Source organism: Bacillus sp. JJ1609 (assembly GCF_036967045.1).
GTDB lineage: Bacteria > Bacillota > Bacilli > Bacillales > Cytobacillaceae > Mesobacillus.
Map to the genome: position 1 here is coordinate 1 of NZ_JBALSS010000018.1, position 57671 is coordinate 57671.

Sequence of the window (57671 nt, forward strand, 5' to 3'; positions counted from 1 at the left end):
GCGTGGGCAGATTCGAGGAAGCTATTCAATGTCCTGCGGGCTTAGCTGGACAGGTGAGACCCCGCAGGAGCGAAGCGACGAGGAGGCTCAGCGCCAGCCCCGCGGAAAGCGAAGCGCCTGGAACGAAAATCAACAGCCTTGTTTAACAGAGCCATTAATATTAGAATGGCAATTAGCATTTCGAAGGGAGAAAACAGCATGGGAAGAAAGAGTTGGGATGAGTATTTTTTGGATATTGCAGATGAGGTAGGGACGCGTTCAACTTGTCCTCGGCTGCATGTTGGCTGTGTAATTGTTAAGGATAAGCATATCGTATCGACTGGTTATAATGGGTCAATACACGGACATGAGCATTGTGAAGATGTAGGCTGTTTGATTAATGAGCAGGGAAGATGCATCAGGACTCTCCACGCAGAAGAAAATGCGGTCCTGCATGCTGATAGAGGCTTATTACAAGGAGCAACAGCCTTCGTAACTCATGAGCCTTGTGAAAAATGTGCTAAAACCCTGGCGCAATCCGGCATAAAAAGAGTGGTTTACCGCAGCGCCTATCCGAATAAATGGAATGAAATTTTTCTCAGAGATGTCGAAGTTGTTCACTTATCAAAATAGGGATGGAGAACTGAACAAATTAACTATAGAAAAGAGCCACAAAAGATGGTCATGAAGCCTGACCGTAAAGTTCGTATTAAAGGGCAAATGTTTTACTTTGCAGTCTTCTCATTATTGGGTCTGCTAACTGTGCTTGAGAATTATGTCATATATGGAGGATTGTTCTTGCTGGCGATCATCTTCCTGAATTGGATAAAAAAGTTTACTGAAGCTATGTTAATACTTCTAGGTATTTGCTTTGTAATCTACATCGCTGCTGGATCATTTGAGAAAGGAAACATGATAACCAATTTATCCGGTAATGAACAAGACTTCCTGATTTTCTTTGAAAATGAAATTAAAATGGACGGTAATCTCCTTTTTGCGTATGCAAAATTGTACCCCAGTCAGGAAAAAGTGGCCGTCAGGTACAGGATCAAAACGGAAGATGAAAAACAGAGTTTAAATAAGCAGTTGTTTCCTGGAACAGCATGTCAAGCATCTGGCAGTCTCGAGATTCCTCCTGAAGCCCGAAATCCCCATGCCTTCGATTATCGAAAATATTTGAATCGAAAGCAAATCTACTGGGTTGTCGATGTAGACCGATTGCCTGCAGAACTTTGCATCGATACATCGAGTGGAATTGTGCCTGCACTTAAAAGATTCAGGCAGAAAGAAATTTACAGGATGGAAGAGCGTTTATCAGAAGAAACCGCAGCACTTACAGCAGCTCTATTGTTTGGAGTCAGAGATCTTTTTAATCCTGAAATTGAAAGGTCATACCAGAAAATTGGGGTTGTCCATTTGCTGGCTATATCTGGATTGCATGTTGGACTCCTCGTGGGAATGCTGTATTTCACTTGTATTAGACTCGGTATTACAAAGGAAAAAACAGAGTTATTGATGCTGATTTTCCTTCCGCTTTATTCAGTTGTAACTGGTTTAGCACCCCCGGTATTGAGAGCGGCAGCCATGCTAATGTTATTGATCAGTGCAAGGCGGCATCGTTGGCAGCTTACTCCGCTTGATGCCATTTCGATGGCATTTATGCTGATGGCCTTCAGCCAGCCTTATCTTATTTATGACATAGGATTTCAGCTTTCCTTTTTAGTCAGCCTTTCCCTTGTAATCTCAGCACCAAAGATACTTACAGAATTTAAATCCTTTCCCCGCCAAACTGCAGCTGCATCTATTATTTCACAACTAGCGAGCTTGCCGATCATTCTTTCTTCCTTTTATGAAATACCGCTAATATCCGTGCTTGCAAATCTTCTATTCGTACCGCTATTTTCCTTCATTATTCTTCCTCTGCTGCTGGTCACCTACATAGCTTATTCCTTATTTGGAAGCCTTCCAGTCTTATACGTAACATTACTCGAGAATCTCATTCATCTGGTTAACAGGATATCAATTTTGCTTGCTGAAGTCCCTGGTTCCTCAATCATCATAGGCAAGCCAGGAACGAGCATATTGATTTTGCAAATCCTCATGATTCCAATATTTTTCATTCTTTGGGAAAAAACAATATCAAAAGGGTTAAAGCCGAAGAGCTGGCAATACATACTGCCAATCCTTCCACTCCTAGTACAAATAATCATTCCTTATATAAATCCGTACGGTAAAATCATCTTCATTGATGTCGGGCAGGGGGACAGCATTTTAATCAGGATGCCGTTCAACAAGGGGAATTATCTTATTGATACTGGCGGTGTCATGGCATTTGAGCAACAAGGATGGCAGAAAAGAAAGGAAGTGTATGACCCAGGAAGGAACATTGTACTTCCGTTGCTTAAAAGTGAAGGGATTAGCAAAATCGATAAGTTAATCCTTACTCATGGGGATGCAGACCATATCGGAGGCGCATCCGCTCTATTCAATGAACTACGGATTAAGCAGTTGATTTTGCCTCGGGAAACGGAAAGGTCAACTCTCGAGTTGGATATCATCAAGAAAGCACTGGGGCAAGGAACAGCTATTTATTCGGGAGGTGCAGGAGCTGGCTGGAATTCAGGAGGCGGGAACTTCAATATTCTTAACCCATCGGGTAATACAGGGGACCGGAATGAAAGATCCGTCGTTCTCCTTGCAAATATTGGCGGGAAAAAGTGGCTTTTTACAGGTGATCTCGGAAATGAAGGTGAACAAATCTTATTAAAAAATTTTGGGGACCTTGATATTGATGTTTTGAAGGTGGGACATCATGGCAGCAAATATTCAAGTTCCAAGGAGTTTATCGAAAGCATTAAACCAGAATATGCTGTAATTTCAGTCGGGGCAAAGAACAGGTATGGTCATCCAAGCGGTGAGATTTTGAATCGATTAGATCTACAAGAAGTTCGTATATTTCGAACCGATTTATCTGGTGCCGTAATATACAGATTTAAAGGCGATTCAGGAACATTTTTCACCCAGGTTCCATAGGATATAGCAAAGAGCAACGAGGTCTTTCCTTGAATATCATGTTTCTCATCGCAAAAGTAAAGAGACTGCATTTATAAATGCAGTCTCCGTAACTTTATCCTATGTAGCCGTGATTAACTCCCGATTAACTGCACGACTGTAGCAATAATGAACATTGTTGCAAAGAACCCAAAAGAAACTCCGAATCCAACACCTGAGTCAACAGCGTCATTGCGATTGCTTTGGACATTCTCTTCAAATTGATTCACAGTCAAAACCCCCCTATTTCCTTAATAGTATAAGCGATTTGTTTTGAAAAATCCAGTATTCTTCTGCCTGCTATATTTTGATTAAGGATGTTAAATGCATCCTTAAAATTGTCCAGCTCCAGCACCTGCCTCCTCGGGTCACAAGCCGCCTTGTTGTGGGAGCTGGGAACTGCCTCCTCGCAGGTTATCTTATGCCTGTAGGGGCTGATCAAGGCGCTTACGATTTTCGAATTTGACAAGAGTTGACACAAATACTTTTCCCGCTTGGGGCTAAAATAATCTTAACTTAGATGCACCGCTGTTATATAAGTATCCTAGGCCTTATATTCCAGCGTTCAATATAAATGGGGGAATTGGTCCGGAAAGGCGCGGCCAATTCCCTTAGAATGCTTGTCAAAATGTCCAAGCTTCTTTACGATAGGTATATGGCAAAACTGTACGAACGGAGCGAAAGACATTGGTAATGGACATTTGGAAAAAAATAAGCAAAAAACAAATAGATCCCGTTTATTTATTGTATGGAACAGAAGCATTTTTAATTAATGAAACCAAGCAGCTGTTAATTGAACATGTACTTGATGATGAAGAAAAGGATTTTAATTTATCCGTCTATGATTTAGAAGAAACGCCGATCGAAGTAGCCCTGGAAGATGCGGAAACCTTTCCCTTCATGGGAGAGAAGAGACTGGTTATCCTGCAGAACCCTGTCTTTTTGACTTCAGAGAAGTCTAAAGGGAAGGTGGAACATAACCTTGGAAAGCTTGAGGAATATCTTTCACAGCCTGCACCATATTCAATTGTCGTTTTTTCTGCGCCTTATGAAAAATTGGACGAACGAAAGAAAATCACCAAAGAGTTAAAAAGAAAAGCAGCCGTTATTGAAGCAAAGAAGTTAACCGAACAAGAATTAGTTACATGGGTAAAAGAAAGAGCATCCTTAAGTGGTGTTGAAATTGAAAAAGATGCTATTGAACTGTTATTGTCGTTAGCTGGAACAAATCTGTTCATGCTCACTTCAGAAATAGATAAGCTATCCCTATATGCAGGAGAAAGCCGTTCAATCAACAAAGAAATAGTCGACAGACTGACAGCTCGGTCGCTTGAGCAAAATATTTTCACCTTGGTAGACAAGGTTGTCCACCGAAATGTTGAAGGTGCATTGAGGATTTATTATGACTTATTAAAACAAAACGAAGAACCGATTAAGATCCTTTCTGTCATTACTGGACAGATAAGGCTAATCTATCAAGTAAAGGAATTATCCCGAAAAGGATATGGCCAACAGCAGATAGCGGGAACACTGAAAATTCACCCATTCAGGGTAAAACTTGCTGCAGGACAGGCAGGTTCTTTTTCGGATGAAGAATTGATGAGGATTATTAAACTGCTGGCAGATGCTGATTACCAAATGAAGACAGGCGGAATGAGAAAAGAAATGCTAATCGAAATGATCCTGTTTCAGATCAATGGGAGAAAATAGTATTTTTAAAATTCTTGTTACATACGAATTCTATTTCATTTGATTTTCCTGAAAAATAATAATACAAAATAAAAAAACGACCATAAAGGTCGTTTTTTTATTAGCATTTAAAATTAGCCATTAGCGTTTAATTTTTTCATTAAACGGGCTTTTTTGCGGGAAGCTGCGTTTTTGTGGATAAGACCTTTAGCTGCTGCTTTGTCAAGCTTGCTAGCTGCTTCAGCAAAAGAAACCTTTGCTTCAGTATCGTTGTTCACGATTGCTGCTTCTGCTTTTTTAACTGCTGTACGCATAGAAGATTTTACTGTAATGTTTTGAGCTTTGCTCGCTTCACTAGTTTTTACACGTTTGATTGCAGATTTAATGTTTGGCATTCCGTTCACCTCCTAAAAAAGCATCGAGATTTTATGGAACTCGACTTTTCCAGTACATTTCTTATTTATTAAGAACAAATGATATTTTATCAAATAGGGGTTAATAATGCAATACTCTGCTTTAATTTAAGTCTAGTGTATCGTGAATGTTTTTTTATGTAAAAGGAAAAGATAGGCAATAGTATACTGGCAACAGCCAAACTGTATGTGGAGGAATGGGACAATGAAGGAATCCGTAGATTTGAGCATGTATTCAATCAGGACAGACCTGGCAGTAGAGGCAAGGGAAATGGTGCTCGCAGACCAGGCAGCAACAGTCCATTCACAGGAAAATCTTTCACACATTGAAGGCGTGATCATTAAAGAAAAAGAAGAGAATGATATAAAAATTTCGCTTGTTGAGGTAACGGCAGAGGGTGAAAAAAATCTTGGCAAAAAGCAGGGGCAATATTTAACGATTGAGGTTGTCGGGATTCGCCAGCAGGACAGTGAACTTCAAGGAAAGGTAGAAAAGGTTTTTGCTTCGGAATTTGCTCAGTTCCTAAAGCAGGCAGGAATCAACAAGGATGCATCATGCCTTGTGGTTGGTTTGGGAAATTGGAATGTAACCCCTGATGCCCTTGGACCGCTTGTATGCGAAAATCTCCTTGTTACAAGGCACTTATTCGAACTGCAGCCAGAGCAAGTGGATGAGGGTTACCGCCCTGTAAGTGCATTATCTCCTGGAGTTATGGGCCTGACGGGAATAGAGACATCAGATATTATATTTGGGGTTGTTGAAAAAACAAAGCCTGATTTTGTTATCGCGATCGATGCACTTGCTTCCAGATCAATAGAAAGAGTCAACGCAACGATTCAAATCTCTGATACTGGCATCCATCCAGGTTCTGGTGTGGGGAATAAAAGAAAAGAGTTGAGTAAGGAAACTCTTGGAATCCCAGTAATTGCAATCGGCGTACCAACTGTAGTTGATGCAGTGTCAATCACAAGTGATACGATTGATTTTATCCTTAAGCATTTTGGCAAGGAATTGAGGGAAGGAAATAAACCTTCAAGGTCACTCGTTCCAGCGGGAATGAGCTTCGGAAAAAGAAAGAAGCTTACCGAAGAGGATCTGCCAGAAACTCAGCACCGTCAAACATTCTTAGGAATGATAGGAACTCTCGAAGACGAGGAAAAACGCAAGCTGATTTACGAAGTACTATCTCCTTTAGGACATAATTTGATGGTCACACCGAAAGAGGTTGATGTTTTCATTGAGGATATGGCGAATCTAATAGCCGGCGGTCTTAATTCTGCACTCCACTCAAACATTGATCAGGATAATTCAGGTATGTATACACATTAGTGGTATTTCTTTACTTAACTATTGCTTATCCCCATTGACCAGTTTTTTAATAAAAAGTTCAAACACAGACTTTAGATAAAACAAGCGATATAGAATTAGGAATAATTAATTTTCAAAGAGGAATTTTCAACAATTATTTCAATATGATTAAGATGAGATTACTGGTTCTATCTTCTCTAGCAAAGTCATAACATTTACTAGACTTGCACAGAGAGGTGGAACAATGAGACTTAGTAAACGATCTGGAATAATTGTAGCAGTCCAAGGTACTCATCTGGTAAAAGCAGCCCTAGCATTTGTATTCTTTCTCATTGGCATATTTTCAATCAGTGGAGTCATGACTTCACTCCGTCCTGAATATCGAATATCGTCCGATTCAGTTAATCAGGCAGCTATGAATTTGAATGGCCAGCTGCTGTTCTCTCTGATGGGGTGGGAGAACCACCAATTTCTAGAAGCGCTGCCTAAAGAAATTGAAGCTCCTAAGCTGTCGACTGTGATGTTCAAACTGTCTACCAATATTAATCTTGATGACCCCAGGAGCTTGCTCGGTAGGGAACTGCCGGGATTCTCACTGTTTGATGGGAAAATACTTGTGGCTGGTGAAGGTACCAATTATACGAATATGCCAATGGAATCCGCACCTCCTGTTGAAATATTGAAAGCAGACCAGGAGGCTGCATTGCAAAATACCGATGAACTTCCACCTGTCCCACAGAATGATACAGGAGCTCCGACTTTAACTACTGGAGGACGGAAAGCAGTATATATTTATTTTACACACACAAGGGAATCGTATCTCCCGTACTTAAAGGGTGTAACAGACCCAGATAAAGCATATCATTCAAAAGTGAATGTTACTAAAGTGGGCGACCATCTGAAAGCCGGACTAGAGAAACGTGGAATCGGAACAACTGTTGATAAAACAGATGTAATGGCCAACTTGAATAAGAAGGGTCTTGGATTTGGCAAAGCTTATCAGGAATCACGGCCAGTTGTCGAAGCCGCAATGACTGGTGACCGGAATCTGCAATATTTTATCGATATCCACCGGGACGGGTACCGCAAAGAGAAAACGACCATTCAAATCAATGGGAAATCATATGCCAAAGTCGCCTTTGTTATCGGCGGAGAAAATGCGAACCATGAAAAGAATCTTGCATTAGCGAAAGAGCTTCACCATCTTCTGGATAAAAAATATGGAAAAGGTCTTAGCAGGGGAGTCGTTGAGAAAAAGGGCGCAACCACTAATGGTAAATTTAACCAGGACTTATCACAAAATGCAATTTTAATTGAGTTTGGCGGGGTAGATAATACGTTTGAAGAGTTGAATCGTTCAGCAGATGCACTGGCCGATGTCTTCAGCGAATTTTATTGGCAGGCAGAAAAAGTAGGGGCACCTGCACAAGTACCGCCGAATAAGAAATAAATAGTTGGCTAGGTGATCGAGATGAAAATGTTTATGCTGAAAAGCATGATGCTTGCTTCCCTAATGTTCATATCCGTTTTGTTCGGCATGCAGCAGGCAAATGAAGGAATTCATAAAATGAAGGGTTATGATGATCCCCAATTCAAAAGTGCTTTTACGATTAAAGAAGAGGATGATGGATCAATTAAGAGCGCGATACTTGGTAATGATGTTTCAAGCCATGACCTCGGACAAAAAAGAAAAAAACTAGAGGAAATGAAAGCATTCAATTTTTTCTCATCAATAGGCAAAAACCTCGCTGAAGGAATATCTTATGTAATGGAAAAAACAGTGGATTTGCTAACAAGGAAGTAGAAGCAGCGGGTGATGGCCCGCTGTTTTTCTGTTTTTAGGCTCGATACTGTGACCAAAAATGGGTGGATGGGGAAAGACAGGTGACCAATGAAGCTGATTGGCACCGGGAAAGCGGGGGTGGGGTAAAATAGGTCATCAATGAAGCCTATTAGCGCGGGGGAAGTAAGATAATGGAAAATCCGGACATTCATGAAGCCTATTAGCGTCCGGGAAAAGTAAGATAATGGAAATTATGAGCGTTAACGAAGCTTATTAGTTTCCGAGAAAGTAAGATCATGGAAAATCCGGACACTAATGAAGCTTATTAGAGTTTNNATGAAGCTTATTAGAGTTTGTAATAGTAATATAATGGAAAATCCATGCATTAATGAAGCCTATTAGCGCCAGGAAAAGCAAAATAATGGAAAAGTGGGTCACCAATGAAGCCTATTAGCGCGTGAAAAAGTAAGATAATGGGAAACAGGGACACTAATGAAGTCTATTAGTGCCCGCGGAAGTAAGTTTATGGAAAATTCAGGCAATAACGAGGCCTATTAGAGTCCGAAAAAGTAAGATGATGGAAATTATGAGCACTAATGAAGCTTATTAGTACCTGTAAAAGTAAGATAATGGGAAACAGGGACACTAATGAAGCTTATTAGAGTTTTTAATAGTAATATAATGGAAAATCTGGACACTCATGAAGCCTATTAGCATCAGAAAAAGTAAAATAACGGAAAATTCAGACATTAACGAAGCCTATCAATGCCTGTAAAAGCAATAATATAGAATTTAGATATACCAATGATTTCATTGACGTTAAAAAAGGTCACCAATGATATCATTGGTGACCAAACCAAAAATTAAAAAATTATTCATAGTATGACCATTGTCCCGAACCAAAAACTATGAATTTCTCCTTCAATATCTTTCTGATTGTTTTCTTCGGAAAAATACCGCCACTCCATTCATAGATGATATTCGTAGTGATCTTTTTAGTTGGATATAAGATCTGATACTCCTCAATACATCGTAAGAGAGCGTTTTTCGTATTCTCATGCTTTCCGCATTTATTACATGTTAATATGACCAGGCGATATTCTTCCATTACCGTACCGCATGACTGGCAAAACATTCCTTTTCGCAATTGGGCATAATCATACTGGGGTATTTTGGTGAAAGGGGATTTCGTTAAATGGGATGAAAGTAATTTTTCCGATAGTCTGTCATGCTGGTTATTCAAAATCGACTTCTGATTATTAATTTGTTTAATAAAACGATTGAGATTAGTTGGGAGGAGGGTTCGCCGGTCAAGGGGGGCATGGTATAAAGTGAATTCGGGATTAATAAAAACGAGAAATGCAGCTATGGGGGTTTTTACGCCAATACTATTAAAAAGCTGTCTTAAAAGTGATTCGTTCCTCTCTAATTGGAGCCAAGGATTTTTTACTTCGGATCCGTTTTTCTTCTTGAATTTGTCACCTTCAAAATAAAATTCTCCTTCGTAGTTCTTCACCTCAAATAGATAAGTGAGATTCTCGGAAATCATCAGAGAGTCAATTTGAAAATGAGAATGACTCAACTCAAAAAGTAAATCATTGAGCACATAAGATTCTATTCCGATTTTGTGCAGATATTTATCAAACATAACCTCGCCTTCGAATCCTTTTTGGAGATTTAAATAATACTGTTTGTCTTTTTCCGCCAAATCCATCCGAAAATCCAATGCCTTCAAACCTCTTAATTCTTCTGATTCAGAGCGTTCCTTTTTAAATAACATGATCCACATCCTTTCTCCTCTATTTTTATGGAAAAGTATACAAATATCCAGTGAACGTTTTAGTACATATACAGCTCGTAGCCTATTTTAGAAAGTGAACTAGACAATTTTCATGTTTTTAAGATAGGCTAACCTGAAAATATGCACAATAAAAAAATGAGAAATCATTATAGGAAAAAATGCATCATTTCATTCACCATGGTGCGAATTTTCATTAGCATGGATGTCTCTGTTAAACAAGGCTGTTGATTTTCGTTTCAGGCGCTTCGCTTTCCGCGGGTCTGGCGCTGAGTCCGCAGGAGTCTACGCGCCTTCCACTACAATCAACAGGGTTTAAAAAAGATAAAAATCTCGATCAATCCAATATGTATGTAGACTGCACTTTTCGTTTTTCATTGAATCTTGATATTCCTGCTGATATAATCAACAATAGTGTACATGCGCGAGTATAGTAGGAGTGAAACGCAATGAACAGAGAAGATAGACTTAAAAGACAAAGTAAAATACGAAATTTTTCGATTATCGCCCATATTGACCATGGTAAGTCCACATTGGCTGACAGAATCCTTGAGAAAACGAATGCGTTGACATCTCGTGAGATGAAGGATCAGCTTTTAGACTCCATGGATTTAGAGCGTGAACGCGGAATTACGATTAAATTGAATTCAGTGCAATTGAAATATAAGGCGAAAGACGGAGAACTCTATACCTTCCATTTGATTGATACTCCAGGGCACGTCGACTTCACTTATGAGGTGTCACGAAGCCTGGCTGCTTGTGAAGGTGCTGTACTTGTAGTCGACGCCGCACAGGGAATTGAAGCCCAGACATTGGCGAACGTATACCTGGCAATCGATAATGACCTGGAGATTGTGCCGGTCATCAATAAGATCGATTTACCAAGTGCCGATCCTGAACGGGTTCGAAATGAGATTGAAGAAGTAATCGGTTTGGATGCTTCTGAAGCTGTTCTTGCGTCTGCAAAAGCAGGAATTGGGATTGAAGAAATCCTTGAACAAATCGTTGCGAAGGTTCCGGCTCCGGAAGGGGATCCCGATGCACCTTTGAAAGCCTTGATTTTTGACTCTCTATATGATGCCTACCGTGGTGTTGTAGCCTATATTCGGGTGGTCGATGGTACGGTCAAGGTTGGAGATAAAGTTAAGATGATGGCGACAGGCAAGGAATTTGAAGTGACAGAGGTAGGAGTGTTTACTCCAAAATCGACTCCTTCTGCAGAATTGACTGTTGGTGATGTAGGATTTTTAACTGCTGCTATTAAAAATGTTGGCGACACGCGTGTCGGTGATACAATCACCAATGCGAAGAACGGTGCAACTGAACCGCTTCCAGGATATCGCCGCTTGAATCCAATGGTATATTGCGGTTTATATCCAATTGATAGTGCTAAATTCAACGATTTAAGAGAAGCTCTTGAAAAACTTGAACTCAACGATTCAGCACTTCAATTTGAGCCGGAAACATCACAGGCACTAGGATTTGGATTCCGCTGCGGATTCCTTGGTCTTCTTCATATGGAAATCATCCAGGAGCGGATCGAACGTGAATTTAAAATTGATCTAATCACCACAGCACCAAGTGTTATTTACGATGTTATCATGACTGACGGTTCTGAAGTGAAGGTTGATAACCCTTCAAACATGCCAGACCCTCAAAAGATTGCACGCGTTGAAGAGCCTTATGTAAAAGCAACAATGATGGCACCGAATGATTATGTCGGTGCAATCATGGAGCTTTGTCAGGAAAAACGCGGAATTTTCATAGATATGCAATTTATGGACGAAACACGTGTGAATATCGTATATGAAATACCGTTATCCGAAATCGTTTATGATTTCTTTGACCAGCTTAAGTCAAGTACGAAAGGCTATGCATCATTTGACTATGAATTGATTGGCTATAAACCATCTAAGCTTGTTAAAATGGATATCCTTTTAAATGCTGAAAAAGTAGATGCCTTGAGTTTCATCGTTCACAATGATTTCGCATATGAACGCGGAAAGATCATCGTTGAGAAATTGAAGGATCTAATTCCTCGACAGCAGTTTGAGGTTCCAATCCAGGCAGCAATCGGTCAAAAAATCGTGGCTCGTTCTACGATTAAAGCTATGCGCAAAAACGTATTGGCTAAATGTTACGGTGGGGATATCTCACGTAAACGAAAGCTTCTTGATAAGCAAAAAGAAGGTAAGAAACGGATGAAGCAGGTTGGTTCTGTTGAAGTTCCGCAAGAAGCCTTCATGGCCGTTCTTAAAATGGACGATACTAATACAAAGAAATAAAATAAATAGCAAGGGAGGCTGGATGTGCTTGTGCAGGCAAGTGATTCTAGCCTCTTTTTTCAATAGTTAATCAACAAATCAAGGCAAAAGGCCACTTAGGAAGTGAATAATAAATGAAAGCAGCATACATCCATATTCCATTCTGCCATCATATTTGCCATTACTGCGATTTTAATAAGGTATTCATGAAAGGGCAGCCTGTTGATGAATATTTGCAATCGCTAGAAAAGGAAATGGAGCTTACAGTAAAAGGAGATCCAAGTGTTCTCGAAACGGTCTTTGTCGGTGGCGGGACACCGACTGCCTTAAATGAGATGCAACTCGAGAAACTGGTCGTGGCAATCCAAAATCAGCTTAGAATCGACAAAAATACTGAATATACCTTCGAAGCGAATCCTGGTGATCTATCAAAGGAAAAGCTGACAATCCTGAAGGAAGCTGGAGTTAATCGTTTAAGCTTTGGGGTACAAACCTTCAATGATGAACTCCTTAAAAGAATTGGCAGGAGCCATCGTGCAAAGGATGTCTTTGAATCAATCGACAATGCAAAAGCGGTTGGCTTTGAAAATATCAGCGTTGATCTTATATACAGCCTACCCGGCCAGACAAAGAAAGACGTCATAGAATCCATTCATACAGCACTAGGTCTGGGACTTGTCCATTATTCTGGCTATTCACTGATCATTGAGCCAAAAACTGTTTTTTATAACCTGATGCAAAAGGGCAAGCTTACAATTCCTGGAGAGGATGCAGAAGCTGAAATGTATGAAACGCTTATGGAGCAAATGGAGCTTCATGGGCTGTATCAATATGAAATCAGCAACTTTGCTGTTCCTGGATTTGAAAGCAGGCATAATTTAACTTATTGGAATAATGAAGAATACTATGGATTCGGAGCAGGGGCACACAGCTATGTAAACGGTATGAGGCAATCCAACTACGGTCCGCTCAAAAAATATATGGAGCCGTTGGCGAAGGATGAGCTGCCAATCATGAATGCGCACCCAGTCTCCCGCGCGGAGAAGATAGAAGAGGAAATGTTCCTGGGACTAAGGAAAACAGAAGGTGTATCGGTTCGACATTTTCAGGAAAAATTCAATGAAAATCCAATTCATTTATTTGCTGAGCAAATTAATGAATGGTCTGAAAAAGGACTGTTAAAAATGGATGATAAACGTATCTTCTTAACTCGGCAGGGACGGATGCTCGGCAACGAAGTTTTTCAATCATTCATTGGGGTATCAAATCATTGACATCCTCAGCGTTTATTGATAAATTATTTTTAGAATTAGCACTCGTTCTTATAGAGTGCTAACAGAGGTGATGATGTTGTTAACAGATCGTCAGGTGCTAATATTGCAGGTGATTGTTGATGACTTTATTCGTTCAGCTCAGCCGATAGGTTCAAGGAGCTTGTCGAAAAAAGATGAAATAACCTTCAGTTCGGCTACAATCCGAAATGAAATGGCAGATCTAGAGGATTTAGGTTTCATTGAAAAAACCCATACTTCTTCGGGTAGAATTCCTTCGGAGAAAGGGTATCGTTATTATGTTGATAATCTTCTGCTGCCGCAAAAATTGAATCATTCAGATATGGCTGCGATTAATTCCATTTTTGCTGAAAGAATTTACGAGCTTGAAAAAATCGTTCAAAAATCAGCGAAGATCCTTTCTGAAATGACCAATTATACTTCGATTGTCTTGGGACCTGCTGTAAAGGACAATAAATTAAAAAAGCTTCAAATTGTCCCGTTGAACAAGGATACCGCGATCGCGATTATCGTAACGGATACAGGTCATGTGGAAAATAGGATGTTCCATTTTCCAACGAGTGTTGATCCTTCGGATGTTGAAAAAATGGTCAATATCCTCAATGATCGATTGGCAGGAGTCCCCCTTACAAATCTTAACTCAAAGATTTATAAGGAAATTGCTGTGTTGCTGCGTCAGCATATAAGCAGCTATGATTTGCTTCTGAATACAATAACCGATACTTTGAACATGCCTGCGCATGATAAGGTGTTTTTCGGAGGCAAGACCAATATCCTGAGCCAGCCAGAATTCAATGATGTTGAAAAAATCCGCAGTCTTATGAACATGATTGAGCAAGAGGATGGACTATATCAGCTGATCAGGAAGAATCCTGCTGGAATCAACATTAAAATCGGCACTGAAAATGATAATTCCGCCATGGAAAATTGCAGCCTCATTACAGCTACCTATTCGATGGGAGCTGAAAAACTAGGTACGATTGCTGTGCTTGGTCCAACGAGGATGGAATATTCACGCGTAATAAGCTTACTCCAATTGATCAGTACAGATCTTTCAAAGGTGTTGACAGAGCTGTATCAAAATAAATAGGCATGGAAATATTGATTAAGGGTGGAGCAGCCTGTTCCATCCCGAATTTCCATGTGTTTTCTGATGAAGACCAGATCCGTCTGGATCCTTCATTGAAATAAATGTATGGCCGGGCGTTGCCCGACCAACATCAGCGGCAAGGCCGCCATTCTTTAAGGGAGGTGAGTTAACGTGACAGAAGAAAGAAACACTGAGCAAGAGTTGAACAGCCAGTTTGAAGACGAGAAGGTTGAAGGAGTTTTTGCTGAAAATGAAGCTTCTGAACAAACTGAAGAGGTTCCTGAGCAGGAGCAAGATCCAGTTCAGCTTAGAATTGCTGAATTGGAAGCGAAGCTTGAGGATGCTGACAACCGTTACCTGCGCCTTCAGGCTGACTTTGATAACTTCCGCCGCCGATCAAGGATTGAACTTGAAGCGAGCGCTAAATATAGAGCACAAAGCGTAATCACTGATCTGCTACCGGCTATCGATAATTTTGAGAGAGCGATGAAGATGGAAGTAGATAACGAACAGGCAAAATCCCTTATGCAGGGAGTAGAAATGGTTTACCGCAGCTTGCTGGATGCTCTTAAAAATGAGGGTGTTGAAGAAATTGAAGCTGTTGGAAAAGAATTTGATCCACATCTTCACCAGGCCGTTATGCAGGCTGAAGATGAAAATTTCGGTTCTAACATCGTAGTTGAAGAGTTTCAAAAAGGCTATATGCTTAAAGACCGCGTAATTCGTCCAGCAATGGTAAAAGTGAACCAATAATCGCGGTTACATATTTTAGCTAGGAGGTAATAAATATGAGTAAAATTATCGGTATTGACTTAGGTACAACTAACTCTTGTGTTGCCGTACTTGAAGGCGGCGAACCAAAGGTTATTCCAAATCCAGAAGGAAACAGAACTACACCTTCGGTTATAGCATTTAAAAATGGCGAGCGCCAGGTAGGCGAGGTTGCTAAGCGCCAGGCTATCACAAACCCTAATACAATCATTTCAATTAAGCGTCACATGGGTACAGACCATAAAGTTGAAGCTGAGGGCAAGGAATACTCGCCTCAGGAATTATCAGCTGTCATTCTTCAATACTTGAAGTCTTATGCAGAAGACTATCTTGGTGAGCCTGTAACAAAGGCTGTCATTACAGTTCCAGCATATTTCAATGATGCAGAACGTCAGGCAACTAAGGATGCAGGAAGAATTGCCGGTCTTGAAGTTGAACGTATCATCAACGAGCCAACAGCAGCTGCCCTTGCTTACGGTCTAGACAAAATGGACGAAGACCAGACTATCCTGGTTTATGATCTTGGTGGCGGTACGTTTGACGTTTCCATCCTTGAATTGGGCGATGGAGTATTTGAAGTGAAAGCTACTGCTGGTGACAATCGTCTTGGCGGCGATGACTTTGACCAGGTAATCATTGACTATTTGGTAGAGCAATTCAAAAAAGAAAACGGCATCGATCTTTCAAAAGACAAAATGGCTCTTCAGCGCTTAAAGGATGCAGCTGAAAAAGCGAAGAAGGATCTTTCTGGTGTAACTTCTACCCAGATTTCTCTTCCATTCATCACAGCAGGAGAAGCAGGACCACTTCACCTTGAAGTGAACATGACTCGTGCAAAATTCGAAGAGCTTTCTGCTGGATTGGTAGAGCGTACTATGGGACCAACTCGTCAGGCACTTAAAGATGCTGGCTTAAGCCCATCAGAGCTTGATAAAGTAATTCTTGTCGGCGGATCAACTCGTATTCCTGCTGTTCAGGAAGCAATCAAGAAAGAAACTGGAAAAGAGCCACACAGAGGTGTTAACCCTGATGAAGTTGTAGCAATGGGTGCGGCAATCCAGGGCGGTGTAATCTCTGGTGATGTTAAGGATGTAGTCTTGCTGGACGTTACTCCGCTTTCACTTGGTATTGAGACAATGGGCGGAGTATTCACTAAGCTTATTGACCGTAACACAACCATTCCAACATCTAAATCTCAGGTATTCTCAACAGCTGCAGACAGCCAGACTGCTGTAGATATCCACGTACTTCAAGGTGAGCGTCCAATGGCTTCTGCCAATAAAACTCTTGGTCGTTTCCAATTGACTGACATTCCGCCAGCTCCACGTGGAATTCCTCAGATCGAAGTTACTTTTGATATCGATAAAAACGGTATCGTTAACGTTCGCGCGAAGGACCTTGGTACAAACAAAGAACAGCAAATCACTATCAAGTCTTCTACTGGACTTTCTGACGACGAAATCGAACGCATGGTAAGAGAAGCTGAAGAAAATGCTGAAGCGGACAAGAAGCTTAAAGAAGAAGTTGAGCTTCGCAATGAAGCTGACCAGTTAGTATTCACAGCTGAAAAGACTTTAAAAGATCTTGAAGGAAAAGTGGACGAAGCTGATGTTAAGAATGCAACTGATGCGAAAGATGAGCTGAAGGCTGCAATCGAGAAGAACGACATCGAAGAAATCCGCACTAAGAAGGATGCATTGCAGGAAATCGTCCAAAACCTTAGCGTGAAGCTTTATGAAGAAGCTGCTAAGCAAGCTCAGGCGCAACAAGGTGCACCTGGCCAAGATGGTCCTAAAGACGACAACATCGTAGATGCAGAATTTGAAGAAGTAAATGACGATAAATAATTAATTATCAAACAAAAAGTCAAAGTCAGGTCATACTTGGCTTTGGCTTTTTGTTTGTATCGACGACAAAGAATTTGGACTACTAAAATAACGCATAATAGATGTTTTAAATATTGCGCATGAATATACGGGAATGTTAGAATTATCTTTATGTGAAAAGATTCGGGAGTGGTAATCATGAGCAAACGGGATTACTATGAAGTCCTGGGAGTTAGCAAATCGGCTTCCAAGGATGAACTAAAGAAAGCGTATCGAAAGCTTTCTAAACAATTCCATCCGGACATCAATAAAGAGCCGGGAGCAGACGAAAAATTCAAAGAAGTTAAAGAAGCATATGAAGTGCTGAGCGACGACCAAAAGCGTGCCCAATATGACCAATTTGGCCATGTTGATCCGAACCAGGGCTTTGGCGGGGGAGACTTTGGCGGCGGGTTCGGCGGATTCGAAGATATCTTTAATTCTTTCTTTGGCGGTGGAGGAGGCGGCAGACGCCGTGATCCTAATGCGCCAAGGCAAGGTGCTGATCTTCAATATACAATGACTTTGAAGTTCGAAGAAGCAGTATTCGGCAAGGAAACGGATATCGAGATTCCTCGAGAAGAAACATGTGATACATGTAACGGTTCAGGAGCCAAGCCAGGAACTAAAGTTGATACATGTAAACATTGCCACGGCAGTGGTCAGCTGAATGTTGAGCAAAATACTCCATTTGGACGTATTGTCAATCGCCGTGTCTGCAATTACTGCAATGGTACCGGCAAAGAAATCAAAGAAAAATGCTCAACTTGTTCTGGAGCAGGAAAAGTTACAAGACGTAATAAAATTCATGTGAAAATTCCTGCAGGTGTAGATGATGGCCAGCAGTTAAGAGTTGCCGGAAAAGGGGAAGCTGGTATTAACGGTGGACCTTCTGGAGATCTTTATATTGTTTTCCACATAAGATCACATGAATTCTTTGAACGTGATGGCGATGATATCTATTGTGAAATGCCAATCACATTTGTCCAGGCAGCATTAGGTGACGAAGTAGAAGTGCCTACACTGCATGGCAAGGTGAAACTGAAAATCCCAACAGGCACTCAAACTGGGACTAAATTCCGCTTAAAAGGCAAGGGAGTCCCTAATGTCCGTGGATATGGTACAGGTGATCAGCATGTTCTTGTCCGAATTGTTACACCTACAAAGCTGTCTGAGAAACAAAAGCAGCTATTAAGGGAATTTGCGGACGTCAGTGGCCAATCGCCGATTGGGGAGCATGAAGAAAGCTTTTTCTCAAAAGTAAAACGAGCCTTTAAAGGTGATTAATTGAATGGAGCTGGTGTAAATGAAATGGTCTGAAATCAGCATTTTAACAACAAATGAAGCGGTTGAGCCGATTTCAAATATCCTGCACGAGGCAGGAGCAAGTGGGGTAGTGATTGAAGATCCGCTTGAGCTTGTGAAGGAAAGAGAGGACCAGTTCGGAGAAATATACCAACTTAATCCAGACGATTATCCTGAAGAAGGTGTCATCATCAAAGCTTATCTCCCGGTTAACAGCTTTCTTGGAGAAACAGTTGATGAAATTAAAGAAGCAATTAATAACCTGATTATCTATAATATCGATATCGGAATGAACAAGGTATCAATCAGTGAGGTAAATGAGGAAGAATGGGCAACTGCCTGGAAGAAGTATTACAACCCGGTAAAAATTTCCGAAAAGTTCACGATTGTCCCTACCTGGGAAGACTATACGCCAGTCCATACCGATGAATTAATCATTGAACTAGATCCAGGAATGGCTTTTGGAACAGGCACACACCCGACTACGGTTATGTGCATCCAGGCACTTGAAAGAACTGTTAAACCTGGCGACCGCGTCGTTGATGTTGGTACAGGTTCAGGGGTTCTGAGCATCGCGGCTGCAAAACTTGGTGCTATAAAAGTCGAGGCGATGGACCTTGATGATGTAGCTGTTCAAGTAGCGAAACTGAACATTAAACTAAACAAAGTTCAGGAAGGCGCAACAGTATCCCAAAACAACCTTTTAGATGGTGTAGCAGAGGGAGCAGACATAGTTGTCGCGAATATCTTGGCTGAAGTGATTCTCAGGTTCGCTGATGATGCCGGCAAAATTGTGAAAAATGGCGGCTATTTCATTACCTCTGGAATCATCCAGCAGAAAAAAGAAGTTGTTAAGGATGCGATGATCAACGCTGGTTTTGAAATTGAAGAAATTATTGCAATGGAAGACTGGGTTGCAATCATAGGCAAAAAGAAATAATCTAGGGAAAAGGGGAACATGCAATACCCCTTTTTTCTGTCTTTTATTAGTAAACAGCCTCATTTTGATTGGAAAGCAGGTGCTGTGGTGCAGCGTTATTTTATTGATGGACAAGAAAGCACGGAACGATTCATTATTAATGGCGATGATTATCATCACATTGTACGTGTCATGAGAATGAAGGCTGGGGATCAAATTATTTGTGTTTTGCCAGAGGGAAAAAGCGCGATTTGCCTTATTGCAGAAATTACCGATGAAATGGTTGTGGCAAACGTTGTAAAATGGGAAGAAGGAACCTCTGAGCTGCCGGTCCATGTTGTTATAGCGAGCGGTCTGCCTAAAGGGGATAAGCTCGAATTGATTATCCAGAAGGGCACAGAACTTGGTGCCTATGAATTTGTCCCCTTCACCGCATCCCGCTCAGTTGTCAAATGGGATGGCAAGAAAGCCGCCAAAAAGATTGAACGGTGGCAAAAAATTGCCAAAGAAGCTGCTGAACAGTCTCATCGCATCAGAATTCCCAATGTAAAAGAACCGGTTAGTGTCAAAGAACTTATTAAGGCCAGCAGTAAGTACGAGCATAAGCTTATAGCCTATGAGGAGGAAGCAAGGGAGGGTGAAGCGTCGGTCCTTTCTTCAACTCTAAAGAAAATGCAGGCAGGCGACAGCCTCCTGATCGTCTTTGGTCCGGAAGGCGGATTGACTTCCGAGGAGGTTTCCCTTCTTGCAGAAAACGGCTTTGAATCATGTGGTCTTGGACCGCGCATCTTGCGTACAGAAACAGCGCCATTATATGTACTGTCAGCTGTTTCCTATCATTTTGAATTATTGGGGTGAAAATAATGCCTACAGTTGCGTTTCATACATTAGGTTGTAAGGTTAATCATTACGAAACAGAAGCCATTTGGCAGTTATTTAAAGAAAAAGGATATGAGAGAGTAGATTTTGAAGCGATCTCTGATGTATATATTATCAATACATGTACAGTAACAAATACCGGAGACAAGAAAAGCCGCCAGGTCATTCGTCGGGCAGTGAGGAAAAATCCGGATGGCGTTATTTGTGTAACCGGCTGCTATGCTCAAACATCACCTGCAGAAATCATGGCGATTCCTGGAGTTGATATCGTTGTAGGAACACAGGATCGCGTAAAAATGCTTGAGTATATTGAACAGTACAAGCAGGAGCGCCAGCCTATCAATGCTGTTAGGAACATCATGAAGAACCGCGTATATGAAGAGTTAGATGTTCCAGCGTTTACGGACCGTACAAGAGCTTCATTGAAGATCCAGGAAGGCTGCAACAATTTCTGCACCTTCTGCATCATCCCTTGGGCACGCGGCTTGATGAGATCACGTGATCCACAGGAAGTTATCCGCCAGGCGCAACAGCTTGTGGACGCGGGCTATAAGGAGATCGTCCTTACAGGCATCCACACAGGCGGCTATGGAGAAGATATGAAAGATTATAACCTTGCTGCTCTTCTTAGAGACTTGGAAGCACAGGTTAGTGGCTTGAAGCGTCTTCGTATTTCCTCAATTGAAGCAAGCCAGATTTCAGATGAAGTGATTGAAGTAATCGATCAGTCCAATATCATCGTCCGCCATCTGCACATCCCGCTTCAGTCTGGTTCTGACACAGTATTGAAGAGAATGCGCAGGAAATATACGATGGAATTCTTCGGTGAGCGCCTCGACCGTTTAAAAGAAGTACTGCCGGGTCTTGCAGTAACTTCTGATATCATCGTCGGCTTTCCGGGAGAAACAGAAGAAGAATTTATGGAAACGTATAATTTCATTAAAAAACATCAGTTTTCAGAACTTCATGTTTTCCCTTATTCAAAACGTACAGGCACTCCTGCTGCGAGAATGGAAGACCAAGTGAATGAGGATGTTAAAAATGAACGTGTGCACCGCTTGATCCAGCTTTCAGACCAGCTGGCTAAGGAATATGCTTCTCAATTTGAGAATGAAGTGCTTGAGGTCATTCCAGAAGAGATTTATAAAGAAGCACCTGAGAGTGGTCTATACGTAGGTTATACAGATAACTATCTGAAAGTGGTTTTCCCTGCAACTGAAGCTATGATCGGAAAAATCGTTAAGGTCAAGATTGTAAAAGCAGGCTACCCATTCAATGAAGGACAATTTGTTCGAGTTTTAGTAGATGAAAATGCAGTTGAAGAGGCTGCAGTTTAATAATAGTGAGCTGGCGAAGATGCCAGCTCATTTTTCAATTATGTAAAAAAACAGCAGTGAAATGTTAGTCCTACACTTCATTATCATCGCTGAAAATAAGAAGGATATCGACGAACTGTTAAAATTGAGTTTTTTCAAATTGACCAGCCAGTAATCAGCTGCTCGGACTTGTGAATTATTATACTAATTAATCCGCTTTCCATGAACGAACTCGACCATTCTGCCGAATTTTTCAGCGAAAGGAAGGACCAGCAGTGAAGCAATGACATTATATACTACACTAATATGTGCAAGCTGTACCTCAGCGCGGTGGGCGGTCAGAGGTACTAGGCCTGCAAGCTGATCAATGAACGGATAGAAGGCAGCTGCGCCTGCAACATTAAGCCAGACATGGGCATAGGCAGTCAGCCGTGCTTCCCGACCGGCACCGATCGAAGCAAGCAATGCGGTAATACACGTACCTATATTTGCGCCAAGCATAGCTGCGATGGCTGAATCCATCTTTAGCGTTCCTTCTGTAAGGAAGCCCATGATTATCCCAGTCATTGCAGTGCTGGATTGAATCAGTCCAGTGACAATCGTGCCGGTTAGTATACTGGTCACATGACTATTATTCAGGTTACCGAGAGCACTTTCCACAATCGGGATGCTTGTCACTGGGTCTGCCAGGAACGTAAAGCCACGCATTGCCGCAAATATTGCTGCAATCCCAAAGGAAATCGCGCCAAAGTTTTTCCATGTACTATTTTTTGTCATAAGCAGCATCGCACCGATAATTGCCATGGGAACAATGAATCCATCTATATTGAATGTTATTAGCTCCAGTGTAAATGTTGTCCCGATGTTTGAACCAAGAATGATTCCAATTGATTGTGAAAACTTTAGCAAACCAGCTGAGATTAAACCAATGGTGATGACCATTACAGCGGAACTGCTGTGCAAAAGAGCTGTAACAACTGTTCCGGCAATTAGTCCTTTTAAAGGAGTATCAGTCATGACTGAGAGCCAGTTCTTCATCCTGCTTGCCGAAAGCTGAAAAAGCCCTTTTCTTAATAACATCATTCCACTTAGAAAAATACCTAGGAACAAAAGAAATAATAATAGATAGACCATCACATTCACCCTTTCATTAAAATGTATGAAGGGCGGTGCTGGACATGCATATAAATTTTCATGCAGGATAAAACTCAACATATGCACATTATTAAAAACAAGGGCTAATTACAGTTGACCTCATGGCGCTGTTATATTATAATTGCAAGGTACATGGTTTCCATGTGTTTTGGTGTTAGTGTGTTGTGCTCGGAGGGAGGGAAAGAGAATGTCTAAAACTGTCGTTCGTAAAAACGAATCGCTTGAAGATGCTCTTCGACGCTTCAAACGTACTGTATCTAAATCAGGTACTATCCAAGAAGCTAGAAAGCGCGAATTCTACGAAAAACCTAGTGTAAAGCGTAAGAAAAAGTCTGAAGCTGCTAGAAAACGCAAGTTCTAAGAGAGGGTGGAATCAAATTGAGTCTGCTCGAGCGTTTAAATAATGATATGAAACAAGCGATGAAGAACAAAGAAAAGGACAGACTCACTACGATTCGGATGATCAAAGCCTCTTTGCAGAATGAAGCAATTAAGGTCGGCAAACAGGAGTTATCCGAAGAAGAAGAGTTAACTGTACTTTCTCGTGAAGTGAAACAACGCAAAGATTCCCTCCAGGAATTTGAAAAGGCGGGTCGTGAAGACCTGGTTGAAAAGATACAAACAGAACTAAAGCATGTCGAGGTTTACATGCCACAGCAGCTAAGCGAAGAAGAAGTGACGGCAATCGTCAAAGACGCTATCGCAGAGACAGGTGCGGCATCGAAAGCCGATATGGGTAGAGTAATGGCTGTCATTATGCCTAAAGTAAAAGGTAAAGCAGACGGATCTCTCGTTAATAAACTTGTACAACAACACCTTTCATAAAAGCTCGAAGGCCGTAAGATTCTCTTACGGCCTTTTTAGCATAAACAAAGGGTGGATATACATATAAATGATTGGCTAAGGCTCGCGACTTTTAGATGCTCATTCATAATAGGTCATTCTATTGCCATTTTAGTGCATAAAAATATGAATAAGTTTGTCTAAGCGGTCTTTTTTAATTGATTCAGAAAACGATATTTATACCAAAACAGCCTTTGTTTAAAACTGATAAAATTTTGAAACCTTTCTGAATGCGGTTACGTAATACCATTATGGCCTTGTTTTTATGAATGGGGGTGCCAATTTGAAAATTAAATCAGTGATTGCCAGCCTGATCATCCTTTTGTCACTGGCTGGGCTGATCAATCCGTTTACCGCTGATGCGAAAGAGAAGGTAGTTTACGTTGTTCCTATTGAAGAAACAGTCGAAAAAGGCTTGCTTGCCTTTTTACAAAGAGCCGTGACTGAAGCAGAAGAGGCGAACGCAGAAGCCATCATTTTTGATGTGAATACTCCCGGCGGGGCAGTGGACGCTGCAGGTGGCATTGGCAAACTTTTAACTGGAACTGAACTGAAAACTATTGCTTTTGTAAACAAGCAAGCTTTATCCGCAGGAGCCTATATCTCTTTGAACACAGACGAAATCTATATGGTTCCGGGTTCCACGATGGGCTCTGCCGCGATCATTGACCAGCAGGGCAATACAGCAGGTAAAAAGGCTGAATCCTATTGGTTTGCGGCAATGAAGAGCGCGGCGGTCGAAAGCGGGAGGGATCCGATTTATGCTCAGGCAATGGCCGATGAAAGTATAGACCTGCCGGAGTTAGGTGCTGGGAAGGGGAAATTACTGACACTGACTGCAGAGCAGGCGAGGGAGGTTGGGTATTCTGAAGGGACTGTAAAAAATCTGGATGAATTGCTAGATAAGCTAGGTTATGAAAATGCGGAAATCAGGAATGTGAATGAAACATTCGCTGAAAAGCTTGCAAGATTTCTGACGCATCCGGTTGTTATCCCGATTTTGCTGACAATCGGCAGCCTTGGCCTTGTTTTGGAGCTTTACTCCCCAGGATTTGGTTTGCCAGGTTTAGCTGGACTTTCATCGCTGCTATTATTTTTCTATGGTCATCTTGTTGCCGGTCTTGCCGGCTTTGAAACAGTGATTTTATTCGCCCTGGGAATTGGACTGATCCTGCTGGAGTTTTTCATTCCAGGAGGGATAGCAGGAGCAATCGGGTTTGTAGCCGTAATCGCCAGCTTTTTTATCGCTTCAGATAATATGGTCCATATGGGCATATCGATATTGATAGCCTTGAGTGCCTCTATACTTCTATCAATTTTAATGATAAGGGTGTTTGGAAAAAGGATGAAACTATTCAAGCGGATCATACTGACAGATTCAACGAGCACTGAAAAGGGATATGTTTCGAACAAGAATCGGCTGGAGCTTATTGGAGTTGAGGGAATCACTTTGACACCCTTGAGGCCGTCTGGAACAATATTGGTAGATGATGAGCGCATTGATGTTGTAAGTGAAGGTGCATTCATATCTAAGGATACAAGAGTAAGGATTATAAAAACAGAAGGATCACGAATTGTGGTTAGAGAGGTTAAAAATCTTTAATAAAGGCTATTTTGCGAAATCTTTATTTTCCCCTTTCTAATGCTAATAATTATAAGCCAACTTTAGTGGAGTCTTTAAGCCACTATGTGACACTTTTGGTACCGTCTTGTGAAAAAGTCTAATAAAAATTATTGAGGAGGCACAAAAATGATTGAAGCAGGAACAGCATTTGTTTTAATTGCAATCGTACTTGCGGTAATTTTACTCGGCGTATTACTGACATTTGTTCCAGTAATGCTCTGGATTTCAGCATTGGCTGCAGGTGTAAGAGTCAGCATATTCACCCTGATCGGGATGAGGCTTAGAAGGGTAATTCCTAGCAGGGTTATCAATCCGATGATCAAAGCACACAAAGCGGGTCTGAATGTAACGACTAACCAGCTAGAGAGCCATTACCTTGCTGGTGGTAATGTTGACAGAGTCGTAAATGCCTTAATCGCGGCACACCGTGCTAACATTGAATTATCTTTTGAAAGAGCAGCAGCAATTGACCTTGCAGGGCGTGATGTCCTGGAGGCTGTTCAAATGAGCGTAAATCCGAAGGTAATCGAAACTCCTTTCATTGCCGGGGTTGCAATGGACGGAATTGAAGTTAAAGCCAAAGCTAGAATTACCGTTAGAGCAAACATCGACAGGCTTGTCGGGGGTGCTGGTGAGGAAACGATTGTTGCCCGTGTTGGTGAAGGGATCGTATCAACTATTGGTTCATCTGATAACCACAAAAAAGTGCTGGAAAATCCAGACATGATTTCGCAAACAGTTCTTTCAAAAGGATTGGATGCGGGAACTGCTTTTGAAATCTTATCCATTGATATTGCGGATGTAGATATCGGGAAAAATATTGGAGCGGAACTTCAGACAGAACAGGCAGAGGCTGACAAGAAAATTGCTCAGGCTAAAGCCGAAGAGCGCCGTGCTATGGCGGTTGCACAGGAGCAGGAAATGAAAGCACGCGTTCAGGAAATGAGAGCGAAGGTGGTCGAAGCCGAAGCAACCGTACCGCTGGCTATGGCGGAAGCGCTGCGTGAAGGCAATATTGGTGTTATGGATTATATGAACATCCAGAACATTTCTGCTGATACGGATATGAGAGGCTCTATTGGTAAGCTTTCTGGCGGAAAGAAAGATGACAACAATAACAACTGACGAGAGAACCCGTTAAAAGAAAGGGGGGCTCCTCCTGAAAGCATTGTTTGAATTAATAGGTAACCCAATTGTAATCTTTGTCCTGATCGGCATTTTATCCAGCCTTTTTAACAAAGCAAAAGGCAATGGCCAGAATAACCAGCAGCGGCGCCCGGTACGACCTGTCAGCAAGCCTGCTGGGTTGGATGGTCCCGTAAAAGCTCAACGTGAGCCGCGTCGTGAACCTCGTCCTGTTCAGACCCGCCCGGTCAAGCCTCAACCAGATAAAACCGAGAGAGAACCTGTGGCGGCAAGCAGCATCCAAAAGGTATATCAGGAAAGAAAGCGGCAGGCTGAAAAGGTCGATAGTAAAGCAAGGACTGCTGATAGAGGCAGATTGTCCTCGGAAGGTGCTACTGTCCGTTCGCGTCTGTCTGGCGCTAAAGAGGAGCCTGTCCTGGACTTCCAGCCTGATCGAGACCGACTGATAGAGGGATTAATCTGGTCAGAAGTCCTCGGCCAGCCTAGGGCTAAAAAGCCTTACAGCCCTAGCAGAAGAGACTAGACTGGTAATAACATTACCCATCCGCAAAAAAAGGTGAGAGTTCTTAAATACCTTATATCTGCGCTCTTAAAGACAGCCTCTAAAAATTTTCCTTTAGTTGCTCTGTTAATGTCGGTCTGAACGAAAATCCCTGGCAAGCGGCAGCTAAAAAGGAATGCTTCTAATAAGTGAAAAATGGTGCTAGAACCTTCTTTTTTCTCATACATATGAGATGAAAGGGGGTTCTTTTTTTTATGGCAAAAAAATGGGGCCAGTATGTACGTAAATGGATGACACAGAAGATGGATCTTCCTCAAGATGTCATGATGGATCTCCCTAGAATCACGATGATTGGGCAAGTCCATATATATATTGAAAATCACCGGGGTCTGCTTGCGTTTTCCGATGGCGAAGTCCGGCTGCTCATAAAAAACGGACAGCTGCTGGTAAAGGGCAAAGCCTTTGTCATCAGGACCATTTTACCCGAAGAAATATTATTAGAAGGAAAAATCGATCAGGTGCTATATGTAACCGACTGATACGAGGGGGAGACCGATGAAAAATCAATGGATTCACATCTTTTCTGGCACGGTGAAGGTCAAGCTGACCGGAAAAGGCATTGAGAGATTTTTAAACCAGTTGACGCGTAATGGAGTTTCCATTTGGAATGTGAGAAAGCATGGATCCGAAGCAGTTACCTTTTATGTGAATCTTCAGGATGTTAAGAAGCTTAGAATCCCAGCAAGAGACAGCCAATGTAAAATCAGGTTTTTAGAAAGGGCTGGGGGCCCTTTCTTTTTAAGAAGATTATGGACAAACAGTGGTTTTTTACTTGGTGCCTGTTTGTTTTTTGCGTTGATCATGGTTCTTTCCAACATGGTTTGGGGAATTGAAATAAAAGGTGCGAGCCCTGCGACGGAACATCAGATTCGTAAGGAATTGGACAAGATGGGAATCAGTGTCGGCAAGCTGCAGTTTTCAATAGATAATGTAGAAAGTATCCAAAGAGTGCTAACAGATCAAATAGGGGCCCTGACCTGGATTGGTGTGGAATTGAAAGGGACAACATACCATTTTCAAGTAGTCGAAAAGAGTGAGCCAAAGAAGGCGGAGGCGATCGGACCAAGGCATTTGGTAGCGAAAAGAAAAGCCGCGATTGTGAAAATTTTTGTGGAAAAAGGTGAACCAGTAGTAAAGGTGAATGATTATGTTTTGCCGGGACAGCTATTGGTCTCAGGGCTATATGGGAAAGAGGACGATTTGAAATCTGTTGCAGCATCTGGAGAGATCCTTGGCGAGACATGGTATTCAACAAAGGTCGAATTACCCCTCAAGAGCACATTTCAGGTTTTTAACGGTAATGAGAAGCGTAAATATGCGCTAAAAATAGTTGGAAAAGTGCTGCCGGTCTGGGGATTTGGAAAGCCGGAGTTCTCTGAATATGAAACGGAAGTGAACGAGCAGCGAGTGAAATTCTTTAAATGGAGCCTGCCGCTTACTGTTGAAAAAAAGACCTTAAGAGAGCGTGAACAAGTGACGAGAATCTATACTAAACAAGAAGCGATCGAAAGTGCAAAAGAATTAGCAAGAAAAGATATAAAAAAACACCTTCCTGAAAATGCTATTATAAAAGGGGAAAAAATTTTACATCAATCATTCGAGAATGATAAAGTAAACCTAATAACTCATTTTACAATCATTGAAGATATAGCAGTAGGACTACCAATTAGCCAAGGAGACTGAGAATGACAGAAGACTTAAAAACCATGGAATTACAACTTGCGAATCCAAATGAAGCAATTTCCTTATTCGGCAACGCGGATATGAATCTTAAGTTAATTGAACAGGAGCTTGGTGTCTCTATCGTCACCCGCGGGGAAACACTCGGTATCTCCGGGCCAGAGGATAAAGTGCAGCAGGCACAGGCCGTTCTGGTTAATCTTCTTGCCGTTATACGGAAAGGGATCAGCATTAGCCAGCGGGAAACGGTGTATGCAATCCAGATGGCTGAAAAGGGAACGCTTGAATACTTCAAAGATTTATTTGATGAAGAAATAAGCAAAAACGTTAAAGGAAAATCAATAAGGGTAAAAACCCTCGGCCAGCGGCATTATATCAATGCCATTAAAAGCCGTGACCTTGTCTTTGGCATTGGTCCTGCAGGTACTGGAAAAACTTATCTGGCAGTAGTAATGGCTGTCAATGCACTTAAAAATGGGACTGTGTCAAAAATTATCCTAACAAGGCCTGCAGTAGAAGCAGGCGAGAGCCTAGGATTTCTCCCTGGGGATCTGAAGGAGAAAGTGGATCCATATCTTCGGCCATTATATGATGCGCTTCATGATATATTAGGATCAGAACATACATTGCGCTTGATTGAACGAGGAACAATCGAGATTGCACCACTTGCATACATGCGTGGGCGGACGCTTGATGATGCGTTTGTCATCCTAGATGAAGCACAAAACACAACTCAGGCCCAAATGAAAATGTTCTTGACTAGGCTTGGTTTCGGTTCAAAAATGGTAATCACGGGTGATACATCTCAAGTCGATTTACCTAAAGGAGCCAAGTCTGGATTAGTCGCTGCTGAAAATATTTTAAAGGATGTAAAGGGAATTTCTTTTGTGCATCTTGAACAGGCAGACGTTGTACGTCATCCACTTGTTGGAAGGATTATTGAAGCATACGGAAAGTTTGAATAAACCTCTGTCAGTCCGCTCTTGCTTTACAAGGCGGACTTTTGGTTATACATAGGAAAGTAAATGGTTATATATATGTCATGAATAGTCATATTCCATTGGGATGAACCGCCTTGATTCCCTATTGTCAAATGGAGATGAAAGTTAAGGTGAAACCTGATATGATGGAACAGAAAGTTAGTTATTTTTCCCAGTAAACTCTGTTAGCTTCTAAATGCCATAGTAGGAGGGCTGTAAATGGATAAGCTGCAGATCCAGTTAACTGCTATTCTGGACTTGTTGAATATAAAGATTTTCAGGGTACTATTATTTTTGCTCATTGGCATTGTTATGTATTCTACCATGTACAACAATGTAAAGCCTGAGAAACTTAACCTGGAGCTTTTCTCAGTTGCAGAGCAGACCATCAGGTCGCCTATTACAATTGAGGATAAAGAAAGTACAGAAAAAAGCCGCAGGGAAGCGGTTGAGCAGGTCAAAGATGTTTATATAGTCAAACAGGAATATACCCAGAACCGTGTGGACCTGGTTACTTCTATTTTTGATTCTGTTTCCGAAGTGAATGATGAAGCAGAGGAAAAAATAAACCAAAAGAAAAAAGATGCTTTGGACAATAATGAAGCAGAGAATACCGCCGCTAAAGAACCTACGATAAATGAAAAGCTTGCTGCGTTGAAAACTAAATTGACTGAAAGTGAAACAAAGAGTTTATCTGACCAAGTGTTCATTACTTTACTCCAGGCGGCGAATGACGAGCTGGCAGTAGCGAAAGATTTAACTGTTACTGCGATCAATAATGTTATGAATCCTCGTATTCCAGCAGATCAAGTGGAAAATGCGAAAAAAAGAGTGGAAGAAGAACTAAAATATACGAGCTTGAGCAGCGATTTAAAGGATGCGGTCATTGAGATGGGCCGTTATGCTGTCGTCCAGAACGAATTTTATGATCCGGAAGCTACAGAGGATATGCGGCAGCAAGCTATGGATGGGGTTGAACCTGTTCGGATACTCGAAGGGCAAATCCTTGTGGATGAAGGACAGTTAATCAGCAGGGATATTTTTAAGAAACTTCAGCTTGTGGGACTGCTGGAAAGTGAAAATTCATACAAACCATTTATTGGCCTTGCCATGATTGTTTCCCTCATTTTGTTTGCACTTTATTTTATTTTTAATGAGATGGAAAACGCTGATAAAAAACAAAAGTATCTTTTAATTTTCAGTATTATTTTCATCACATCGATCCTTCTCATGAAATTAGTAAGCATTTTCGAGGAATTTGAATACTCGGAGGTCGGTTACATTTTTCCGGCGGCGATGGGTGCCATGCTGATTAAAATATTAATTAATGAACGCTTGGCCCTTTTTCAAATTGTCGTATTGGCTATTTCGGGCACAATTATTTTCAATGAGGGCATAACCGGGACATTGAACATAACAGTTGGAATCTATATCCTTGCTAGCGGGCTGGCAGCTATTTTGTTTTTGCAGAAACAAAATCAGCGCTCGAAAATTCTCCAGGCAGGATTATTTGTATTTGTTGTCAATTTAATCATCATCGTCTCAATAATTTTTCTTAGGAACAGCCAATACTCCGGGTTGGAATATGGCTTTTACTTGATAGCAGCCTTCCTGTCTGGGATTACATCAGCTGTATTAACCATTGGCCTTCTGCCGTTTTTCGAAGCTGGATTCGGCATCCTGTCCACCTTGAGAATGATTGAGCTTTCCAACCCGAACCATCCGCTTTTAAGGAAAATCCTTACCGAAGCTCCTGGTACTTACCATCACAGCGTCATGGTTGCCAATCTTTCGGAAGCAGCATGTGAGGCAATCGGGGCAAATGGGCTTCTGGCAAGGGTGGGGTGTTATTACCATGATATCGGAAAAACAAAGAGGCCACAGTTTTTTATTGAAAACCAAATAAATATGGATAATCCACATGATAAACTGCCGGCATTAACAAGCAAAAACATTATAATTGCTCATGCCACCGATGGTGCGGAGATGCTCCGCAAGTATCGGATGCCAAAAGAAATCATTGATATTGCTGAACAGCATCACGGAACAACTTTGTTAAAATACTTTTACCACAAAGCAAAACAAAATGGGCATGATGTAAAGGAAGAGGAGTTTAGATATCCGGGACCGAAGCCGCAAACAAAGGAGTCTGCTGTTATAGGGATTGCAGATAGTGTTGAAGCTGCTGTCCGGTCGCTTGCGCATCCTACCCATGAGCAAATTGAGACGCTTGTACGAAATATCATTGCTGACAGGCTTCAGGATGGGCAGTTGGGTGAGTGTGACATAACGCTTAAAGAACTTGATACGGTTGCTGATACACTGTGTGAAACGCTCAAGGGAATTTTCCACTCAAGGATCGAATATCCAGAAATGAATAAACAGAAGGTGAAGAGAGCATGAAACTAGAAATTGATATTTTAGATGAAATAAATGAGTTGGCAAAGCAAGAGATAGAAGAAATTAAAAAATTGCTGAATTTTGCTGCTGAAAAGGAGAATATTCAAGCTGGAAGTGAGCTTTCCGTAACATTTGTATCGAATGAACGTATTCAGGAAATCAACAGGGAATATCGTGATAAAGACCAGCCGACTGATGTTATCTCCTTTGCTTTGGAGGAGATGGGAGAAGGGGAGATTGAGGTAGTAGGGGCAGATATGCCTCGAGTATTAGGGGATATCATAATATCTGTTCCTAGAACCAGAGAGCAGGCAGAAGAATATAATCATTCCTTCATGAGGGAGCTCGGTTTTCTCGCTGTCCATGGATTCCTTCATCTGTTAGGGTATGATCATATGAACGAGCAAGACGAGAAAAAGATGTTTGACAGACAAAAAGAAATTCTCGATGGTTATGGGCTTGCACGCTAATAAACGGAAGAAGCATAGTTTGGTTTCTTCGTTCCGGTTTGGGTTTATAGGAATTGCTTCAGCGGCTTCTAAAGAACGGAATATGCAGATTCATATTTGCATTTCTGTTCTCGTCGTATTAGCAGGATTCGCATTCTCTATTACTAAAGCAGAATGGATCACAGTACTGCTCGCGATCGGCGGAATGATTGCTTTGGAGATGATGAATACCGCTGTTGAACGGACTGTAGATTTGTACACAAAAGAGTTTCACCCGCTTGCGAAGCAGGCAAAAGATATATCTGCTGGAGCAGTCCTGATCTTTGCCATCATAAGTGTTGTCATTGGATTGATCATCTTTCTGCCCAGGATTTTAGCAATAGTTCCTTTATAGTTGTCCTGCATAGGGCAACTTTTTCTTTTAATTTGCTCATACTGTGTAAGCAAATGTTTCAATGAATTTGAAAACAGACTAAAACTTAAGTAAAATGACATAACAGTCTATAAAAACTGTGAGTTAGTTTTTAGAAAATTTAAAATTTTATATTTCAATTTTGCTACAAACGATGAAATCTCAGTTGAAATAGGGTAAAATTAAGTGGAGAAGGGAATTACAAAATGAATTTTAGCAATCAAAGCAATCAATCTCACAGATCAGGGTTTATCTCAATCATTGGCAGGCCGAATGTCGGTAAATCAACCTTTCTTAATAGGGTAATTGGCCAAAAAATCGCTATTATGAGTGATAAGCCGCAAACGACACGAAACAAGGTTCAGGGCGTTCTTACTCTTGAAGATTCACAGTTGATTTTCATTGATACTCCAGGAATCCATAAGCCTAAGCATCGTCTGGGAGATTTCATGATGAAGGTGGCTCAAAATACTTTAAAAGAAGTCGACCTTATACTATTCATGGTCAATGCCCAGGAGGGATATGGGCGCGGAGAGGAATTTATCATTGAAAAACTGCAAAATGTTAAAACTCCAGTGTTCCTGGTCATTAATAAAATTGACTTAATTCATCCAGATAAACTTTTGGAATTAATCGATTCCTATAAGGAAAAATTCAACTTTGCTGAAATTGTTCCTATCTCTGCACTCGAAGGCAACAACATTGAAAAGCTGCTGGAGCAAATCAAGGAAAAAATGCCTGAAGGGCCACAGTTCTATCCGGCAGACCAGGTAACGGACCATCCTGAACGGTTCATTGTTTCAGAATTAATCAGAGAAAAAGCATTGCATCTGACCAGAGAAGAAATTCCTCATTCAACGGCTGTAGTCATTGAAAAAATGGAACGGCAGTCTGAAAAAGATATGGTTCATGTCATGGCAACCATTATTGTCGAACGGGATTCTCAAAAAGGCATCATTATCGGCAAGCAGGGGAGCATGCTTAAGGAAATTGGCAAAAGGGCACGTCTGGATATTGAGAACCTGCTCGGATCCAAGGTATTTCTTGAGTTATGGGTAAAGGTCCAGAAAGATTGGAGAAATAAAGCTTCACACTTGCGTGATTATGGTTTCCGAGAAGATGAGTATTAAGCCTGTTTGGCAAATGCTCCATCATTAACATATTAAAGATTTTTGAAATTTATACACGATCTTGATTTACAATTTTTTCGTAACATGAAAATCTGATTGACAGGCTATGATATTCATAAGGATTTGGGACAAAATTGCTAGTGAAAAATTGAAAGGTGGGGTTTTCGATGTTAGATTTTACCTGGAAGGTTTTTTCACAAACAGGTAACATTGACACTTATCTTCTCTTTAAGGAATTAGAGAAGGACAATCAAGAAATACCCGGTTATCAGGAGGAAGAACTAGCAGAAATGGATTTTCCAATCTCATAGGTTTGTCTGTAGTAATGGATGGTGACAGCTGATGCTTCAGAAATGTGAAGGCATCGTCATTAGAACAACAGATTATGGCGAAACAAACAAAATTGTAACTTTATATACCAGGGAGTTCGGAAAAGTTGGTGTGATGGCAAGAGGCGTAAAAAAGCCTAATAGCAGGCTTGCTGCCGTCACCCAGCTTTTTACGTATGGACAGTATCTATTCCAGGCAAGCACTGGGCTTGGCGGCCTGCAGCAGGGTGAAATGATTTCATCTATGAGAGCGATTCGTGAGGACATCTTCCTTACAGCTCATGCTAGCTACATAGTAGATTTGACTGATAAAGTTACCGAAGATCGAAAATCAAACCCGTTTTTATTTGAACTTTTGCTCCAGACGCTTAATTATATGAATGAAGGTTATGACCTTGAAATCCTGACTAATATTTATGAAATGAAAATGCTGAATGTCCAGGGACTGTATCCGGTTTTAGACAGATGTGCCAATTGTGGCAGTACTGAAGGAGAATTTCATTTTTCCATCAAGGAAGGCGGCTTGATTTGCCATCGCTGCTTTGAACGAGATCCTTACCGGTTTAAAATAGCGCCTGGTACGGTAAGGCTGCTCCGCTTATTTTATCTGCTTGACTTGAACCGACTCGGAAATATTTCAGTCAAGCCAGAAACAAAAGCAGAGCTCAAAAAGGTCATTTCTGCTTATTATGATGAGTATTCTGGGCTTTACTTAAAAACGAGAAAATTCCTTGACCAGATGGATTCATTTAGGGACAGGCTATAACTATTGACATCATTACTTGTTTTCGATATTATTCAAATTAAAATTACATATGTTGCTGAGAAGGAAAAGAGTACTTAATCGCTCTGTATTAGCGAGTCCGGGTTTGGTGTGAGCCGGATTGCAGAAAATTAAGGAAGGCATTCTGGAGCGACATTTACTTAAAGAGGCTGCTTATTGGCAGCAAATAGGGTGGAACCGCGGGTAACTCTCGTCCCTATGCATGAATTATGTGCATAGGGGGCGGGAGTTTTTTATTTTTAAGCTGTGTTAGTGGTTATTGTTGATTTTTTAGTCTCTGTTGATTGGAGCGGAAATCAATATTCTAGTTAACAAAGCAATTTATATAAAAGCTATTTAATAATTCGGAGGTGTTCAGATGAATATTCAAAATATGATCCTTACATTGCAAAAACACTGGTCTGAAAAAGGCTGCATCTTAATGCAGGCTTACGATGTCGAAAAAGGTGCAGGAACGATGAGCCCTTATACATTCCTGAGAGCCATTGGTCCTGAACCGTGGAATGTGGCGTATGTTGAACCATCCCGCAGACCTGCTGACGGGCGTTATGGAGAGAACCCGAACAGACTTTACCAGCATCACCAATTCCAGGTAATCATGAAGCCTTCTCCGGACAACATCCAGGAAATTTACCTTGAATCACTCAAGGCATTAGGCATTGACCCGCTTGAGCATGATATCCGCTTTGTTGAGGATAACTGGGAGAACCCTTCCCTGGGCTGTGCGGGCTTAGGCTGGGAAGTCTGGCTTGATGGTATGGAGATTACCCAGTTCACTTACTTCCAGCAAGTAGGAGGTTTAGACTGCAAACCAGTTTCGGTTGAAATCACTTACGGGATTGAGAGACTTGCATCATACATCCAGGATAAAGAAAATGTATTTGATTTAGAGTGGACAAATGGTTTTACCGTAAGGGATATTTTTGGACAGCCGGAATATGAGCATTCAAAATATACCTTTGAGACTTCAGATCAGGAAATGCTGTTCAATCTTTTCAATATTTATGAAAAGGAAGCCCATCGACAAATGGAAGCTGGACTTGTGCATCCAGCGTATGACTATGTCCTTAAATGCTCGCATGTTTTTAATATCCTAGATGCACGCGGTGCTATTTCAGTAACCGAAAGAACGGGCTATATCGCTCGCTGCCGAAACTTGGCCAAAAAAGTAGCGAAAACTTTCTATGACGAAAGAGAAAAACTAGGTTTCCCAATCATTAAACGGAAGGAGCAGGTAGAAAATGACTAAGCGCAATCTTTTACTTGAAATTGGATTAGAAGAAATGCCTGCAAGATTTATTACTGATTCCATCAACCAGCTTGCTTCCAAAGTTGAGAACTGGCTAACAAACAACAAAATTGGATTCGAAAGCATTAACTTATATTCAACACCACGCAGGCTGGCTGTCCTTGTCATGAATGTAGATGAGGGCCAGGGAGACAGTGTGGAGGAAGCTAAGGGTCCTGCAAGGAAAATTGCGCTTTCTGAAACAGGCGAGTGGTCAAAAGCAGCAATGGGCTTTACACGCGGCCAGGGAATGACGGTTGAAGATATTTTCTTCAAAGAAATAAATGGTGTTGAATATGCCCATGTCAGCAAATTCATAAAAGGCCAGGAAACCTCCACATTGCTTGTTGAATTACAAGCGATCATCACTAGCATGTCTTTCCCGAAGAATATGCGCTGGGCAGATTTAGACATGCGATACGTACGCCCAATAAAATGGCTGGTAGCGATGTTCGGCAGCGATGTAATTCCATTCGAAATTGCTGGCGTTCAAACTGGGAAAGTTACGAGAGGTCATCGTTTCCTAGGAGAAGATGAAGTAACGATATCAAGCCCTGAAGAATATGAAGAAACATTACTTGGACAGTATGTGGTCGCTGATGCACAAAAGCGCAAAGAAGCAATCCTCTCGCAACTTGAAAAAATCGAGGAAGAAAACAGCTGGACAATTCCTGTGGATGAAGACTTACTCGAAGAGGTTAATAATTTGGTTGAATATCCAACTGCATTATACGGCCGATTTGAGGAAGAATTCCTGGAAATCCCAAGTGAAGTACTTATTACTTCAATGAAGGAGCATCAGCGCTATTTCCCTGTTAAATCGGCTGAAGGAAAATTGCTTCCTCATTTTGTAACCGTTAGGAATGGCGATCACCTTCATATCGAAAAAGTAGCACGTGGCAATGAAAAGGTTCTTAGAGCTAGATTGGCTGATGCGGCATTTTTCTATAAAGAAGATCAAAAACTGCAAATTGAAACTGCTTTGGATAAGCTTAAGAATATTGTATACCATGAAGAAATCGGTACGATTGCTGAGAAGGCAGAGCGTGTTCGTAAGCTAGTCAATTTAGTTGCAGATAGACTGGAATTTGCACCTGAAGTTATTAAGGCAGCTGATAGGGCTGCACAAATCAGTAAATTCGATTTAGTATCACAAATGGTATATGAGTTTCCAGAATTGCAGGGGATTATGGGAGAGAAATACGCTCTTCAAAAAGGTGAAAGCCCTGAGGTAGCTGTTGCGATCAATGAACACTATATGCCTCGGAATGCAGAAGATTCTGTACCAGGATCACCTGCTGGAGCTTTAGTGGCAATTGCTGATAAACTTGATACGATCATCTCTTTCTTTGCTCTTGGGATTATTCCTAGCGGCTCCCAGGATCCATATGCATTAAGAAGGCAGGCAACAGGAATTGTCCAGACCTTAATTGAAAAACGATGGTCGATCTCAGTTGAAAGCCTTGTTGGACTATCCTTGAATTTGATTACTGAATCTGGAATCGCAAAACGGTCTGAAGAAGAAGTCTACCATGAACTTATCCAGTTCTTTAAACTTCGTGTAAAGCATTTACTGCAGGAGCGCGCAATCCGTTATGATATTATCGATGCGGTTCTAGGCGGTGAAATCGGAACAGTTTCTGAATTAGTTCAGAAAGCTGATGCACTGCAGTCAGCAAGCTCTGACGAAGGATTTAAGGAGAACATGGAGGCATTAAGCAGGGTCCTCAATATCGCCAGCAAAAAAGAAGTGCTGGGCGACATCAACCCAGAGTTGTTTGAGAATGAGCATGAAAAAAATCTCTATGATAAATATCTCGAGCTTGGCAGAAAGACGGAAAATGGTGTAGATGCTTCCGCGTATTATCAGTTGCTTGTTTCATTAAAACCAGAAATCAATCAGTATTTTGATCATACGATGGTTATGTCTGATAATCAGGACATTAAAGAAAACCGATTGAACCAGATGGCTGCACTGGCAGTTCTCATCATGAAGCTTGCCAAAGTCAACGATATTGTTGTGAAGTAATAATCGAAGTGCCTTCCAGCTTAAGGAAGGCACTTTGGAAATTACAAAGCTGTCACATCTTTACTCTATTCTCAAGAATAACAAAATACTTACTTTCTATTTGTATTCAGTAGGATATAATAATTTTATAATGATGTTTCTCTTATGATTTCGAATAAAAGAAATGAAATGTGCAAGAGCAGCTTAATGGTCTTGTCTACTTTTCATGCATTTTGGAATCCGTTATCTTAAAAGCCATAAAAGTGAAAAAGAACTTACATAAAATTGCGGCTAATTAGCCAAATACTCCCGTTAGGTGGTGAGGACAATCGAACTGAATAAACGCCAGGAACAGATCCTGCAAATCGTCAAAGATAATGGGCCTATCACAGGGGAACATATTGCCGACAGGTTGAATCTGACAAGGGCGACATTAAGGCCGGACCTTGCCATCCTGACAATGTCAGGCTATTTGGACGCCAGGCCGCGTGTAGGCTATTTTTACACAGGCAAAACAGGTAATCAGCTCCTTTCTGAGAACCTTAAGAAAATCCTTGTTAGAGAATATCAGTCGATTCCGATTGTAGTGCCTGAAAACGTTTCCGTATATGATGCAATTTGTACAATGTTTCTTGAGGATGTTGGGACATTGTTTGTTGTGGATAAAGCTTCGAAGCTAGTAGGGGTTCTTTCTCGTAAGGATTTATTAAGGGCGAGCATTGGCAAACAAGAGTTGACCACCTTGCCAGTAAATATCATTATGACAAGGATGCCGAACATAACTGTTTGCCGAAGGGACGACCTGCTTATTGATGCAGCAAAGGAATTAATTGAAAAGCAAATTGACGCGCTTCCAATCATAAAAGATACCGATGATGGATATGAACTTGTCGGCAGATTGACGAAGACGAACATTACGAAGGCTTTTGTGGCCTTGGCAGAGGAATAAGAAGCAAATATTGAAGGGGCTGGATACAAAAATGAAAAAAACGCCAATAATTTATGTGGTTTCTGACTCTGTCGGCGAGACAGCTGAGCTCGTCACAAAGGCTGCTATAAGCCAATTTGAACATGCAGATATATCTTTAAAAAGATATCCTTATGTAGAGGATAAAGAACATATTGATGAAGTTGTCTCCCTTGCTAAGCACGACGGCGGTATGATTGCTTTTACTTTAGTGAAGCCGGAAATAAGTGAGTATCTGTTGGAGGCCTCTTTAAAAGAAGGAGTATATGCATGTGACCTAATTGGCCCATTGATGCAGCAAATTCAGCTCCTTAGTGGGGAAACTCCATTATATGAACCAGGATTGGTCAGGAAACTAGATGAAGATTACTTCAAAAAGGTTGAAGCGATTGAATTTGCCGTAAAATATGATGATGGCCGTGACCCAAGGGGAATCTTGAAGGCGGATATTGTTCTTGTAGGTGTATCAAGGACTTCGAAAACACCATTATCACAATATCTTGCACATAAGAGATATAAAGTGGCAAACGTGCCGATTGTTCCTGAAGTAGATCCGCCCGAGGAGTTATTCCTTGTTCCAAAGGAAAAATGTTTTGGTTTGAGGATTTCCCCGGATAAGCTTAACCAGATCCGGAGAGAGCGATTGATATCACTTGGCCTAAATGACAAAGCTATTTATGCAAATATCGAGCGGATCAAAGAAGAAATAGAATTTTTCGATGGTCTGGTTGAAAAAATCGGCTGTCCTGTCATTGATGTGACAAATAAGGCAGTTGAAGAAACGGCTAATGTAATTCTGAACATGGTCCGGAACAAAAAGATGGACGCTTAGCACATATAGATTTGCGTATGTGCTTTTCTTTTTGTATGTATCTGAACCTTGTTTTACTATGATGTGAATTCTTTCATTGAGAGGTTATAGTTGCAAATAGCCGTAAACCTCGAGAAAAAATAATGGCAAAATACCCTTTCTTATACTATAATAAAAAATTGTGATAAAAATGTATCTGTTTAGGTTTAGACTTGACGGATTACGAATAAACTATTTATTATCAGTTGTCAAGATATTGACCATGAAAAAATTCGACAAAATTCCCTTTTTAAAAAATATAATCCCTAAGAAGGAAAATCCGGAGTGATGTAGAATTAATACTAGTGAAATCAACAGCCAGACTCTTTTTGTTGATGCAGATTCATGCCCGGTCATTAAAGAAATTGTCGAAATTGCTTCGGAGTTTTCAATCGAAGTGATTTTTGTGGCTTCTTATGCCCATATGAAGAATGATCTTCAAGGGCAAAACTGGGTATTTGTCGATTCACATAAGGAGGCTGCAGACCTTTATTTAATAAATCACGTTAAGAAAGGTGATTTTGCAGTGACGCAGGACATCGGTCTTGCCTCTACCCTTCTTGCGAAAGGGGTTTATGCCATCTCTCCAAGGGGAAACTTATTTGAAGAAAAAGGAATACAAACTGCGCTTGAATTAAGGCATCTTTCCGCTAAGGCAAGAAGGCGTGGATTCTACGGAAAAGGGCCAAAACCCTTTACCGAAAAAGACAGAGAAAAATTTATAAAGGAATTGAGCATGCTTTTGTCGAATTTTAAGATATGTTCAAGGAATCACAACTAATGAGGTCATGCATATGGCAGAGAGGATTGCCGAGGAAAAAGTAAATGAAATCCGGCAGGCGGTTGAAATAGTCGATGTCATTGGTGATTTTGTCCAGTTAAAAAAACAGGGCAGAAACTATTTTGGGCTCTGTCCATTTCATGGGGAAAACTCCCCATCGTTTTCAGTCTCACCAGATAAGCAAATTTATCATTGCTTTGGTTGTGGCGCTGGCGGCAATGTTTTTTCATTTTTAATGGAGATTGAAGGTATTTCCTTCCAGGAGGCCGCCTTAAAACTAGCGGAGCAAGCGAATATCGAACTGCAGCTGGAGGGTCCCTTAACTAACAAAGGGCCGCATTTGCCTGAAGGCTCTAAGCAGATGATCGAAGCTCACGACCTATTGCGTAAATTTTATCATCATTTGCTGGTAAATACAAAAGAAGGTCAGGATGCTCTGGAATACCTCCTTAACAGGGGGTTCACCATGGAATCGATTGAACGGTTCCAGATTGGATATGCACTTCCCTCTTGGGATTTTGTATCTAAGCTGCTTGAAAAACGGGGATTTTCACTGGCATTAATTGAAAAAGCAGGTTTAGTCATACAAAGAGAAAAAGATGGAACATATTTTGACAGGTTCAGGGACAGAATCATGTTTCCAATTGTGGACCATCAAGGGAATACAATCGCGTTTTCCGGGAGAACACTAGGGGGCGAAGAACCCAAATATTTAAATAGTCCCGAAACGCAAATCTTTAACAAGAGCAAAGTTTTGTATAATTTTCATCTTGCACGGCCTTCGATCCGAAAGCAGCAGCAAGCCGTGCTTTTCGAAGGGTTTGCCGATGTCATTTCCGCTAATCGTGCCGGTGTTGAAAATGGCGTTGCAACGATGGGTACTTCGCTAACCGAAGAGCATATATCATTGTTGAAGAGAAATGTTCAAGCCGTTACGATTTGTTATGATTCGGACAAAGCTGGTATTGAAGCAGCCTACAGGGCTTCCAATATGCTGTCCAAGGCAGGTTTTACGGTAAAAGTTGCACTTATGCCTGATGGCATGGACCCCGACGATTTCATAAAGGTCCACGGCGCGGAAAAATTCAAAAATGAAATAATTGGTTCGAGCGCCACCATGATGGCATTTAAATTAATATATTATCGAAGAGGGAAAAACCTTCAGCATGAAGGAGATCGCCTTCAATATATCGAAGAAGTACTTAAAGAAATTAGTGCATTAGATAAAGCCGTTGAGAAAGATTTGTATTTAAGGCAGATTGCCAATGAGTTTTCGCTCTCGCTAGAAGCACTTATGCAGCAGCAGAACCAATTGGTGCAGGCAAGGAACCAAAAGAAACAACCATCTAAAGGGCAAGCCCAGCCAGAAAACAAGCCAGTGGCGTTCAGCAGAAAAGCAGAGCTGAAACCTGCATACCATACTGCTGAAAGGCGTCTAATATCTCACATGATGAGAAGTGCCGATATTGCCTATAAGGTACAGGATATGCTTCAAGGAAACACACTGAACATTGATGAACATCAGGCTATTATTACTTATTTATTTGCATACTATGAAAAAGGACATGACCCTGATTCAAGTGCGTTCTTAAATTATCTTCAGGATAATAAGCTAAAAAGGGTCATTGCTGATATTGAGATGATGCCTCTGAACGAGGAAATCAGTGATCAGGAATTATCTGATTATATCAAGCAGGTGTTGAATTATCAAAAAATGTTAAAAATAAAGGAAAAATTGGCAGAACAAAAACAGGCAGAACGACAAAGTGACTTCTTGCGTGCAGCGTCTATCGCTGCAGAAATCATTAGTTTGCGCAAGACTCTATAAATCCCGATGCTGATTGTTTTTGATTTTTGGAAGGAGGGGGACAAATGGCTGAAAAGTCGGCCCGTTCTAAAGAGGTCACAGAAAATGAAGTGACAGTGGAACAAGTTAAAGACCAGTTAACTGCACTGGGTAAAAAAACAGGCGTCCTTGCTTATGATGATATTGCTGAAAGGCTCTCAAGTTTTGAACTTGATTCAGACCAGATGGATGAATACTATGAGTTCCTTGGAGAGCAGGGAATTGAACTCGTTGGTGAAAGTGATGAATCAGAGGATCCAGATATAAAGCAGCTTTCCAAAGATGATGAAGAGTTCGATTTAAATGATCTTAGTGTCCCACCAGGAGTCAAAATCAATGACCCTGTAAGGATGTACCTAAAAGAAATCGGGCGTGTGGATCTTCTGTCTGCAGAAGAAGAAATCAATCTTGCAGAACGAATTGAAGAAGGCGACGAAGAGGCTAAAAGGCGTCTTGCTGAAGCAAACCTTCGACTTGTAGTAAGTATTGCTAAACGTTATGTCGGCCGTGGAATGCTATTTCTTGATTTAATCCAGGAAGGAAATATGGGTTTAATCAAGGCGGTTGAAAAATTTGATTACCGAAAGGGTTTCAAATTCAGTACTTATGCTACATGGTGGATTCGCCAGGCAATCACACGCGCTATCGCTGACCAGGCACGTACGATCAGGATTCCCGTTCATATGGTTGAAACAATCAATAAATTGATTCGTGTACAGAGACAGCTCCTTCAGGATTTAGGCCGCGAACCAACTCCTGAAGAAATTGGTGAAGATATGGATCTTACACCAGAAAAGGTACGTGAAATTTTAAAGATTGCCCAGGAACCTGTTTCCCTTGAAACACCAATCGGTGAAGAGGACGATTCACACCTTGGTGATTTCATTGAAGACCAGGATGCAACCTCTCCTTCTGAACACGCTGCGTATGAATTATTAAAGGAACAGCTTGAAGATGTTCTTGATACGCTTACAGACCGTGAAGAAAACGTTTTAAGACTTAGATTCGGACTAGATGATGGCCGTACCCGCACTCTTGAGGAAGTGGGCAAGGTATTTGGGGTTACGCGCGAACGTATCCGTCAAATTGAAGCCAAGGCACTTCGCAAGTTAAGGCACCCAAGCCGAAGCAAACGTCTGAAAGACTTTTTAGAATAGGATTGCCAAGGAGTAATTTACTTTTTAAAATAAAAGTAAATTATTCCTTTTTTTTAAGGTTCATTCGCAACTCCTTGAAAAGGCAATTTGAAAACGAAGTCAGATACTGTTCGAAAGTAAGATTCAAAAACAGCTTCTTTTATTTATTTAATTAAGACAGGAGGTGCGATCAATGGACGATCATCGCAAGAAAATCATCATTAATGAAATAAACTATTGGAAACAAAACAGAATGCTGCCGGGACACTATTGTGATTTTCTTCTAAATCTATATACTGAGGGCATTTCAGAAGCCGTACCAGCTCCTAAAAAGAGCAAGTTTGCGCTGCCTAAGATCTTAACTGTTTTTTTACTTGGATTGTTATCGCTTTCAGTATTGTTATTTTATTTTACTGAATTATCTCTCATTTTGCAAATTACCATCATCTTTCTTTTTGGAATAAGTTCCCTAATTTCAGGTATTTATTTAATTTCCAAATCTTATTTAAAATTAATCCCATTGCTTGCCACGGCGCTGATTTTATTGATCATTACAATCCAGGCAGCAGAAATTTCCTTTCCGGGTAATACATACATACTTTATTTCGTGACCATCGCCAATTGTTTATTATGGGTAATAGCGGGAGTTAAATGGAAAATGATTTCATTTAAAATTTCCGGAATCGCAGGTATAGTCCTTCTGATTATTACTATATTTATATAATTATTAAATATTTAAAAGTTTTTAAATGTTGAGAATATTGTCTGTTCACCTTTATAATGAAGAATGTAAACGTATTCAACAGCTTAAGGGGGATGGAAATGAATTTTGATTTAACATCTGAACAGGCAATGATTAAAAGAACGATTAGAGAGTTTTCGGAGGAAGAAGTAGCTCCTGGAGCAATTGAAAGAGATAAAACAAAACAGTTTCCGACAGAAATCTTCAAAAAACTTGGGGAACTTGGAATGTTGGGACTTCCTTTTCCAGAAGAATACGGCGGGGCAGGAGCCGATACAGTCAGTTTCGCGATCGTAACAGAGGAGTTGAGCAGGGGGTGCGCTTCTACTGGGATTACTTACTCAGCACATATTTCTCTTGGCGGTGCGCCTATTAACCTATTTGGAACAGAGGAACAAAAGCAAAAGTATCTGGAGCCTATTTGTACAGGGGAATCTCTTGGTGCATTTGGATTGACAGAACCTAATGCAGGATCTGATGCTGGCGGCACACAGACGACAGCCAAAGAGGAAAATGGAGAGTATGTGATCAATGGAAGCAAATGTTTTATTACGAACGCCAGCTATGCCAAACATCTTGCATTGACTGCAATCACCGGGGACAATAATGGAATGAAAGAAATCAGTGCAATCATCGTTCCAACAGACGCTCCTGGTTTTACAGTAATTGATAATTATGAAAAAATGGGATTGAATGCATCAAATACAACCGAGCTAGTAATGGAAAACGTTCGGGTGCCGGTTGAAAACCTTCTTGGCAAAAAAGGGGAAGGCTTCAAGCAATTCCTGATTACCCTGGATGGAGGCAGAATCGGTATTGGCGCAATGGCAGTCGGTGTAGCACAGGCTGCATATGAAAAGGCTCTGCAATATGCGCAAGAAAGAAAACAATTTGGAAAGTCACTTTCTAAATTCCAGGCAATCCAATTCAAACTTGCTGATATGGCCATGAAAATTGAACTGGCCCGCAATATGGTTTACAAGGCAGCATGGCTGAAGGACCAAGGGCGACCATTCTCAAAAGAAGCATCAATGTGCAAGCTGTACGCTTCTGAAATCGCCATGGAAGTAGCTGATCAGGCTGTCCAGATCCATGGGGGTTATGGATATATGAGAGAGTATGAAGTGGAGCGATATATGAGAGATGGAAAGCTGCTTGAAATCGGCGAAGGTACTTCCGAGGTACAAAGAATGGTCATCGCTAGGTTAATTGGCTGCTAGGTTGGAAATAGTAAAGATGAGTGATTACGCAAAAACTTCATCATTTGATGGGGTTTTTTGTCTAATTTGTGAACATGTGTGACAAAGTTTGCTTTTTTGCTTTTCCTGTAAACGTTTTTCAAGTAAAATAATAGTTGCTTGAAATTATTATTTAAAAGTGATGTTATACATAAGGGAGGGTATATGATGAATCGTAATCCAATCATTCCATTCGTATTGATCATGGTAATGGGTATCGGCTTAATGTTCCTGCTTTCTTTCAAAGGACTTGGAGATTCCAAAGACTTAGCGAAGGAAAAAGAAGGCGGCGGAAAGACTGAGGAGACTGCTGAATTGAATCCTGAGGAGTTCTACAAGCAAACTTGCGCAGGATGCCATGGTCAACAGTATGAAGGTGTTTCTGGTCCTTCATTAAAAGGTGTAGGCAGCAGATATTCTAAAGATGAAATCAAGGACATCATTACGAATGGTAAAGGCAACATGCCACCAGGAATGGCAGCTGGTAAAGAAGAACAAATGGCTGAATTCCTTTCAAAAATGAAGTAATACAATGAAGGGCTCTTTGCAGAAGCAAAGGGCCTTTTAATTTAAAATAGGATGTATAAAATGCGCTTCGAGAAATGTCCAGCTCCTAGCCCCTCGAGTCGCTTGTCTAGCTGCGGCTCCTAGCCCCTCGAGACGCTTCGGTCCTGCCAATGAAGTCAAAGAACGACTTCACTGGTCGGCCCTTCGACGGACACGATGTACTAGTGCCGACGTTGCCACAGGACGTGGCGGTTTTAGTCGGCCAGCGGCCAGCGCTAGTTGGACTTGCACAGGATGTGCTGACGGCGACGTTGCCACAGGACGTGGCGTAGTTAGTCGCCGTTCCTTTTACAAGGCGCTTGCGCTTTTCTTATATGGCATGATTGGACAAGGGGTAGGGGCTTTTCATATACTAATAAAAGCAAAATACGATTTAGAAGGTGACTTGAATGAATGCTGAAAAGCTATCGAACCGGCTAGAAGCCGTTGCAAATAATATTCCTCAAGGTGCAAGGCTGGCTGATATTGGTTCCGACCATGCCTATTTGCCATGCAATGTAGTGAAAAAAGGAATCGTACCTGAAGCAATTGCCGGCGAGGTGGCAGAGGGGCCATATCAATCCGCGCTTGAGCAGGTGCAATCTGAAAATCTTGAAGACAAGATTGCTGTTCGTAAGGGAGATGGGCTTGAGGTGATTCAACCTGGAGAGGTTGATTGCATTACCATCGCCGGGATGGGCGGAACGTTAATCTCAAATATTCTTGAACGTGGTAATACAAAACTTGACGGAGTGACTAGACTTGTACTTCAGCCCAATGTCGGGAGCTTTGCTGTCCGCAGCTGGCTGATTGATAATGGCTGGGAATTAATTAAAGAAGAAATCCTTAAAGAAGATGCAAAAATATATGAGATTCTAGTTGCTGAACGAGGAGAGCCATTAAAGCCGTATCAACAAACGAACCATGAAGAAGGAATATTGTTTGGCCCATTTTTAATGGAAGAAAAATCACCTATTTTCAAAGAAAAATGGAACCAGGAAAAGAAAAATTGGGAACGGATTTTAAGCCAGCTCAATGAGGCTGTACAAAATGAAGAAACAGCGATCAAGAGGATCGAACTTGATAGAAAGATTAACATGGCAGAGGAGGCGTTAAAGTGAAAAAAGTTAATGGCCATGAAGTAATCCAGCTCTTTGAACAATTCTCTCCAAAAGCTTACGCGATGGAAGGCGATAAAATTGGCCTTCAGATCGGAGCGTTAAAGCAGCCCGTGCAAAACGTACTGGTCGCATTGGACGTGAATGAGGAAGTTGTGGATGAAGCAATTGCGAAAAATGCCCAATTAATAATCGCTCATCACCCTCCCATTTTCAGGCCGCTGCAAAAAATTGCAACCGATACTCCGGCTGGAAGAATAATTGCAAAGCTCATCAAGCAGGACATAGCTGTCTATGCCGCCCATACAAACCTGGACGTTGCTGTGGGTGGTGTGAACGATTTGCTGGCTGATGCGCTGGGATTACAAAATCCTGAAGTGCTAGTTCCAACATATGAAGACACACTTAAGAAGCTAGTGGTGTTTGTCCCTGCTGAAAACGCTGAACAACTTAGGGAGGCTATTGGAAATGCGGGGGCTGGTTCAATCGGCAACTATAGCCATTGTTCTTTTTCAGGAGCGGGTGAGGGACGTTTCCTGCCTGGGGAAAATACAAACCCCCATATAGGAGTAAAGGGAAAGCTTGAAGCTGTCAGCGAGGTAAGGGTTGAAACTATTTTCCCTCAAAGTATCGAAAAAAAGGTGATCCAAGCTATGATTAAGGCACATCCTTATGAAGAGGTAGCATATGATGTGTACCGCATTGAAAATAAAGGTGCTATGCTAGGTCTGGGACGGATTGGTCAGGTTGACGAAACCACTCTTGGCGACTTTGCTGAGCGCGTGAAAGAAGCTCTGGATGTTGATACAGTCCGTGTAGTGGGTAACCTTGACTCTAAGATTAAAAAAGTTGCGGTCCTTGGAGGAGATGGTAATAAATATTATTCACAGGCCAAGTTCCGCGGTGCAGATTTGTATATAACAGGGGATATATATTACCATACAGCACATGATGCTATGATGGCCGGTTTGAACATGATCGATCCAGGACACAACGTGGAAAAGGTAATGAAAAAAGGCGTAGCAGCAGTTATGGAGAAGCTTTGCAGGGATAAAGGATATGAGGTGCGCTTCATTCCATCAGAAATCGGGACAGATCCTTTTACATTTATTTAAATTAGAATTCATTGACCTATTAATCGATTAATTTACTTGAAACTGTTTTAAGAAGCGAAGACCGGAAAAAAAATCGAGTTTATGTGCCCGGAATTTGTGTGATGATGCGAAAAGGGGAGCAGAAATCGAAATAATGTGCCCGGAATTTGTGTAAAAGAAGCGAAGTGAAAAAAAGAACTCTCGAAATAATCCTCAGATAATTAGGATGAAAAAAAATAAAGACAATGCAAATTGTACCATATGAAAAAAGCAGCCTGGCATCCAGGCTGCTTTTTATTGGTTATTTTTATACGCTTGCTTCAGCTTTTTTTACCTTCGGCAGAATCTTGTTTAAAGGAACTTTTTTCTCCTTCATCCACGTAGCTTCGTTTGCCGGGTCAAATTGTTCAAGGAATGTTATGACCTCTTTTGTGATAGGGGTTGGAGTAGATGCACCAGAAGTGACAGCGACGGTGTTGGCATCCTTGATCCACTCGATGTTCAATTCAGATACATCTGCAATCCGATATGCTTTCGTTCCGGCAATCTCTTCTGAAACCTGAGCCAGGCGGTTTGAGTTATTGCTTTTTGGGTCGCCGACGACGATGAGGACATCCGCTTCGCCAGCTTGTTCAGCAACAGCTTCCTGGCGCACCTGTGTTGCCATGCAGATTTCTTTGTGCACCTCTGCATGAGGGTACTTTTCTTTCACGCTCTGGATGATTTCGGACACATCCCATTGGCTCATAGTTGTTTGATTTGTAACAATCAATTTTTCTGCCTGCAATTGCAGTGCCTCAACATCTGATGGAGTTTCTACCAGGTGGACAATTCCGGGTGCGACTCCAACTGCACCCTCGGGCTCTGGGTGGCCTTTTTTTCCGATATATATAACTTCAAAGCCTTCTTTTTCCTTCGCACGGATCAAGTTGTGGGTATTGGTTACATCCGGACACGTCGCATCAATTGAAACGAGTCCCTTTTTCTTAGCGAGTTCCCGGACTTCGGGGGAAATTCCGTGGGCTGTAAAAATAACAGTCCCGCCATCAACTTTTTCAAGTATTTCCTTACGGTTATTCCCGTCCAATGTGATGATGCCTTCTTCTTCAAATGCATCCGTAACATGTTTGTTGTGAACAATCATCCCAAGTATATATATTGGCCGCGGCAAACTTTTATCCAATGCAGCATTACGTGCAATGACCATAGCGTCGACGACACCATAGCAATAGCCGCGAGGTGAAATTTTAATTACATTCATTGAGTCATCCTCCTGCGAATACCTCTAATTCTCTCTTTTATTATATAAAACTTATAGAAAGAATACAAAAGCGACTTTCAGTAAAGGAATGACTTTACTAATTACACCTTGCTAAAAGAATAATTTTGGGGAAGATGAACCCTTGGGTCCAGTCTTTCTAGCAGCCTTTTTCTGGCCTGCTGGTTTACTCTTTGGTTGTGTTGGAGCTGACTTTGCAGTTTTCTCCACACTTGCTGTATCTTTGTTTACTGTGATGTCTCCTTGTTCCTTTTGTTCCTCTGCATCAGGCATATCCTTCAGTCCCTTGTACAGCTTCCACATCGAGGGAATGTTGCGGACGAGAGGACCGTATTGCTGGATCATGGGTCCGAATTGTTGCGCAGTCTTTAAAACCTGCTGTGTGTTGTTAAGGAATCCATTAAGTGCTGAAGGATCTGTCAGGGTTTTCAGGATTCCACCTCCAGAGCCCGCAGCTCTTGCTGTTCCGCCGCCTTGTGACAAAAATCCAGGCATCATAGCATTACTTTGGCCCCTTCCGCCTTTACCGAGAAGTTTCGCAAGTATTCCTCCGCCACCCTGTCTAGATTGCGGATTTCTGCCCATCCTTGGTCCAAATTGCCCCTGTTGCATACCCGGTCTTTGTCCGAATTGGTTTGGGTACATTTGGCGGGGAGGCATGGCAGATGGTCCCATAAATCCTGGCCCCATATAATGATGAGGCTGCAATCCGCGAGAGTTCATACGTGGTCCTTGTAGCATTCTGACCCCTCCTTTCTAAATAAATCATCTCCTATTAGAGTATGCAGCGCTTCAGATTTGGTTTTTAAAAAAAGCATTTGGCACGAAACAGGTTTGTTTTTTCACGAGGAAAGGTTAAGATAGTACTGATTGGAGATTTTCTGCAATCTTTATTATAATTACAGGATGAACCTGAGAGACCAGCTTACGGAACGGGCTGAATTCCCTTTAAGATAGGGAATAAGGGTAAAAAAGGAGTTAAACAATGACTGAAACAAAATTTGATCGATATGAATTTAAGCCATTCATTATAGATGCTGTAAAAAAACTAGGTTTTTATGAGCCAACTGAAATCCAGGAACGTTTAATCCCTACTATTATCAAGGGAGACAGCGCAATTGGCCAGTCACAGACTGGAACAGGGAAAACACATGCTTACGTACTACCAATAATGAACAAGCTTGATGCTTCTCGAAATGAAGTTCAAGCTATCATCACAGCTCCTACAAGGGAGCTTGCAAATCAAATTTATCATGAGGTTCTGAAGATTGCGGAACATTCACCTCAGGAAGATAGAATTACTGCCCGCTGCTACATTGGTGGTACTGATAAGCAGAGAACGATCGAGAAGCTAAAAACACAGCCTCAGATTGTTATCGGAACACCAGGAAGGATTAACGACCTTGTAAAGGAAAATGCACTGTTTGTTCACACCGCTAACATGCTGGTCGTGGATGAAGCGGATTTAATGCTTGATATGGGATTCATTGAAGATCTTGACCAATTTGCATCACGGATGCCTGAAAAGCTTCAGATGTTAGTATTTTCGGCAACCATTCCAGAAAAGCTTAAGCCTTTCTTGAAAAAGTACATGGAAAACCCTAAATATGTACAAGTAGATCCGAAGCAAGCAACAGCTGAGAATATTGAACATCTTCTGCTGCCAGCTCGACACAGGGACAAAATTGGTCTCGTCCATTCTGCGCTCTTGGCATTTAATCCGTACCTTGGGATTGTTTTTGCCAATACGAAAAAGAAAGCAGACGAGATAGCGGACGGTTTAATCTCAAAAGGCATGAAGGTTGGCCGAATTCATGGGGATTTAAGTCCACGTGAGCGTAAAAGAGTCATGAAGCAGGTTAAAGACCTGGAATTCCAATATATTGTCGCTACAGACCTTGCTGCAAGGGGAATCGACATTCAGGGAATTAGTCATGTCATCAATTATGAATTGCCGACAGACCTTGATTTTTATATCCACAGGGTTGGGCGTACAGCACGTGCAGGTGCCTCGGGAATCGCTTTGACGGTTTATGAACAGTCTGATGAAGATGCATTAGTTCGCCTCGAAAAAATGGGGATCGCCTTTAAAAACATCGATATGAAGAAAGGCGAATTTACCGAAATTGAAGAGCGAAACAGACGCCAAAATAGAAAGAAAAAAGAAACACCAGGTGAAGCGGTGGCCAAATCGCTTGTTTCAAAACCTAAAAAAGTTAAGCCAGGCTATAAGAAAAAGATGCAGTGGGAAATGGATAAAATTAAAAAACGCCAAAATCGCTTAAATAAGAAAAAATAAACAAACTGTAAATATTTTAGGGAGAGATCAGTAATGTTAATTGGCTCACATGTTTCCATGAGCGGTAAGAAAATGCTGCTAGCAGCAAGTGAAGAAGCCGTCTCATATGGGGCAAATACCTTTATGATCTATACAGGGGCACCTCAGAATACGAGAAGGAAAAAAATTGAGGATCTGAATATTGAAGAAGGGCGCAGGCATATGGAACAGCATGGCATCAGTGATATCATTGTCCATGCACCATATATCATCAATATTGGAAATTCCGAAAATCCGGATACATTTGATCTGGGTGTAAGATTCCTAAGAAGCGAAATTGAGCGCACAGAGGCTCTTGGTGCCAGGCAAATTGTTCTGCATCCGGGCGCTCATGTCGGAGCAGGCACAGAAAAAGGCATTCAAAAAATTGTCGAGGGCATCAATGAGGTTTTGACCGGTAAAGAGAATGTACAAATCGCTTTGGAAACAATGGCTGGTAAAGGATCAGAGTGCGGAAAATCCTTTGAAGAGCTCGCGATGATCATGGATGGCGTCATTTACAACGATAAGCTATCTGTTTGCTTTGACACATGCCATACGCATGATGCTGGATATCCTATCATTGAGGACTTTGATGGTGTCCTGAATGAATTCGATAAAATCGTTGGACTGGACAGGCTAAAAGTGCTCCACATCAATGATAGCAAGAATGCAGTAGGCATGAGAAAAGATCGCCATGAGAACATTGGGTTTGGCCATATTGGCTTCGAGGCGTTGAGCTATATTGTACATCACCCTCAGCTTACAAGCGTACCAAAAATCCTTGAAACTCCTTTTGTTGGTGAGGATAAGAATAATAAAAAAGCACCATATAAACATGAAATAGCCATGCTTAAAAGCAAGCAGTTTGAAGAAAATCTGCTTGATATGATCATGAATGGCTAAAATAAGATAACAAAGTTAAAAGCTGTGGAGAAATCCACAGCTTTTTGATTATTTGTTTTTTGATTGAGAAATCATTGTAGTATGATCAAAATTTCCATTATTTCGTAAATTTCACAAAAAGCTTGTTAACTTCTCGGGCAGTTTCTGGACTTGTGATGCGGGCAATTTCTTTGATTAGTGCAGTTCTTTCTGAATCATTAAAAATGTTGACTTTTTTTCCTCGTAAGTACCCAGCAATTTTCTGTGATTGCGCCATTGTGATTGAAATTTGAAATTGAGAGGCATATTTCAGCAATTCATCAGCTGTAATATTACTTATTTTATGGTTAATGATATTTTCAAAAATAGCCAAAGATCATCACTCCTCCATAGTAGGGTATGAGCCCGGAATGGAAATAGTGACAGTTTTCTTTCAAGGATGGAAAATATACTGTTCCATCAAGTTATTTTTATTTATATTGTTGATATTGAATTGCCATTGAAATGCTCCAGTTATCAAAATGCGGGGAATTGTGGTAATTTTAAAATTTGGCTCTGTTAAAGGTCAATGTTGTTTTTAAGCCTGTTGATTGGAGAGGAAGGCGCTTGACTCCTGGGGGATTAGCGTTTCAGGCGAGACCCCGCAGGAGCGTCAGCGACGAGGAGGCTCGGCGAACGCCCCCGGAAAGCAAGCGCCTGGAGTGGAAATCAACAGTTAAGGTTAACAGAGCCTAAAATTCATTGGCAGAAATATCATATTGTTTACAAATAGCACGGATAAAGATATACTACTAAATGTAAATCGTAATGATTCTTATTTTGTGGGTGATGAAATGAGCAGTAACAATTATATCGTCCAGGTACAGAATTTGTCTTATCGATATGATAAAGAGAATGTACTTGAAAATATAAATCTGTCTATCCAAAAGGGGAGCTTTTTGGCGATTGTCGGCCCGAATGGATCGGGCAAGTCGACCTTGCTTAAATTGATGCTTGGTCTGATTAAGCCGCAAAAAGGTACGATTCGTTTGTTTGGGCAGGAAATTGGAAAATTCAAAGAGCACCATAAAATCGGTTTTGTGTCCCAAAAGGCTAACTCCTTCAATACCGGGTTTCCAGCAACGGTATTTGAGGTAGTGGCAAGTGGATTGACTAAGAAGCTAGGACTTTTTAGGTTTTTACAGAAAAAGGACCATGATAAAATTAAGCAGGCAATTGAATCTGTCGGGATGGAAAAGTTCATGGACCGTAATATTGGCGAACTATCCGGCGGACAGCAGCAAAGAGTCTTTATCGCCAGGGCTCTCGTTAGCAATCCGGAATTGCTGATTCTTGATGAACCAACAGTCGGGGTCGATGCAGAAAATGTTAATGCGTTCTACGAAATGCTTGAAAGGTTAAATAAACAGAATGGCATTACCTTGCTTCTTGTTACTCATGATATTGGCACGATTTCCGATAAAGTAACAAATGTGGCATGCCTCAATAAAAATATGCATTTCCACGGAAGTACTGAGGAATTTGAGCAGCTAAAAATCAACGAGGTGTCAGAAATCTATGGGCATGATGTTCATGTTTTGACTCATGATCATCACCATCACGAGGGGGCCCATTCATGATTAGCGGTTTGTTGCAATATGAATTTTTGCAAAATGCTTTTTTAACTGGAATGATCATAGGAGTTATAGCTCCTTTGCTGGGTGTCTTTATTGTCGTCCGCAGACTTTCGCTCATTGCTGATGCCCTGAGCCATGTAACACTAGCGGGGATTGCGGCAAGCCTTCTGCTTGAAAAGAAATTCTTGTTATTCAGCGGAGTTAATCCGCTATATATGGGAATGGCTTTCTCGGTGACAGGGTCACTATTTATTGAAAAACTAAGAACGGTTTATAAACATTATCAGGAATTGGCAATCCCGATCATCCTTTCAGGCGGTATCGGGTTAGGAGTCATCTTCATTTCCCTTGCAGACGGGTTCAATACCGATTTATTCAGCTATTTATTTGGCAGTGTCAGTGCTGTAAGCAGAATGGACCTCTGGACCATTGCAATTATTAGCATCCTTGTCATCTTGCTTGTTGTTTTATTATATAAAGAATTATTCCTGTTATCTTTTGATGAAGAGTATGCGAGGGCAACAGGAATCGCTGCAAAAACGCTCCATTTTATTTTTATTGTAATGGTAGCATTGGTTATTGCAGCATCGATGAGAATTGTCGGCATCCTGCTCGTTTCATCACTGATGACATTGCCTGTTGCTGCTAGCATTCGATTCGCAAAAGGATTTAAGCAGACCATCTTTTTCTCCATCCTGTTTGGCGAAATCTCTGTGTTAGGCGGACTATTCCTATCCTACTATCTAGATTTAGCGCCAGGAGGAACAATCGTGATGATTGCAGTACTCATTCTTGTCTTGGCTATATGGCTTAAGAAACGTGCATCATCAAGATCATTGTAACGGGGTGATTTCATGAACGTATTAGAAGCAATGAACCTTCTGAAGGAACAAGGGTTTAAACATACCGGTAAACGTGAGGACATGCTCCAGCTCTTTTCCGATAATGATAAATACTTAACTGCACGTGATGTATTGGAACAAATGAAGGAGAACTATCCTGGTTTGAGTTTCGATACCATTTATCGTAATTTAAGTGTATTTGTAGATCTTGGTATTCTTGAAATGACGGAGCTTTCTGGAGAAAAACATTTTCGGTTCACCTGCTCACACAAAGAGCATCATCATCATTTTATCTGCCTTGACTGCGGAAAAACAAAGGAGATCGAAACTTGCCCTATGCGAAATATTGAAGCTAGCTTTAAAGGCTACGATATATCGGGACATAAATTCGAAATTTATGGGCGCTGCCCTGAGTGCGTTCAATAACAGTTTAAAAAAAACGGCCTGGAAACAGGCCGTTTTAATTATTTTTTATCCAGTTTTGCACCCAGCGGTGGGCTTCCTTCCAGTCGTTTACACGAATGACTCCTTCTGGGATTGGATCTTGATTGTAAGGTGTATTAAATAACAGTACTGGGATGTTTAGTTCTTCATTAAGATTAACCGCATTATCATGCTTATCCTCAAGGAAAATATCGACATCATATTTTTTCGCAGCCTCGATTTTATCATGTGAACCAATTAAATGGATATCATTGTACATCAGCTCTTGATTCGTAAACCATTCCTTTGTTATGTCCAGCAAGTGGCTGTCTCTGGCACTGATGAAATACAACTCGTGCTCTTTTTCCCATCTTTTCAAGATTTCTTTTGCTCCTGCAGCTAAAGGGGATTGTGAATAAATGACAGGCTCAATATTTTTGAACCAGTCATAAAATTCTTTTTCAGAGACAGTTACTAGTGGCATAAAGTCATATTGCTTAATGTCATTAAGTGTAATATTCAATCCGAATGCATCATTTAAATATGGAACAAATGTGGTTGGACAGGTCACTGTACCATCAATATCTATACCAAAACGTCTTTTCATTCAGTTTGCTCCTTAAATAGAAATATCTTTCCTTAATCTTACCAAATGTATAGATGGCGCAAAAGAAGTTCTTTAAATTCAGTCAAACATTGCCATGATGAAAAACGGCAAGGTCGTAAACAATATAAATGCTCCACTTAAAGAAAGCGAGGGATTAAAGTGGCAGATCAAGAACGAAAACAGATAGGTACCGAATATATAACTGAACCTAAGCAGGATGTCATAACGGTAAGAGATGCGCGTGATGAAATTTATCAAGAAGAGACCGCGGAAGAAATCGCCGCTCCTGCACGTGATGAACATTACCGTGAAGAAACAGCGGCTGAAATTGCTGCACCTGCACCTTTAATAAGAAGAGGATCAGATGAGGAAACTGAAACTGGAGGAAGAGGGCTAGCCTATTCAGCTCTCGCCCTTTCGATCTTGTCGCTGTTTATTTTACCTGTACTTTTCGGAGCAGCTGGGATTATCCTTGGCTTCATGGCCCGCAGAAGAGGATCCGCCCTCGGAAGCTGGGCAATCGGAATCGGGGTAATTTCTATTTTAGTTGGCATCTTCATCCTGCCGTTTTTTTAACGGGATTAAAGGATCGCCATAAAAAGACCCGGGAATTCGTTTCCCGGGTCTTTCATATACTTATTGTTGGACCGCGGCAGCCGCTTCTGCAGCTTCACGCAGCTTTTCTTCAGCAATTTTATCGATTTCCTTCTTCAATTCCTCTACCATTGTCGCTTCAGGAACTTTACGGACTATTTCTCCCTTTCGGAATAACAACCCTTCCCCTCTTGCTCCCGCAATGCCGATATCTGCCTCACGTGCTTCTCCAGGACCATTTACAGCGCAGCCTAGGACTGCGACCTTGATTGGTGCT

General features: G+C 41.3%; 57 protein-coding genes, 1 pseudogene and 1 other annotated feature (1 of these 59 running past the window's edge). Of the genes and pseudogenes, 48 read left to right on the forward strand and 10 right to left on the reverse strand.

Features of this window, described 5'->3' with window-relative positions; all coding sequences use genetic code 11:
* The 3 genes and pseudogenes from V7654_RS14055 to V7654_RS14065 all read left to right on the forward strand — a co-directional run.
* A pseudogene (locus V7654_RS14055) lies at window positions 1-250 on the forward strand (hypothetical protein); the annotation flags it as partial.
* Complete coding sequence (locus V7654_RS14060) at window positions 199-612, forward strand: deoxycytidylate deaminase (RefSeq protein WP_335431063.1); 414 nt, start codon at window positions 199-201, stop codon at window positions 610-612. The pseudogene V7654_RS14055 and the gene V7654_RS14060, both read left to right, overlap by 52 nt.
* Window positions 613-657: 45 nt before the next feature.
* A complete protein-coding gene (locus tag V7654_RS14065) occupies window positions 658-3012 on the forward strand; it encodes a DNA internalization-related competence protein ComEC/Rec2 (RefSeq protein WP_335431064.1) in 2355 nt (784 codons plus the stop codon).
* A 113-nt stretch (window positions 3013-3125) separates the two neighbouring features.
* Here the strand turns inward: V7654_RS14065 and V7654_RS14070 are convergent, their stop codons facing one another.
* Both V7654_RS14070 and V7654_RS14075 read right to left on the reverse strand, forming a co-directional pair.
* Entirely contained in the window at window positions 3126-3260 is a 135-nt protein-coding gene (locus V7654_RS14070; RefSeq protein WP_335431066.1) for a YqzM family protein, read from the reverse strand.
* Between the two features lie 2 nt (window positions 3261-3262).
* Window positions 3263-3499, reverse strand: a complete 237-nt coding sequence (locus V7654_RS14075; RefSeq protein ID WP_335431069.1) for a hypothetical protein — start codon at window positions 3497-3499, stop codon at window positions 3263-3265.
* Between the two features lie 218 nt (window positions 3500-3717).
* On the opposite strand from V7654_RS14075, the gene holA reads away from it, so the two are divergent.
* The gene (holA, locus tag V7654_RS14080; protein WP_335431070.1) at window positions 3718-4740 is read left to right on the forward strand and encodes a DNA polymerase III subunit delta; all 1023 of its coding nucleotides are present in this window, start codon (window positions 3718-3720) and stop codon (window positions 4738-4740) included.
* A 113-nt stretch (window positions 4741-4853) separates the two neighbouring features.
* Here holA and rpsT read toward each other — a convergent pair whose 3' ends face one another.
* Window positions 4854-5114, reverse strand: coding sequence for a 30S ribosomal protein S20 (gene rpsT / locus V7654_RS14085; protein WP_035209610.1), 261 nt, complete (start codon window positions 5112-5114; stop codon window positions 4854-4856).
* A 223-nt stretch (window positions 5115-5337) separates the two neighbouring features.
* Between rpsT and gpr the strand changes: the two genes are divergently transcribed.
* The 3 genes from gpr (at window position 5338) to V7654_RS14100 (ending at window position 8245) form a co-directional block, all read left to right on the forward strand.
* On the forward strand, window positions 5338-6462 hold the full coding sequence (gene gpr, locus V7654_RS14090; protein ID WP_335431071.1) for a GPR endopeptidase: 1125 nt from the start codon (window positions 5338-5340) through the stop codon (window positions 6460-6462).
* 223 nt (window positions 6463-6685) lie between these two features.
* Window positions 6686-7891: a stage II sporulation protein P gene (spoIIP, locus tag V7654_RS14095; protein WP_335431072.1), complete on the forward strand. Its 1206-nt coding sequence runs from the start codon at window positions 6686-6688 to the stop codon at window positions 7889-7891.
* A 21-nt stretch (window positions 7892-7912) separates the two neighbouring features.
* A complete protein-coding gene (locus V7654_RS14100) occupies window positions 7913-8245 on the forward strand; it encodes a YqxA family protein (protein WP_335431073.1) in 333 nt (110 codons plus the stop codon).
* 850 nt (window positions 8246-9095) lie between these two features.
* Here the strand turns inward: V7654_RS14100 and V7654_RS14105 are convergent.
* Window positions 9096-10004, reverse strand: a complete 909-nt coding sequence (locus V7654_RS14105) for a nuclease-related domain-containing protein (RefSeq protein ID WP_335431074.1) — start codon at window positions 10002-10004, stop codon at window positions 9096-9098.
* A gap of 467 nt (window positions 10005-10471) precedes the next feature.
* On the opposite strand from V7654_RS14105, the gene lepA reads away from it, so the two are divergent.
* From lepA to mtaB, 9 genes are all read left to right on the forward strand, one after another.
* Entirely contained in the window at window positions 10472-12307 is a 1836-nt protein-coding gene (lepA, locus tag V7654_RS14110) for a translation elongation factor 4 (RefSeq protein WP_335431075.1), read from the forward strand.
* A gap of 113 nt (window positions 12308-12420) precedes the next feature.
* On the forward strand, window positions 12421-13560 hold the full coding sequence (gene hemW / locus V7654_RS14115) for a radical SAM family heme chaperone HemW (protein WP_335431076.1): 1140 nt from the start codon (window positions 12421-12423) through the stop codon (window positions 13558-13560).
* Between the two features lie 76 nt (window positions 13561-13636).
* Window positions 13637-14668, forward strand: a complete 1032-nt coding sequence (gene hrcA, locus V7654_RS14120; RefSeq protein ID WP_335431078.1) for a heat-inducible transcriptional repressor HrcA — start codon at window positions 13637-13639, stop codon at window positions 14666-14668.
* A gap of 171 nt (window positions 14669-14839) precedes the next feature.
* The gene (gene grpE, locus V7654_RS14125) at window positions 14840-15421 is read left to right on the forward strand and encodes a nucleotide exchange factor GrpE (RefSeq protein WP_335431079.1); all 582 of its coding nucleotides are present in this window, start codon (window positions 14840-14842) and stop codon (window positions 15419-15421) included.
* A 35-nt stretch (window positions 15422-15456) separates the two neighbouring features.
* Window positions 15457-17286 carry a molecular chaperone DnaK gene (dnaK, locus tag V7654_RS14130; RefSeq protein WP_335431081.1) on the forward strand — a complete coding sequence of 610 codons (1830 nt, stop codon included), beginning with the start codon at window positions 15457-15459 and terminating at the stop codon, window positions 17284-17286.
* 177 nt (window positions 17287-17463) lie between these two features.
* Window positions 17464-18591 (forward strand): molecular chaperone DnaJ, encoded by a 1128-nt coding sequence (gene dnaJ / locus V7654_RS14135; RefSeq protein ID WP_335431082.1) that lies wholly within the window; start codon window positions 17464-17466, stop codon window positions 18589-18591.
* Between the two features lie 19 nt (window positions 18592-18610).
* Complete coding sequence (gene prmA / locus V7654_RS14140) at window positions 18611-19549, forward strand: 50S ribosomal protein L11 methyltransferase (protein WP_335431084.1); 939 nt, start codon at window positions 18611-18613, stop codon at window positions 19547-19549.
* Between the two features lie 87 nt (window positions 19550-19636).
* Window positions 19637-20386, forward strand: coding sequence for a 16S rRNA (uracil(1498)-N(3))-methyltransferase (locus V7654_RS14145; protein WP_335431086.1), 750 nt, complete (start codon window positions 19637-19639; stop codon window positions 20384-20386).
* 5 nt (window positions 20387-20391) lie between these two features.
* Entirely contained in the window at window positions 20392-21744 is a 1353-nt protein-coding gene (gene mtaB, locus V7654_RS14150; RefSeq protein ID WP_335431087.1) for a tRNA (N(6)-L-threonylcarbamoyladenosine(37)-C(2))-methylthiotransferase MtaB, read from the forward strand.
* 183 nt (window positions 21745-21927) lie between these two features.
* Here mtaB and V7654_RS14155 read toward each other — a convergent pair whose 3' ends face one another.
* Window positions 21928-22857, reverse strand: a complete 930-nt coding sequence (locus tag V7654_RS14155; RefSeq protein WP_335431088.1) for a Na/Pi symporter — start codon at window positions 22855-22857, stop codon at window positions 21928-21930.
* Between the two features lie 208 nt (window positions 22858-23065).
* On the opposite strand from V7654_RS14155, the gene rpsU reads away from it, so the two are divergent.
* From rpsU to V7654_RS14285, 26 genes are all read left to right on the forward strand, one after another.
* Entirely contained in the window at window positions 23066-23239 is a 174-nt protein-coding gene (gene rpsU, locus V7654_RS14160; protein ID WP_015595024.1) for a 30S ribosomal protein S21, read from the forward strand.
* Between the two features lie 17 nt (window positions 23240-23256).
* On the forward strand, window positions 23257-23703 hold the full coding sequence (locus V7654_RS14165; protein WP_335431091.1) for a GatB/YqeY domain-containing protein: 447 nt from the start codon (window positions 23257-23259) through the stop codon (window positions 23701-23703).
* Between the two features lie 283 nt (window positions 23704-23986).
* Complete coding sequence (locus tag V7654_RS14170) at window positions 23987-25324, forward strand: NfeD family protein (RefSeq protein ID WP_438825306.1); 1338 nt, start codon at window positions 23987-23989, stop codon at window positions 25322-25324.
* A gap of 147 nt (window positions 25325-25471) precedes the next feature.
* Window positions 25472-26470 carry a flotillin-like protein FloA gene (gene floA, locus V7654_RS14175; RefSeq protein ID WP_335377055.1) on the forward strand — a complete coding sequence of 333 codons (999 nt, stop codon included), beginning with the start codon at window positions 25472-25474 and terminating at the stop codon, window positions 26468-26470.
* 43 nt (window positions 26471-26513) lie between these two features.
* A complete protein-coding gene (locus V7654_RS14180; protein WP_335431093.1) occupies window positions 26514-27014 on the forward strand; it encodes a hypothetical protein in 501 nt (166 codons plus the stop codon).
* Between the two features lie 233 nt (window positions 27015-27247).
* The gene (gene yqfC / locus V7654_RS14185; RefSeq protein ID WP_335431095.1) at window positions 27248-27532 is read left to right on the forward strand and encodes a sporulation protein YqfC; all 285 of its coding nucleotides are present in this window, start codon (window positions 27248-27250) and stop codon (window positions 27530-27532) included.
* Window positions 27533-27548: 16 nt separating this feature from the next.
* Complete coding sequence (gene yqfD, locus V7654_RS14190) at window positions 27549-28736, forward strand: sporulation protein YqfD (protein WP_335431096.1); 1188 nt, start codon at window positions 27549-27551, stop codon at window positions 28734-28736.
* 2 nt (window positions 28737-28738) lie between these two features.
* Window positions 28739-29698 carry a PhoH family protein gene (locus tag V7654_RS14195; protein ID WP_335431098.1) on the forward strand — a complete coding sequence of 320 codons (960 nt, stop codon included), beginning with the start codon at window positions 28739-28741 and terminating at the stop codon, window positions 29696-29698.
* A 234-nt stretch (window positions 29699-29932) separates the two neighbouring features.
* The gene (locus tag V7654_RS14200; protein ID WP_335431100.1) at window positions 29933-32116 is read left to right on the forward strand and encodes an HD family phosphohydrolase; all 2184 of its coding nucleotides are present in this window, start codon (window positions 29933-29935) and stop codon (window positions 32114-32116) included.
* Complete coding sequence (gene ybeY / locus V7654_RS14205) at window positions 32113-32583, forward strand: rRNA maturation RNase YbeY (protein WP_335431101.1); 471 nt, start codon at window positions 32113-32115, stop codon at window positions 32581-32583. The genes V7654_RS14200 and ybeY overlap by 4 nt, the downstream gene beginning before the upstream one ends.
* Window positions 32567-32956: a diacylglycerol kinase family protein gene (locus V7654_RS14210; protein ID WP_335431103.1), complete on the forward strand. Its 390-nt coding sequence runs from the start codon at window positions 32567-32569 to the stop codon at window positions 32954-32956. Before ybeY ends, V7654_RS14210 begins: the two co-directional genes overlap by 17 nt.
* Before the next feature lie 224 nt (window positions 32957-33180).
* The gene (gene era, locus V7654_RS14215; protein WP_335431105.1) at window positions 33181-34104 is read left to right on the forward strand and encodes a GTPase Era; all 924 of its coding nucleotides are present in this window, start codon (window positions 33181-33183) and stop codon (window positions 34102-34104) included.
* A 167-nt stretch (window positions 34105-34271) separates the two neighbouring features.
* On the forward strand, window positions 34272-34415 hold the full coding sequence (locus tag V7654_RS14220) for a YqzL family protein (protein ID WP_335431107.1): 144 nt from the start codon (window positions 34272-34274) through the stop codon (window positions 34413-34415).
* A gap of 31 nt (window positions 34416-34446) precedes the next feature.
* Window positions 34447-35199, forward strand: coding sequence for a DNA repair protein RecO (recO, locus tag V7654_RS14225; RefSeq protein WP_335431109.1), 753 nt, complete (start codon window positions 34447-34449; stop codon window positions 35197-35199).
* A gap of 48 nt (window positions 35200-35247) precedes the next feature.
* Window positions 35248-35418 (forward strand) — a binding site (T-box leader).
* 157 nt (window positions 35419-35575) lie between these two features.
* Entirely contained in the window at window positions 35576-36466 is an 891-nt protein-coding gene (glyQ, locus tag V7654_RS14230; protein WP_207500036.1) for a glycine--tRNA ligase subunit alpha, read from the forward strand.
* The gene (gene glyS, locus V7654_RS14235; protein WP_335431112.1) at window positions 36459-38534 is read left to right on the forward strand and encodes a glycine--tRNA ligase subunit beta; all 2076 of its coding nucleotides are present in this window, start codon (window positions 36459-36461) and stop codon (window positions 38532-38534) included. Before glyQ ends, glyS begins: the two co-directional genes overlap by 8 nt.
* Window positions 38535-38832: 298 nt before the next feature.
* Complete coding sequence (locus V7654_RS14240; RefSeq protein ID WP_335431113.1) at window positions 38833-39462, forward strand: helix-turn-helix transcriptional regulator; 630 nt, start codon at window positions 38833-38835, stop codon at window positions 39460-39462.
* A 31-nt stretch (window positions 39463-39493) separates the two neighbouring features.
* Window positions 39494-40312: a pyruvate, water dikinase regulatory protein gene (locus tag V7654_RS14245; protein WP_335431115.1), complete on the forward strand. Its 819-nt coding sequence runs from the start codon at window positions 39494-39496 to the stop codon at window positions 40310-40312.
* Window positions 40313-40640: 328 nt separating this feature from the next.
* Window positions 40641-41111, forward strand: a complete 471-nt coding sequence (locus V7654_RS14250) for a YaiI/YqxD family protein (RefSeq protein ID WP_335431277.1) — start codon at window positions 40641-40643, stop codon at window positions 41109-41111.
* 13 nt (window positions 41112-41124) lie between these two features.
* Window positions 41125-42939 carry a DNA primase gene (gene dnaG / locus V7654_RS14255; protein WP_335431116.1) on the forward strand — a complete coding sequence of 605 codons (1815 nt, stop codon included), beginning with the start codon at window positions 41125-41127 and terminating at the stop codon, window positions 42937-42939.
* Window positions 42940-42983: 44 nt separating this feature from the next.
* Window positions 42984-44114: an RNA polymerase sigma factor RpoD gene (rpoD, locus tag V7654_RS14260; protein ID WP_335377041.1), complete on the forward strand. Its 1131-nt coding sequence runs from the start codon at window positions 42984-42986 to the stop codon at window positions 44112-44114.
* Between the two features lie 172 nt (window positions 44115-44286).
* Window positions 44287-44817: a hypothetical protein gene (locus tag V7654_RS14265; RefSeq protein WP_335431119.1), complete on the forward strand. Its 531-nt coding sequence runs from the start codon at window positions 44287-44289 to the stop codon at window positions 44815-44817.
* A 98-nt stretch (window positions 44818-44915) separates the two neighbouring features.
* Window positions 44916-46055 (forward strand): acyl-CoA dehydrogenase family protein, encoded by a 1140-nt coding sequence (locus V7654_RS14270; protein ID WP_335431120.1) that lies wholly within the window; start codon window positions 44916-44918, stop codon window positions 46053-46055.
* Between the two features lie 186 nt (window positions 46056-46241).
* Complete coding sequence (gene cccA, locus V7654_RS14275) at window positions 46242-46601, forward strand: cytochrome c550 (protein ID WP_335431123.1); 360 nt, start codon at window positions 46242-46244, stop codon at window positions 46599-46601.
* A 428-nt stretch (window positions 46602-47029) separates the two neighbouring features.
* Window positions 47030-47740 (forward strand): tRNA (adenine(22)-N(1))-methyltransferase, encoded by a 711-nt coding sequence (locus V7654_RS14280; protein WP_335431124.1) that lies wholly within the window; start codon window positions 47030-47032, stop codon window positions 47738-47740.
* On the forward strand, window positions 47737-48852 hold the full coding sequence (locus tag V7654_RS14285; protein WP_335431127.1) for a Nif3-like dinuclear metal center hexameric protein: 1116 nt from the start codon (window positions 47737-47739) through the stop codon (window positions 48850-48852). Before V7654_RS14280 ends, V7654_RS14285 begins: the two co-directional genes overlap by 4 nt.
* A gap of 286 nt (window positions 48853-49138) precedes the next feature.
* Here the strand turns inward: V7654_RS14285 and V7654_RS14290 are convergent, their stop codons facing one another.
* Window positions 49139-50092, reverse strand: coding sequence for a 4-hydroxy-3-methylbut-2-enyl diphosphate reductase (locus V7654_RS14290; protein WP_335431129.1), 954 nt, complete (start codon window positions 50090-50092; stop codon window positions 49139-49141).
* 111 nt (window positions 50093-50203) lie between these two features.
* Window positions 50204-50851, reverse strand: coding sequence for a VrrA/YqfQ family protein (vrrA, locus tag V7654_RS14295; RefSeq protein ID WP_335431131.1), 648 nt, complete (start codon window positions 50849-50851; stop codon window positions 50204-50206).
* 244 nt (window positions 50852-51095) lie between these two features.
* Between vrrA and V7654_RS14300 the strand changes: the two genes are divergently transcribed.
* Both V7654_RS14300 and V7654_RS14305 read left to right on the forward strand, forming a co-directional pair.
* Window positions 51096-52409 (forward strand): DEAD/DEAH box helicase, encoded by a 1314-nt coding sequence (locus V7654_RS14300; RefSeq protein ID WP_335431133.1) that lies wholly within the window; start codon window positions 51096-51098, stop codon window positions 52407-52409.
* Between the two features lie 33 nt (window positions 52410-52442).
* Window positions 52443-53333, forward strand: a complete 891-nt coding sequence (locus V7654_RS14305) for a deoxyribonuclease IV (protein WP_335431135.1) — start codon at window positions 52443-52445, stop codon at window positions 53331-53333.
* 97 nt (window positions 53334-53430) lie between these two features.
* On the opposite strand, the gene V7654_RS14310 is transcribed toward V7654_RS14305, so the two are convergent.
* Window positions 53431-53685 (reverse strand): DUF2624 domain-containing protein, encoded by a 255-nt coding sequence (locus tag V7654_RS14310; RefSeq protein WP_335431137.1) that lies wholly within the window; start codon window positions 53683-53685, stop codon window positions 53431-53433.
* A 460-nt stretch (window positions 53686-54145) separates the two neighbouring features.
* Between V7654_RS14310 and V7654_RS14315 the strand changes: the two genes are divergently transcribed.
* The 3 genes from V7654_RS14315 to V7654_RS14325 are packed head-to-tail and all read left to right on the forward strand — an operon-like array spanning window position 54146 to window position 56196.
* Entirely contained in the window at window positions 54146-54931 is a 786-nt protein-coding gene (locus V7654_RS14315; protein WP_335431278.1) for a metal ABC transporter ATP-binding protein, read from the forward strand.
* The gene (locus V7654_RS14320) at window positions 54928-55770 is read left to right on the forward strand and encodes a metal ABC transporter permease (RefSeq protein WP_335431139.1); all 843 of its coding nucleotides are present in this window, start codon (window positions 54928-54930) and stop codon (window positions 55768-55770) included. The genes V7654_RS14315 and V7654_RS14320 overlap by 4 nt, the downstream gene beginning before the upstream one ends.
* Before the next feature lie 12 nt (window positions 55771-55782).
* Window positions 55783-56196, forward strand: a complete 414-nt coding sequence (locus V7654_RS14325; RefSeq protein ID WP_335377029.1) for a Fur family transcriptional regulator — start codon at window positions 55783-55785, stop codon at window positions 56194-56196.
* 34 nt (window positions 56197-56230) lie between these two features.
* Here the strand turns inward: V7654_RS14325 and V7654_RS14330 are convergent, their stop codons facing one another.
* Entirely contained in the window at window positions 56231-56800 is a 570-nt protein-coding gene (locus V7654_RS14330) for a hypothetical protein (RefSeq protein WP_335431141.1), read from the reverse strand.
* Between the two features lie 249 nt (window positions 56801-57049).
* Here V7654_RS14330 and V7654_RS14335 point away from each other — a divergent pair, with 249 nt between their 5' ends.
* Complete coding sequence (locus V7654_RS14335; protein WP_335431279.1) at window positions 57050-57376, forward strand: hypothetical protein; 327 nt, start codon at window positions 57050-57052, stop codon at window positions 57374-57376.
* A 60-nt stretch (window positions 57377-57436) separates the two neighbouring features.
* On the opposite strand, the gene ispG is transcribed toward V7654_RS14335, so the two are convergent.
* A protein-coding gene (ispG, locus tag V7654_RS14340) for a flavodoxin-dependent (E)-4-hydroxy-3-methylbut-2-enyl-diphosphate synthase (protein WP_335431281.1) crosses the window boundary here: on the reverse strand, window positions 57437-57671 show its 3' end. The gene runs 869 nt beyond the window's last position; 235 of the gene's 1104 nt are visible here — the last part of the coding sequence; its start codon lies beyond the right edge, outside the window — the gene reads right to left on this strand; the stop codon is at window positions 57437-57439.

What these genes read in the sequence shown, in the direction of transcription:
- V7654_RS14060 (WP_335431063.1), top strand. Translation starts at nt 199, where the DNA reads ATGGGAAGAAAGAGTTGGGATGAGTATTTTTTGGATATTGCAGATGAG.
- V7654_RS14065 (WP_335431064.1), top strand. Translation starts at nt 658, where the DNA reads ATGGTCATGAAGCCTGACCGTAAAGTTCGTATTAAAGGGCAAATGTTT.
- rpsT (WP_035209610.1), bottom strand. Translation starts at nt 5,114, where the DNA reads ATGCCAAACATTAAATCTGCAATCAAACGTGTAAAAACTAGTGAAGCG.
- gpr (WP_335431071.1), top strand. Translation starts at nt 5,338, where the DNA reads ATGAAGGAATCCGTAGATTTGAGCATGTATTCAATCAGGACAGACCTG.
- spoIIP (WP_335431072.1), top strand. Translation starts at nt 6,686, where the DNA reads ATGAGACTTAGTAAACGATCTGGAATAATTGTAGCAGTCCAAGGTACT.
- V7654_RS14100 (WP_335431073.1), top strand. Translation starts at nt 7,913, where the DNA reads ATGAAAATGTTTATGCTGAAAAGCATGATGCTTGCTTCCCTAATGTTC.
- V7654_RS14105 (WP_335431074.1), bottom strand. Translation starts at nt 10,004, where the DNA reads ATGTTATTTAAAAAGGAACGCTCTGAATCAGAAGAATTAAGAGGTTTG.
- lepA (WP_335431075.1), top strand. Translation starts at nt 10,472, where the DNA reads ATGAACAGAGAAGATAGACTTAAAAGACAAAGTAAAATACGAAATTTT.
- hemW (WP_335431076.1), top strand. Translation starts at nt 12,421, where the DNA reads ATGAAAGCAGCATACATCCATATTCCATTCTGCCATCATATTTGCCAT.
- dnaK (WP_335431081.1), top strand. Translation starts at nt 15,457, where the DNA reads ATGAGTAAAATTATCGGTATTGACTTAGGTACAACTAACTCTTGTGTT.
- dnaJ (WP_335431082.1), top strand. Translation starts at nt 17,464, where the DNA reads ATGAGCAAACGGGATTACTATGAAGTCCTGGGAGTTAGCAAATCGGCT.
- prmA (WP_335431084.1), top strand. Translation starts at nt 18,611, where the DNA reads ATGAAATGGTCTGAAATCAGCATTTTAACAACAAATGAAGCGGTTGAG.
- mtaB (WP_335431087.1), top strand. Translation starts at nt 20,392, where the DNA reads ATGCCTACAGTTGCGTTTCATACATTAGGTTGTAAGGTTAATCATTAC.
- V7654_RS14155 (WP_335431088.1), bottom strand. Translation starts at nt 22,857, where the DNA reads ATGGTCTATCTATTATTATTTCTTTTGTTCCTAGGTATTTTTCTAAGT.
- rpsU (WP_015595024.1), top strand. Translation starts at nt 23,066, where the DNA reads ATGTCTAAAACTGTCGTTCGTAAAAACGAATCGCTTGAAGATGCTCTT.
- V7654_RS14170 (WP_438825306.1), top strand. Translation starts at nt 23,987, where the DNA reads ATGAATGGGGGTGCCAATTTGAAAATTAAATCAGTGATTGCCAGCCTG.
- floA (WP_335377055.1), top strand. Translation starts at nt 25,472, where the DNA reads ATGATTGAAGCAGGAACAGCATTTGTTTTAATTGCAATCGTACTTGCG.
- yqfC (WP_335431095.1), top strand. Translation starts at nt 27,248, where the DNA reads ATGGCAAAAAAATGGGGCCAGTATGTACGTAAATGGATGACACAGAAG.
- yqfD (WP_335431096.1), top strand. Translation starts at nt 27,549, where the DNA reads ATGAAAAATCAATGGATTCACATCTTTTCTGGCACGGTGAAGGTCAAG.
- V7654_RS14195 (WP_335431098.1), top strand. Translation starts at nt 28,739, where the DNA reads ATGACAGAAGACTTAAAAACCATGGAATTACAACTTGCGAATCCAAAT.
- V7654_RS14200 (WP_335431100.1), top strand. Translation starts at nt 29,933, where the DNA reads ATGGATAAGCTGCAGATCCAGTTAACTGCTATTCTGGACTTGTTGAAT.
- ybeY (WP_335431101.1), top strand. Translation starts at nt 32,113, where the DNA reads ATGAAACTAGAAATTGATATTTTAGATGAAATAAATGAGTTGGCAAAG.
- V7654_RS14210 (WP_335431103.1), top strand. Translation starts at nt 32,567, where the DNA reads ATGGGCTTGCACGCTAATAAACGGAAGAAGCATAGTTTGGTTTCTTCG.
- era (WP_335431105.1), top strand. Translation starts at nt 33,181, where the DNA reads ATGAATTTTAGCAATCAAAGCAATCAATCTCACAGATCAGGGTTTATC.
- V7654_RS14220 (WP_335431107.1), top strand. Translation starts at nt 34,272, where the DNA reads ATGTTAGATTTTACCTGGAAGGTTTTTTCACAAACAGGTAACATTGAC.
- recO (WP_335431109.1), top strand. Translation starts at nt 34,447, where the DNA reads ATGCTTCAGAAATGTGAAGGCATCGTCATTAGAACAACAGATTATGGC.
- glyQ (WP_207500036.1), top strand. Translation starts at nt 35,576, where the DNA reads ATGAATATTCAAAATATGATCCTTACATTGCAAAAACACTGGTCTGAA.
- glyS (WP_335431112.1), top strand. Translation starts at nt 36,459, where the DNA reads ATGACTAAGCGCAATCTTTTACTTGAAATTGGATTAGAAGAAATGCCT.
- V7654_RS14245 (WP_335431115.1), top strand. Translation starts at nt 39,494, where the DNA reads ATGAAAAAAACGCCAATAATTTATGTGGTTTCTGACTCTGTCGGCGAG.
- dnaG (WP_335431116.1), top strand. Translation starts at nt 41,125, where the DNA reads ATGGCAGAGAGGATTGCCGAGGAAAAAGTAAATGAAATCCGGCAGGCG.
- rpoD (WP_335377041.1), top strand. Translation starts at nt 42,984, where the DNA reads ATGGCTGAAAAGTCGGCCCGTTCTAAAGAGGTCACAGAAAATGAAGTG.
- V7654_RS14265 (WP_335431119.1), top strand. Translation starts at nt 44,287, where the DNA reads ATGGACGATCATCGCAAGAAAATCATCATTAATGAAATAAACTATTGG.
- V7654_RS14270 (WP_335431120.1), top strand. Translation starts at nt 44,916, where the DNA reads ATGAATTTTGATTTAACATCTGAACAGGCAATGATTAAAAGAACGATT.
- cccA (WP_335431123.1), top strand. Translation starts at nt 46,242, where the DNA reads ATGAATCGTAATCCAATCATTCCATTCGTATTGATCATGGTAATGGGT.
- V7654_RS14280 (WP_335431124.1), top strand. Translation starts at nt 47,030, where the DNA reads ATGAATGCTGAAAAGCTATCGAACCGGCTAGAAGCCGTTGCAAATAAT.
- V7654_RS14290 (WP_335431129.1), bottom strand. Translation starts at nt 50,092, where the DNA reads ATGAATGTAATTAAAATTTCACCTCGCGGCTATTGCTATGGTGTCGTC.
- vrrA (WP_335431131.1), bottom strand. Translation starts at nt 50,851, where the DNA reads ATGCTACAAGGACCACGTATGAACTCTCGCGGATTGCAGCCTCATCAT.
- V7654_RS14300 (WP_335431133.1), top strand. Translation starts at nt 51,096, where the DNA reads ATGACTGAAACAAAATTTGATCGATATGAATTTAAGCCATTCATTATA.
- V7654_RS14305 (WP_335431135.1), top strand. Translation starts at nt 52,443, where the DNA reads ATGTTAATTGGCTCACATGTTTCCATGAGCGGTAAGAAAATGCTGCTA.
- V7654_RS14315 (WP_335431278.1), top strand. Translation starts at nt 54,146, where the DNA reads ATGAGCAGTAACAATTATATCGTCCAGGTACAGAATTTGTCTTATCGA.
- V7654_RS14320 (WP_335431139.1), top strand. Translation starts at nt 54,928, where the DNA reads ATGATTAGCGGTTTGTTGCAATATGAATTTTTGCAAAATGCTTTTTTA.
- V7654_RS14325 (WP_335377029.1), top strand. Translation starts at nt 55,783, where the DNA reads ATGAACGTATTAGAAGCAATGAACCTTCTGAAGGAACAAGGGTTTAAA.
- V7654_RS14330 (WP_335431141.1), bottom strand. Translation starts at nt 56,800, where the DNA reads ATGAAAAGACGTTTTGGTATAGATATTGATGGTACAGTGACCTGTCCA.